We start from the raw sequence: 57,671 nt of genomic DNA, 5'->3' as shown, positions 1-57,671 counted from the left end.
GATGATATTCAGGTTCCAATCGATGAAAAGGGATTCTACATCTTGCCTGATGATACCAATGAGTTTATTGATGTTTATTTGCGTGCAGAAACAACAAAAGGTGAATTAAAAGACAGAACTACCTTCATAACCTTCGATACATTGGTCAGCCTGAATGACATGATGATGGATCGCATCACAAAGCTCAGGAAAAACACACATGATGTATATCGGCCGGTGATTCAAAGAAACAAGGCTGCTGAAGAGGCAACTCGTGAAGAGCTATTCACTAACATTAAGGGCAACCGTATCGGAAAGCGTGGAGTTCAGGACATTATCAAAAAACATGCACGTGAGTGTGATGAGAGAATCGAGAGTGAAGGAATCGACTGCCCTGTAAATTACGCTAAAAATGTCAGTGTTCACATTCTGAGACATACTGCATTATCCCATTATGCGGAAATATTGACTGTTGCTGAGGTCCAATCAATTGCAGGACACTCCAATTCACAAACAACAGACAAATATATTCATATTGACCGTGAACAAATGAAACAAAAACTGAAAGTCAATTCCATGAGATTTAACAATTAATTGACTTTTTTCCTTTTTTTATTTTTAAGTATCAAAACAATTTAAATATGATGTAATTCAATATATTTATAGTAAATTAGGTTTTTTTGATATTTATGAATTTTAAGAATAGAGTTTTATTTTTGGCAATTATAGTAATATTCATTTCACTTTTAGGATTAGCATATGCTAACAATCAGCAGAATATTGCTGAAGATTTGGTGATTGTCAATAATACTCAAGATAATCCATTATTTGGCTGCTGTTCCATTGTTATTCAGCTTGATGGGAATGACACATTGATGTCCTACAGGCGTGATTCCAATTTGACTGCTGATGTATTCATAGAAAAGGTTGATTGGAATGGCTATCCTGCAATCAAGCAATATAAGACCGATGGAGGGTATTTCAACCATGTAATTGTTACTGATGACGGTTGGGTAATAGGATTAGGCGGCGTTGATGATGGAATTGACAATGAAAAATCTGAAAATATTACTGCTAAAATGATTACTGATGATTATTCTATTTCCAAAGCGGGTTTAGCTGAAATTCAAAATATTAAACAGCCTTACGGAAGAGGACATGTTCTAATTAAGGCTCCAAACGGTAATTATGGGTTTGCTACAGTTGATAAGCTAAAGACCGGAAAACTGGAACCTGGCCAGTATATTTCCATACCAAATAACTATTCAATGTCCCGATCAGGTGAAATATCTGTTCATGAGGGAGATAAAATCAAGAACATGGTTGAATTGTCTCAAGCAGATAAATACGGTTTGGACAGACGTGAAATAATCGTTTATGACTTCCATTCAGATGCACTATACAATAAGACTGACATTTATGTTGCTAATGAAGATGGATCAAAGTTGGGCGTTAATTATACAGGCTGCATTGACAATGTTTATTTCAATAATACTCTGTTTAAGGCAAAAGACATTCCTATCGCTCCAGATTATCAGAAACTGGGTGAAATTACATTTATCAATGAAGATTCCAATATGTATCGACTAATAATTCTGGTAACTATAATTTCATTGGCATTTTTCGTTGCATTATTGTATTTCATAATGTTAAGATTAGTGAGATTTATAAGATATAGAATTTTCCGCTAAAATTTAATAAATTTCATAAAATTTAATAAAAAAGAGCAAAATTGAAAGAAATTACCCTATATCAATAGCTTGATATATATGGTGCTATTGATTTAGGCTATTTTCTCAATATTACTTGAGTAGTAATAGATAAATATGTATAATATCTATTATCCATTTATACAGAAATAAGGTATAAATATATAATCCTTATTTACAGAAATACAGATGATACTATAATAAGTAACTATATATTATTACTACTATACTTAAATATACTAAATAATAACTAATAGTTATAATAGGAGTATAACTATAATATCTAGTTTTATATATAATACCATATATACATATTTAAGGTAAATATACGGAAATACTATGCCGACTATGATAATATTACACTAACGGAATTTTAACTATAAATTAAGAAGTATAGTTCTTAGTTTAATTATTCACCAATTATATATCATTATTTTATTAATTGAAGATATTTAAAAGATAATATGGCTAATTTATTGATGTTGATTATTTCAAATTAATAAACAAAGCTATTAAACGCAGAAAATTAATAAAATTTATTAAATTTTATAAAATTTGTTAATGTTTTGATCTTTACAGGATTTTTTCTGAAATACTAAAAAAATTTAAAAACTACAAATATTGATAACTACATATATATGCGATTATTAAGATACAATAATTTCATCATTTTTTTGATAATTAATGAAAAAAATTATTAAATTTCATGGCAAAAATCTAAAATCCAAGAAGAATTTTCACGCCAATCAGGATTAATATTACTCCACCCAATATTTGGAATTTGCCACCAACAAAATGACCAATTTTTCTGCCTATGAACACACCGGCAATACTGAATAGGAATGCAACAATTCCAATAATTGCAGATGAAATCAATATCGGATCTTTCAAAAGGGCAATTGTTATTCCAACAGCAAATGCATCAATGCTTGTTGCAATCGCAAGCAATGTAACCTCACTGAATGAAAAAGTATCGGTAATCTCATCATCATCTGAAGACAAGCTTTCACGAATCATGTTCAATCCGATTGCCAAAAGCAAAACAAAACCGACAATTGATGCCAATGATTCAATGAAACTGGATATGATGCTGCCGCAGAAATATCCAAAAATCGGCATTAAAGCCTGAAAGCCACCAAAAAATAGACCATAATACAGAATTTCTGAATTCTTCAGGTTCTTCTGTGTAAATCCTTTAGTCATGGATACGCTGAATGCATCCATTGCCAAAGCTACAGCAATTAAAAATACAGAAATAATATTAAAAGACATTAACTTATCTTTTATTAATCATTTTATATAAATATTTATCAAATTCACTTTAATAAAAAACATAGTTATTTATATTAAGTCTGATAAAAATACGAATGTAAAAAGTAAAAATACTTTTACAGAGGTGAAATTCAATGAATCTAAAAAGAATAGCAACTGTACTTATTCTTTTTACACTTCTTATAGCATGTACTAGTGTTGCCTTCGCATCCAGTGATGTTGATGATTCCGGTGACGGTGATGATTCAATCAATGTTGATGATGATCAATACATGGTAAATGATGATTCCGACGATGAATCGGATGACTACGATGACGACGATGATGAAGACCTAGACGATTCAGATGAAGACTGGGAAGACTACGACGATGATGAAGACCTAGACGATTCAGATGAAGACTGGGAAGACTACGATGATGATGAAGACCTAGACGATTCAGATGAAGACTGGGAAGACTACGACGATGATGAAGACCTAGACGACTCTGATGAAGACCTAGACGACTCTGATGAAGATTGGGAAGACTATGACGATGAGGATTACTGGGATGACTATGAGGATTACGAAGATCCGGATGTCTCTGATGATGATTATGAATATCTTGGTGATGATTATGAGGATATTCCAAATAGACCTGATGGATGGAATGACATCAAAAAGAATTTTAATGAAACTTATGCCCATGTAATCAAAACAACCTCATATGAAAAAGGTTATGTATTTTACGCTACAGCATGCGGTTACATGGCAAACTCCAATAATTACAAAGATTCCAGTAATGACAACACAAATGAAAATGAAACCGAAAGCAATGAGGCAGATGCTGAAAACAACAGTCCAATGGCTCCGGCTTCACATAAAACTCAGGCTTTTGAAAACAGCATTTCAAAAGATAATTTTTATCCTCAAGTCAAATCCGTTTCAAAAAGCATCGATACATCATCTGATTTGACCAATGCTTCTGATGATAAAAACACTAGTGTAGATACTAATGAAAATATTAATCAAACCGGAAGTGTTCAAAATTACGGAATTCTCGGTTTATTGGTAATTTTATTGATTAGTATTGTTTTAATACTATAAGAAACCAAATAGGAAATTTTTTTCCTATACTTTTTTTTATTTTTTAAAAATATGCAGATATATTAATACCTTTTGAATATAGTATTATCATGAAAGACTTATTTGACTATTGCAGATTCGGAGATTTGAGGCTCAACAGTAGAATTGTAAGGACAGGATTGTGGGAATCCGAAAGGGAAAAAACAGGTAATCTTACTCCGGAAATATATGACAGATATGAAAATATTGCCGCCAGCGGCGTCGGATTAATCATCACAGAGCTTATTTCACTATATCCCAGAGACGTATTTTCCAAATATTCTCATACAACCCACTTCACACAGTTTGTGCGTGAAGCAAAGGATTTGACTGACCTTGTTCATGTATATGGCGTTCCCGTTTTTGCACAGCTTGGCTTTGTGCAGTACAACAAGAAAACAGAACAGAACATGAAAATAGAAGATCTCACAATAGATGATATCAGAAAAATACAGACTGATTTCATAATCGCTGCAAGAAAAATAGATTTCGCAGGCTTTGACGGAATTCAAATAGGTCTTGGAAACTACTACTTTTTGGCCAGATTCATAAATCCGAACTTCAATTCAAGAGAAGACAAATACGGCGGAAACACATTCAACCGCTTAAGGATTGTTTTGGAGATAATTAAAGTAATAAAGCAGACAACCAAGCTCCATATAAATTGCCGATTGAATGCATTTGACGGCACAACCAACGGGATGACCCTGGAAGAGACAATCAATATAGCCAAACTGCTTGAAAATCATGGTGTCGATTCACTTCAAATCACACGTCCGCGCTCCCCGCAGTTCTTCACTAAAGAAAACACAGCTAAAAATCCTCTCATTGAAGCTACCAATGAGATAATCAGGAATGTCAATATCCCTGTAATTTTAGGGGGAGGGGCAAACAGCCAAAAGCAGATCAATGATATCCTGAACAAAACTGACATTGAATTCGTATCCATGCAAAGGCCATTTGTTTATGATTCCAGCTTTTTGGTAGACTGGCAGATAGAGGGAGATGGAATAAGCGGATGCAAAACCTGCAACAACTGCTATTGGAAAAAGACATCAACCTGCTTTATTAACAGGAATCCTCAATTGAATGTAGAAACAAATATTGAATTTTAAAAAAAAGAAAAAAAAGTGTACTCAATTAGAATGTTTGAGTACCACTTTGCGGACTTAATGAAACGCTTTGGGTATCTAAAAGATTACCTGAAGTGTCATATAAATTTATTTCAGCATAGTCCGGATAGTATTTATATGAATCAGCACTGGCCACATTAATGTAACCTGATGAATCAACAGTCTTAGGAACCATATTTCCGTTGTTGAGGCTGGATCCGTCTCTTGAATATTTAATCTGTATTTTCACCTTTTCACCGGAATGTTGCGGACCAACATAAATGCTGGCATATGTCTTGTCGGATAGGCTGCTTCCGGTTGAGAACGAACCACCTGATATTGTCATCGAAGTTGCAGTATTTGACGGTGCGCTGGCCTGTGTTGTTTGCTGTGCAGGCTGTGCAGTTTCTGTCTGTGTTTTATTATCTATGCCGGATACCTGATTATTGTTATTCTGCGCCTGATTTGAATCGTCACCATGGTTTCCGAATCCTACATATGCAAATACCCCTGCAAGAGCAATTGCAATGATTATCAAAGCAATGATTATGTATTTGGTTGTTTGGTCACTGCTGGACTTTTCCTTTGACATTGAATTTATCATGGTTTCATGATTCATTGTCTTCTTTTTTAAAGGCGCTCCGCACTTTTTACAAAATTTTGCTGAATCATTATTTTCAGCATTACAGTTTGGACAATACATTTTACATTATCACCTTAAAAGATCAATTATTTAATAATATGTTATTCACAATATTAAAGATTACTTATTGTATGAGCGGAATTTGTCAATGAAATTGTCAAGCTCCTCTTTAATCTGGTCAATGGTTATTATTGGCTTATGGTTTAAAAGTGAATTCAAGGCTATCAGAAACGGAATTGCCTCGCCAATGCGAATGTTGTTGAAAATCAAATCCTGATATATTATCTGAAAGTTTCCGTTCTGGTGCTGGTTTATTTTAAGGCCGTAGGGAGTGAAATCTATTTCACCCTTTTCAATCAGAACCTCAAGGTCCTTTGTCCCTTCCAGTATGTCTTCAAATTCAATCTTATCCTTATTCAATAGAGGTTCTACAAAGTCAAACCTTATATCGTATTCATATTTGGAATAGTGGTTTCTGAAATAGTTGTCAACCATAAGATAGTTGATAAAGAGCTCATGATTCAGGATTGAATATTTCTTGTTGTCTAATATGAATTCCATGTTTATTAATATGGTAAAAAATAGTATAAAAAACTAGTTCCATTATGGAAACTAGTCTTTTTGTGGTGTATATTTCCTGATTGAAATTTCAGTGAATTTCTTGATGAAGAATTTTGCCCAGATGTAGCCGACTGTTCCTCCTACAAAACAACCGAATACGACACCAGCATATATTCCTGTAACGCCCCATCCAAAGATGAAGCAGAAGAGATATGCGAATACGCTTTCAAGAATCAATGATCTGAGTAATGTAATCAGGAGGGAATATGTTCCCTTTCCAACTCCCTGAAACATCATTGAGGACATCATACCGTGTGGGATTGCCAGAACAAACAGGCTCAATACTGATATTGCCTGTGCAATCTGCGGGGAGAGTGCCGCACTTGCTTCGGTATATGAAAACATTGTTGCAATCGGTGAGGAGAATATGAACATTATTGCTCCGAGCAGTATTGAAATTGCAAAACCGACCTTGATTGAATAGGAGTGTGCGGTTTTGAGGTTTTCGTGGTTATGAGCTCCATAAGCGACACCCGCAACTGTAAGAACTGCTGTTCCTAAACCTATCAATGGAATCATTGACAATTGAACGATCCTCATGGATGCTGTATATACTGCAACCGCTGTTGTTCCTGCTGCAATGACAAGCATGGAGTTGATAATGATTGCAAGCGCTGAAAATACAATGTTTTCCAAAGTGGAAGGGATTGCAACCTGAAGGATGTCAAGCATGAGGCTTTTTGAAAAATCGAAGTTTTCAAATGATAGGTCAAGATATAAGTCCTTCTTGCCCCACATCCAGTAGCTCATCACAACACAGGACAGTGTAGCTGAAATGATTGTCGCCCATGCCGCACCGGCAATTCCCAAATTCAAAACATAAATGAATATTGGGTCAAGAATGATGTTCATTATTGCAGTAACCGCAATTGCGATGGTTGCCCTTCTCATATCCCCTTCGGACCTGAATATTGCAGATGCAACACCTGAATATACGAAAATGAAGAGGAATCCGAATATGATGTAGCTGTAGTCCATCGCATACTGGATTGTTTCTCCGGCTCCCATGAACTTAAGGATAGGAACCATGAATGCTTCAATCAATATTGTAAATATCACTGATACTACAATGGACAATAGGATACCGTGCAAAGCTGAATTGTTTGCCTGCTTATAATTTTTCGCCCCGATATTTCTTGCAATCAATGAGTTTGCACCTGCACCGATACCGTTTCCAAGGCCCACCAATATCATAAAGAGAGGTGTGATGAATCCTATTGCTGCAAGGGCATCTGCACCAAGTCCTGCAACCCATACGCTGTCTGCAAGATTATAAAGCATGATAAGTAACATTGAAAGCATCATAGGAAGGGCCAATCTAATTATCGCCTTTTTAGGGTCTCCAGTAATCATCTCAATATTCTTACTCTTCTTTTTTGTCATCTTTAGCCTCCCTTTCATTTATTTCCATAATATTTATTGCAATTTGTTTTAATATCAATTGAAATTCTTCTTTGCTGATTAGTTCATCGTCAAATATTTCGTCTTCCCATTTGTTGAGTACAATAGTACTTTTTGTCAATACCTCTTGTCCTTTTGGAGTGAGGTAAACCTTATTCTGACGCCTGTTGTCGCTGTCAATTTCCCTTATGACCAATTCCTTGTCTTCCAGCTTTTTGATTGACCTTGCGGCCGCACCCTTGTTGATGTTGCATCTTGATGCTATCTTATCCTGGTTCATTTCATTGTGATGGTCCAATTCAAATAGCAGGTACAGCTGTGTTGAATTGATTCCGAACTCATTGAGCTTGCGGTTAATGAAAATTGTTTGGCCTTTAGAAATAATGGATATTAGCTTTCCAATGGGAATTTTTGTTGCATCAACTGTTTTAAAATCTTTGCAGGACATAGATATCAGTCTAAAAATGATGAAAGGTCATAAGTTGATTTCTTAACTTCCTTTGTAGTGAGTGCCAAGGTTTTTTCCGGCTTGATTGATGCTTCTTCCATCTGGGAAAATCCGCCTTCAAAGCCGCTGCTTCCTGCTGTCATGAAAAATTTGACGCTTTTGAACTTGCCTTCATTCTCTTTCATGTATGAAATTATAGGATTTGCAGCCCTTGATGCCCATACAGGAGCTCCGAGGTATACCACATCATATTCTTCAGGATTGAATTTTGTGGCTTCAAGGTCGACAATCTTTCCTGATGCGCCGTCCTTGATTCCTCTTGCATATCCTAATTTTCCGTTATAATTGACTTTAGGAATAATCTCTTCAATATCGCAGCCCAATTTATCTGCAATATCTTCCGCTAGTTTTTTTGTAATATTTGATCTTGAATAATAAACTACTAATGATTTCATACTGAATATATTAAGACATCATAGTATATAAACTGTTGCATTGACAACTATTGCAATTGCAACAATTTTAAAATCAGTCCCTATACTTCAGTCCAATCTTGAAGGCATCATCAATTTTTTCACCCATACTATAGTATGAATGGGTGACGTCATCATATGCCAATGAGTCGAGCCTTTCAAAGATAACCCTGTTTTTTTCATCCAATACATCGCTGTCTGCCTGGATATTGACGATTTCACCAGTAATTTGTGTATGGCTTCCGATTTCATTTATTGCCATAACCCTGCATTCGACGGATACCTTGAACTCATCAATTATTGGAGCGTCGACACATTCCGCCTTTTTTGCTGTAAAATTAATCTTTTTGATTTTATCCTCATTATATCCGCTTTCGATTCCCAGATAGTCAGCTTCAGATGCATGTTCAACGCTTGGAAATCCTATGCAGAACTCCCCTTTTTCCAGAATGCTTGCAAGAGTTTTCCTTTTGAGTGTTGAATTTATTGCTATCATTACTGCCGGAGGACGGTGAGAGCACATTGTGGCAAATGCCAGGGTGCATGCATCAATATTCCCTTCACTGTCATATGCACTGGCAACGACGGCCGGTGCGGGATACATCATTGCACGTGGTCTTAAATTCCTTTTCATAATACTTATTAATTTAGAAGTTGTATAAATATTCTTATGAACAAACTAAAAGTTGCAAAGACAATTTCGACATTCACAAATCCTCCAATCATATGCATACCTTTATTCTTTATAATATGTCTGGTATTGTCATTCAAAAACGGAACATTCAATTTCAATGAATTCATTGTTCTGGAGCTTATTTCACTTGTTTTTGCATCAATTCTGCCTATGGCGATCATCCTCTATTGGGCCAAAAAGCTCAATACCGACAGCGACATTTCCAACCGCCAGGACAGGTTCACTCCGCTGATAGTCGGCATTGTATCCTACTTCATAGGATTTCTGGTATTACTGTTTTTAAATATCGACAACTTTTTGACAGCACTTCTCTTATGCTATTCAATCAATACCGGAGTAGTGCTATTGATAACATTCAAATGGAAAATAAGCGTTCACACAACCGGCCTTTCAGGTCCTGTCGGCGCATTGATATTGCTTTTGGGACCAATCGGTGCATTGTTTGGAATATTATATCCCCTATTGATATGGTCAAGGGTTACATTGGAAAAGCATACACTGGCACAGGCCATTGCCGGAGGAGTTCAGGGATTTTTCCTGACCGTTCTGGAGATGTATCTATTCATAACTCTTTTCAGATTCGATGTCATTGCAATGACACCGCTTATTGATTCAATCTATTTCATATTGGCAATAATATTTACCCCTGTCGTTCTGGGAATATTGTCCTACGGCAGCTTCAGCAATAAAAAAAGGTTATTCATAATTTCTGAAATTGTTGGATTGGCATTATTTTTAGTGTTCATGCCTTTTGACGTATTTTTAATATTTGTAATCATTTCACTTGCAAGCATACTTATAAGCCTTTATGCAGGTGATGAGTTTGTCTGGTTCAATGTAATGAAATCATCATAGTCCTTTGACATTATAATGTCGAGGAAGAACTTCCTTTTTACCGGACCAAGGTTTTCAATATAGTCATCATAATATTGACTATCTTTAATTGAACAGTAGTCCTTTTTAATTAATTCATAGAGTGGTATCTTATAGTTTTCTTCAATGTCTCTTAAAGCAAAACGAGGACCATTTATTTTATAGGCAAGCAGGTCAAATTTGTATAGATCATACCATCCGTTTTCAATAAAAATTCTGATAAGTTCCTGGCCTGCAGGAACGGTATCCAAAAACTTCCCATCAACGACATGAGTAATGGAGGCGTCATGCTTTCTTCTGTAATACAGATGCTTCTTGATTATTGAAATCCTTTCTGACTTCAAAAGCACATAATAGAAAAACGGCATGTCCTCAAAGAATATCCCTTCAGGAAACCTTGCATCGATTTTTCTTAAAAATGAGGCGTTGTATATCTTCTGGCATACGCCGACGGACAAGTCAAAGATGGATCCTTTAAAGTCCTTAATGTTGAAAACTGTATCTTCAAAGGATTCGTCGAATATGTTCAGGTTGAACCAGTCATTTTCATATATCTCGCCGGTCTTGTCATCGTAATTTATCATCTGATAAAAGGTAAAGTCAGTATCCCTGCTTTTAATCTCTTCGTAAGCTATTTCAACGGCCTCTTCACAGTACCAATCATCACCGTCAAGATACATTATATACTCGCCCTTTGCAAGTTCAAGCGCCCTGTTTCTTGATGCGCCCGGACCCATGTTTTCCTGGTTAATCAACACTATCCTTTCGTCATCAAAGCCCTTGATAATATCCAATGTATTGTCTGTTGAACCGTCATTTACAACAATAAGCTCCAGATCTTTAAAAGTCTGATTTAATATGCTTTCAATTGCCTTTTTGATATATCTCTCTTCGTTGAATGCAGTCAATATAATGGAAACCTTAACCATATCATTACCTATTTTCTGTTTTTAAGACTTCTGAGTGGCTTTGTTATTTTCCAGCTGTTCGATGATTGCATCGATGCGTTTTCATCTTCAAGACTTTTGTTTTGCTCTTTCAATTTTTTAATCTGTTTGGTTAATCTGGCATTTTTTGCTTCAAGTTTGTTTTTCGCATCAAATTCTGCCTTGATTATCTTATTTAAGTCAGTTATCCTTTTTGCATAATATTCATCATCAAAGCTATAGTCCTCATCGTCATATCCATAGTCCTTTAATATATCCACAAGGACGTCCCTTGACTGGCTGTAGTCTGACAGGTCTGATTTGTACCTGACGTCAAGCTTGGACAATGTGCTTTTATCCTCATATATTGCCCAGATGTCCCTGCCGGAGCCCTTATAATCTGAAATCTTTGACGGCAGGTATGGATTGAATTCAAAGCTCTCTCCTGTAACGGTGTCATTTACAAGCAGTATGTCGAATTTTGTGGTTGCATTCAGGAATTCGAAGTACTCGAGAGGCTTTCTGATTATGATATTGTCCTTGAATTCCAGCGGGTCAATCAGGATGTTTATGAACTCATCATCATTTAAAAAGAGATGGAACCTGATTCTGTCCTTATGCTTGTGGTTCAGTGACTCATATGCATAAAAGAGTGATTCGAAATGCCTTAATATATAATAAAAACCTCCGAAATAGGCAATGTTGATGTCATTTTTATCCAGTTTCATGTCGGATTGCCTCAACTGGTAATATTTTGAATCAAGGGTCGGATGGGGAATTATCTCTGACTTTTCCATTACATAATCCCTTAGCTCCTCATGGCTTTTGAGGATAATGTCCCTCTGGTTTTCATTTGTAAATATGATTCTGTCGGCGAACAGGAATGTCAGGTATTCCGCCATATAAAATGTGTTGTTGGGATTTTCTAAAAGTTTGAAGTCTGCGTTTTGTGATTCGTTTAGATGAGAAATCATTGAATTGACCTTATCGATATATTCCGGTCTGTCAAGGACGGCTGACTTGTAGTTTTTAACGTTGCCCTTCATGTTTAAGAGAACGGGATCTGAAAACTCGGCGGTCCATTTGACGTTTGGATGTGTGAACTTGTATTCCAATACAAGATAATGGTTGGACATGTACCATGACCTGCTGTATATCTCATCATATTCCCTATCATCAATCAGGTCCATTCCCTGAGCAGTATAATCGAAAATGCAGTCGACTGAATCACGTTTTGCGTCGACTGATGTATATAATCTTTCATTTATGAACTCATCGACAGCTTCAAAATAAGCTGATTCATCATCCATTCCATTCTGCAGGACATCGACTCGAGAGCCATCGACAATAATCCTTTTGGCAACAACGATTCCGCTTATGTCATCGTCAGGCGGAAACTTAAAAGAAACAATCAATCTGTTAGAATCACTCAATATAATCACCGAAATTATACTAATGATTATATTGATTATTATTAAAATAAATTTCTAAAAAAATAAGTAAAAGGGATTAAATTAAAAATTTAATCATTGAATTTTCCCAAGAATTCCTTCATTCTTTGGTTATCTGAAGAGAATACCTCTTCCGGTGATCCCTCTTCAACAATTACGCCGCCATCCATGAATATGATTGTATCTGATACATTACGAGCGAAATTCATCTCGTGAGTAACGATGACCATTGTCATGTGTTCGGCAGCCAACTGCTTGATTACAGTCAGAATCTCTCCTGTAAGTTCAGGGTCAAGCGCTGATGTAGGCTCGTCAAAGAACAGTATGTCCGGATTCATAGCAAGAGCCCTTGCAATTGAAACCCTCTGTTGCTGACCACCTGACAGTTCGCACGGGTATGCATTTTCCTTGTCTTCAAGACCCATCTTCTTAAGCAGGTCACGGGCGTGCTTATTGACTTCATTCTTATCCCTTTTTTGAACTCTTAAAGGAGCGTTTGTAATGTTTTTCATAACTGAATGGTGCGGGAACAAATTGAAATTTTGGAATACCAATCCGAAGGTACCGTCAAAGTTGATTACACCGCTGTCTTCCTCTTCAAGGCCGGTGATGCATCTAAGCAGGGTTGACTTTCCTGATCCTGAAGGACCGATGATTGATAACACTTCACCCTTTTCAACATTAAGGGAAATATCCTTCAAAACAACATTGTCTCCAAAACTTTTTTTAAGATTTTTTATTTCCAAAAGACTCATAATACCCCTCTACTCATAATAACTTAACCTGCTTTCTAAGCGCTCCATGACAAATGCAACCAATATATTGAACAGGTAGTAGAATACACCTGCAACGAGCAATGCCGCAATTGATGCATCTGCTGCTGCAATTTGCTTAGCAACTGTAAACATTTCTGGAATTGCAATTACAAATGAAAGGGAAGTATCTTTTACAAGAGTAATCACTTCATTAGTTACTGAAGGGAGAATGATTTTAAATACCTGAGGCAAAATGATTATAAAGAATGTTTCAAGCCTATTATAACCCAATACCTGCGCAGCTTCGTATTGTCCTTTTGGAATAGCTTCAATCCCTCCCCTATAAATTTCAGCGAAGTATGCCGCATAGTTCATTGTAAATGCGATAATGACTGCTATAAATCTATAATCTGCAGATAGGTTTACGCCAAAAATATAATACGGTGCGAAAAATACTACAATTAATTGTAACATCAATGGTGTACCTCTCATGATTGAGATATAAATCTTCATCAACCATCTTACTGGTGAAAAACTGCTCATTCTTCCTCCGGCAATAACCAGACCGAGAGGAAGGGAGAACAGCAGTGTGAGCAGGAATATCTCAATTGAAGTAACCATACCTCCAAGCAACTGCGCTATTACATTACTTAAAATCATATAACTTCTCCCTTCTAACTAATTAATTTATTTTGTGATCAAAGATCCTGGAACACCAGAATCGGTGTAGTTTTCAGCGATTTTTGCTACAGTTCCGTCTTCAAACATAGCATTTAAAGTTTCCTGTACTTGGTCTTTTAAAGCATCATTTCCTTTTTTGAATCCGATACCATACTGTTCAGATGAAATGGAATCATTTAAAATGGAGTAATCGTCAGGATTGTCTTTGGAAGATACTTGGTATTGAGCTACACCGATATCGATAGCAACAGCGTCACATGCACCGGATTCTAAGTCCATGAATGCAGTGTTATAGTCAGCAACTTCAGTTAATGTACCGAAGGTGTCTGCTAAAGTTTTGTTGTCGCCTTGAAGAGCTGCTAATGCTGAGGAATCTTTTTGTGTTTCTACAGTTTTACCAGCTAAGTCTTCTAAGGATTTGATACCTGAATCAGATTTTACAACTACAACTTGTTTGTTGTCGATGTATGGTTCAGACCAGGTGTAGTCGTTTTCCCTACCGTTTATGGTGAAACCGTTCCAAATACAGTCGATGGAACCGGAATCTAATTCTGCATCTTTAGCATCCCAATCGATTGGTTGTGCCTTAAATGTCCAGTTGTTTCTTTCACAAACTTCTTTTGCTAAATCTAAGTCGAAACCAACATAGTTTCCACTATCGTCTTTGTATCCATATGGTGGGAATTCTGCATCAAAACCAACAATGAAAGTGTTTTCATCGTTTGCGGTTGCGTTTGCATTGTCTCCTCCCATAAAATCAAATAAACCAGCGCTTACAGTAGATACCATCATTAATGATATTACTACTAAAGCTAAAACAAAACCTATTTTTTTATTCATTTTAAAACACCAATAGTTATAACTATATCGTAGAATTATTCTACATATTATATTTTTTACTTTTTTATTATTTATGTATTTATTTTTAAATTGAAAGATTTAATAAAAAAAGTAAACTAATTATTAATTTCTTGAATGAAAATAAAGTTTTAAAATGAAAAGTAATTGATTAATCTAAAAGCGGAAGGTCTTTAAGATTTGAGGCTGCACTATCCCCGCCGATGATTTTTTCGACCTTTGAATTTGAATCTGAAAGCAGGTAAAAGTTGTCGCAGGCACTATCGAATGTCAGGTTCTGGTTGAAGTCGCTTGAATCAAAGCTTACAATATATTCAAAGTTCAGGTTGCCGAACTGGAGGTCAAATGTTCTTTTAAAGAAGCTTTTCATTGAATCGTCATAGCATTCTTCGCTGCCTTTATACAATTTATTGTATTCAAGCTTTTCCTTTATTGTCGGGAACAGGTTATTTGCAAACGGAAGAACCCCTACGCCTTCGGGGATTCTATTGAAAACGCTTTCATGATTTTGCCTTATGTTTTCTTTCCATGAGCAGAATGTTACAAAAACATTGTACCTTTCAGGATTAATGCTTTCGATATATTCGATCATATTGTCTACGGAATCATTATCTGTGAAGTCTCCGGCAAAAAGCAGCACATTGGGCCTGCCGTTGTCAACGCTTTCGAACCTGCATGAATCCATTCCGTTGAATATGGTGTCGCATATATATTCAACTGCATCAGGGCGTTCATATTGGCAGAATTTCTCTACGAACTGTGTGTCATCATAATCCTTGGGCAAGTTCATTTCATTAATCAGGTCACTGACTGTCTGAACCTTCGGAAACGGAAGGTCGGATAACGGGAAATAGAATCCACGGTCAGACAGATACTCTTCCTCATCATAATTGAATATGATGATCTTGCGCCTTGTATTTGCAAAGTCAAAAAATACGCTTGAATAGTCGGTGATGAGGCAATCCGCCATATTGACTATATCATATATCTCAAAACCCTTTGGAAACGGCCTGATATGGGTAAATCTATCAAAGTCTATTTTTTGGGTATTGTAGGGGTGCAGCTTTGCAAACAAGACCTGGTTGTCATTCAAGCTTTCATCAATCTCCTTTAGAAATTCGCTGACTTCACCTTTTTGCTTTTCATCCTTTCTGTTGTCAACCAATCCCTTGAATGTAGGCATGTATATGAATATTTCATGATTTTCCAGGCCAAATTTTGATTTGAACTCCATAGACCTTGATTCATCAAGAAAAACGCTGTTTCTCGGATATCCTTCAAGCAAAATCTTTCCCGGATAAACATCTTCAAGCATGAATGATTTGAGAAGCCTTTCCTTTAGGTAATTGCTAGGAAATATAAGATAATCTGAAAAGAGAAGGGATCTCTGTATGATTCCCATGGTGAGCCTTTCATGTGAATTGTCAATGCCCATAAGCTTCAGTATTGTTCCGTGCCATGTATTTATGAATATTTGTCCTTGCTTTTTTACATACTTGTTTCTGATTCCTGAGTCTGTAAAGACATATTTTGCCTTATGCATGATTTCGCAGGCCTTATCCTTTGAATTTATGACTTCATGGATATTCAAGCCATAGTTTTTTCCATACTCTTCAATCTTTGCATTGACATGGCTTTCTGCATAGACATATATCCTAAAGTTTCCGTATTTGCCTGTAGAAAGCTCCTCAACAATCCTGAAGAGGTTTCCTGTAAAATCAAATCCGTTACGGGATTCAATGTAAACCATATCATCCTCTATTCTGGAATTATAATACGCATCATAAATGGCCGAATTTGTTTTGCATTCATTTAAATTTCTGAATTTATCTATAAAGCCCATCCTATCACAAAAAAATAAGGTTAATGGATAAATCAATATGAATATCCATCATTTACTTGGAATGCACGATTGCTGTGTGATTCTTTTAAAAATAGTGTTCCATTAAGGGTGGCATGAACAGTGTAGTTTCCATTGTCAAAGCCGACAACCTGAATGTATCCTCTGCCCATCTCATCTGTTGTCACATTATACTTATGAGCCCATCCGGAATCATCCAAAATTTTCAAATCAATGACCTGGTCTGGAATGACGTTTCTGTAGTCATCCTTGAGGATAACTGAAATGTAATCACCATTCTGGATTGTATCATTGCATGTGATTTCTATTTTGGTTACGGTCTTGGTCATGGAAATATATGCAAAAGCACCGCCTGCAATGATCAATAATGCAATCACTGCAATTATAGCCATATTCTTTATATCCATTTCCATTCACATACTCTCCTTAAATAATATCAGCTGTTATGAACCAATAGCACATCAATTTCTGCAGTTTTCAATACCTTTTCAGCTACGCTTCCAATGATAAACTTGTGAAGACCACTTTTTCCGGATGATGAAATAACGATTAATTCAACACCCTCTTTTTCTGCAACCTCATTGATGGTTTCAGCTGGAAAACCAGTTTTAACCATTGTCTTGACATTATAGCCTTCAGGGAATTTCTTCTTCATTTTGGCTACAATTCCTTTAGCTTCATTCAGCATGCCTGCATTGACTTCCCTGATATGCTTTCTGCTTTGAAAAGCGCTTGAAGTCAATTTTCCGGCAACAGACAATACGATTATCTCACCGTCATCAGCTATCAATTTGGTTACTCTATCAATTTCCTGGTCAGCATAGCCTGATCCGTCAGTCGGGAGTAAAATTTTTTTATACATCAAAACACCTTTAAGAATATATATTTATTTAATGCTTATTAATATTTATCAAAAAGTATTATTTATCCAACAAATCATAAAAGCTATTCAGAATATCTTCATTGAATTTGCCGTAATCAATATGAATGTCGGTCTTTACATTGCCCTCCATATAATCATGAAACGCCTTTACGATTCCATCAATGGTATTGTCAAAACGGTACGCTCCATATTCCTCAATCCAGTCTGTTCCACCTATCTTTGATGTCATTACAGGAACATCCAATGTATTCGCTTCCATTACAGTCATCGGCCAGCCTTCACGTGTTGACGGAAGGATGAACAAATCGCATTCCTTCAATATCGGCATCGGATTGGACACAGACCTTATTATTGTAATATTCCTGCTGTGGTTTAACTTTTCGGCAAATCGTCTTGTTCTGAAATACAGCGGACCGTATCCTCCGATAATGATAAGCTGGGTGTCCGGATAGTCGTCACAGAATTCATCAAAGGCCTTAAGAAGCATATGATGGTTCTTTTCTTCCGAAAACCTTCCTATTGTAATGAACTTTTTGGCAGGGCTTTCAAGAACGCCCCTGATACCGCCGGGATTTGAGCACATCATGATGGTATCGTCATCGAATTCAATATCCTTTTGTGAATTGTCGAGTATCTCCAGGTAGTTGTTGATGTTGGGAACAACATGGATATTGTCGCTTTTGCCGGATATTTCAGAAATGTTTCCTATTGTCTCTTTTGAAACGACAGCAACCTTATCATATGCATTGTATGCATGATTCAGTGTCGGATAGTTTCCCATTCCGTCATCAATTACCCAGACCATGTTTCCATGAGCCCATATGATTTTGTTTGATTGCGCCTGGGAAAACAGGAGTATCTCCTCAATTCCATAGCTTGTAAAATGAATGTAGTTGTCGAATCTGAAATCTGAAAATGATCTTGACAGTTCCCTTTTGAACAGCCTCTCCAAATCCTTAGGAAACTCGCCTTTCCTGTTGCTTGGTTTGATGAATCTGTTCAGCGCAAAGTATTCCTTGAGAGTTGGATTGATTGCAGTTCTAAGAGGCATAAGTTCAATGCCTTCAGGTATCGAATCCTTGACTTCAGGGAAATATCTCCTGATATTCTTGGCCCATGCCCTGTATGAAATGAAATAGTCGTGGTCGTTTAAGTCGACTGCCGAAAGCAGATTCAGAAGCGATGAGGTCATTCCGTTTTTCATAAGCGCTCCTGCAAAAACGATAGTATTCTTGTTTGGATTTGAAATCTTTTCCTCCTTTAAAACGTTTTCATGGCTGAAGATGTGCCTGCATAAGTCCTTTGCGGCGTCAATGCCTTCAAACTGACAGTATGTTTTAAGAAATTCGCTGTCGTCATAATCCTTAGGCGAATTCAATTCCCCGATCAAATCTGGTATATTGTCTGTTTTTACAAACGGCAGCTCGTCCAGTGGAACGTAAAGTCCGTGAATCCTGCCGTACTTTTTCTCGTCATAGTTGAAGAGGATTATCTTTTTTTGAGTATTTGCAAAATCAAAGATGGCTCCCGAATAGTCCGTAACCAATACATCGGCAATGCTTAAAACATCATACTTTTCATAGCCTTCAGGGAAGAGTTCAATATGCCTGAACTTATCGAAATCGATTTTGATATGAGAATAGGAATTATAGAACTGGAAAAGCATGACCTGACTGTCATTGAGACTGGCATCAATTTCTTTAAGTATTTTTTCAAAAGTCCTTTTCCGGGTTTTCGAATCCCTGAACAGTGCCAGATTCTTGAAGTTGGGCATATAGGCAAATACTTCCTTGCCCCCATATCCCAATTCGTCCTTCAAATCATTTTGCTTGAAGAATGGATAATTCTTGGGATTTCCGCAGTAGAGAAGCTTTCCAGGATATATCTTATCCATCATGTAGGCGGATAGAATCCTGTCCTTTGTAAATTCATTTGGCACCAGAAGATAGTCTGAGGCGAACAGCACCTGCTGCAGGCTTGAAACCTTGAACTGTTCCTTTTTGTTGTCCTTTCCTATGGTCTTAAGGAAAGTCCCCCTCCAGGTGTTTATAACAATCTGTCCGGGACGCTTTACGAACTTATGGTAGAGGGCAGCATCCGTGATGATGTATTTTGCCTTTTCCATGATTCTTGTTCCGGCAATCCTGCTTGAAACGATCTTTTCAATGTCAAGACTGTAGTTTTTCTGCAGCTGCCTTATCATAGGCTGGATTTCCTTTTTTGCATAGACTACTATCTTGAGTTTACCGTAGTCCCCCTTTGTGAGTTCCTCGACAATCCGGAATACGTTTCCCGAGAAATCCTTGCCGTTTACCGATTCGACATAAACGAGATTCTCATCAATGTCGCCATGATAATAGTTGTAGTATATCCAGCTATTGATTGCGGCGTATTTCAAATCCTCAATCTTTTTTCCTATCTTTCCCTTTGCCATAATTCCACGTTTATAAATTAAAAAGAGTTATTTAATCATATATTTTGAACTGTTTATATAAATAGTTTATATTAAGATAAAAAAAAGAAAGTTATAAAAGAGCCTTTACGGCTTCTTTTACATCATTTAAGTCTTCGGTAGGTTCGAACCTTTGAACGACATTTCCCTGGCGGTCCACCAGAAACTTGGTGAAGTTCCATTTGATGTCATCGTTGTCCTTGTAGTGCCTGTCGACGGCTTTAAGAACAAGCTTAAGTTTTGTTGCGCCCTTGCCTGTAATGTCCTTGAAGGGCTGTTCCTGCTTGAGGTATGCGTACAATGGAACTTCGTTTTCCCCGTTCACGTCAATCTTGTCGAAGATTGTATATGGCACGAGCCATTTTGACCTGCAGACTTCAGTGATCTCCTCGGTTGTTCCAGGAGCCTGACCTCCGAACTGGTTGCATGGGAAATCAAGGATTTCAAAGCCTTCATCCTTGAATTCTGCGTAGATTTCGTTCAGTTCTGTGTATTGTGGAGTGAATCCGCATTTGGTTGCTGAGTTTACTATAAGCAATACTTTATCCTTGTATTGGGAAAGGGAAACCATGTTTCCTTCGCCATCCTTTACTTCAAAATCATATATTGACATATTGATTCACCTTTTTTAATTAATTATGCATATTTAATACCTCATGATATATAAAGTTAGCAATCTGAATAGTTTATATGGCATTTATTTAAAAAATCTCAAATATTAAGATTTATTTATGGAATCGGATAAAGTTAATATCATGACAAGGCAGGAAAAAATTGTTAGAACAAGCATTATAGGCATTGTCGTTAATCTGATTCTGGTGGCATTCAAGGCTACAATCGGAATCCTTGTTAACTCCATTGCAATCACATTGGATGCAGTCAACAACCTGACCGATGCGCTGTCTTCCATCATAACTATCATAGGAACCAAGCTTGCTGGAAAGGCTCCGGACAAGGACCACCCTTACGGATACGGGCGTATTGAATACTTCTCATCCGTAATAATTGCAGCCATTGTACTATGGGCAGGGGTTACTGCACTTATGGAATCATGGCCTAAGATATTCCATCCGGACGTAACATCATATACAACCGTTTCACTGGTCATAATTGCCGTTGCTGTTCTCGTCAAGTTCGCGCTTGGAAGATACGTGAAGGGCGTTGGGGAAAAAATCAACTCCCAGGCTCTTGTTGCATCCGGAAGCGATGCGTTCTTTGATGCAATACTCTCGCTTTCAACACTGATTGCGGCTATCATTTCCATATTCTATGGAATCTCCCTTGAAGGGATTCTGGGAGTCATAATCTCAATCGTAATCATCAAGGCAAGTATCGACATGCTGAGGGAAACCCTCGACAGCATGATCGGGGCAAGGGTCGATTCCGAACTCTCCCGCAAGATCAAGGATTCAATCTGTGAGGTTCCCGGCGTCTACGGCGCATATGATTTGAGCCTTCACAACTACGGGCCTGAGGACATGCAGGGGTCAGTCCACATTGAAGTCGATGATGACCTGACAGCACATGAAATCCATACCCTGACAAGAAACCTTGCATATAAGATTTATGAGGAGTTCTCAATCATACTGACTTTCGGAATATATTCAAGAAATGACGAATACAAGGATGTTCGCGATGAACTGTATGAAATCGCCTCAAAATATGATGAGGTCCTTGAAGTCCACGGATTCATTGTCAACGAGGAGTCAAAGATGGCGACTTTCGACATCATTGTCGATTTTGATGCCGACCGTGAAAAGGTTAAAGGAGAAATTATATCTAAAATTAAAGCAAAACATCCTGAATTTGATTACATCATCATTGATGATTATGATATAAGCGATTAATCGTTAAAATAAAAAAAAGGGCTGTAGAATTTCTACAATCCTTTTAATATTATTTTTTAAAAAACATTTTCAACAAGGAAATTAGCAAATGCATTTCCATATTGTCCATAAACATATTTTGTAAAGTGCAAATTATCTGATGAAGTATAAGGACAATTATGTTGGTTTACAATGTCATAATCTCTTGTTTGGAACTTATGGAAAGATAGATATTCGCTTGTATTTTCCCATTTTGCAAACTGCTTATTTAATTCATTTTGATAATCAGTCAATGTCAATCCTATTTCATTTGGAGTTATATCCCTATTGTGTAATTCTTTTATAGTGTAAGTACGGTCACTGTAATACAAATCAACAAATACTACCTTAATAGGACTTTCACCTCTTTCAACACGGTTTTTACTTGCATTTTCGATTTTATCCATAATATGATTGAATGCACCATTGAAAGTTGATGTATCATTGCTGTCTTGTGAGCCCAATTCAGAATTATCCAGATAATCATTAGTTCCAGCAGCCAAGACAACAATGTTATAGTCTTCAATAGTGGTATTGGTCTTACCTTCACTATTTTGAGCAGTGTCTAAGCTTTCCCAATTTCCCGGATATTGGCCCATGGATATTGCATCCACAACCTCTCTGCATATTCTGTACCTGTAATATTTAGTATTTTCAATGTTCACTCCGTTCTTTTGGCCCAAGTCATGATAGGTTGAACCTGGAATGGAGGGATTATAATATACGCAGCCAAGCAATTGGGCTACTCTATGAGGAATAGAAAAGATATGTCTGGTTGATTGAGATTTATAAGGTGAACCGTAAGTGATACTATCTCCGAAATACAAAATTCTATATTCATTATTGTTTTTAGAATATTTCTTTAAGCTAAATCCCTTATCAAAATCACTATAGACTATTTCCCCGTTTTTATTGGCATACGCTTTTACGGAATAGGATGCATTATAATCAGTGCAGCCAATCTCAAAGCTGATGGTGGTGGACCCTTTTTGAGGTACTTGACCAATCATTTGCCATTCATCGTCTCCATCGTTCCTTTTAAGAATCAAATAACCTTCAGCATTGGGCACAGATCCCCATTTAATAGTATTGTTAACAAGCAATACAATGCTTGGAGCTTCCAAGTGGAAATCACCCTCTTTCAAGTATAAACCGTAACTTATCTTATCATTATTTGCAATACAAGCACGAACCGTATAATGCAAAGAATTAAAACTTGGGTCAACAAAAGTCTTTGAATCAATTATTGTTCTTAACTGTTTTACTGACTTATAATAATAATCAACATATGATAAAACATCTGCACCTACAGAACCAATTGACTTAAATTCTCCATCCTCACCAATTTTTCTAAAAATAATGTATTTAGTTGCATTTTCCATTTTGCTCCAAGTGATATTTGCCATCAGATTTTGGAAGTCAACATCTACATTAACCTTATTAATTAGCTTCAAGCCTTCCGCATCATATGGCCCAATCATCTTATTTTTTTCATCGATTTTAATGATTTCCCTAACGGAATAGATAAATGTATCATTTTCACCTATTTCATCATAAAATACGGCATTTTTTGAATTCGATTTAATAGTTGATATTACCTTAAACTCATCAGCCGTTTTTCTTAAAACCTGATATTCAGTACCAGTTTTAGAAGACCATTTCAATTTTGCAAAATAGCTATACCCTTTTGGATAATACTGAATGGACAGCAACTTTGTAGGCACAATCTTGCTGGATGAAATGGTTTTTTTGATTATGATTTTGGAACTTTTGTTGAGCTTGTAGTTTTTGGTATCGTTTGGGCTAATGACAATCTTATGAGTTCCTATAGATAACTTTTTAGTGTTGAACTTTGCAACCCCTTGGGAATCTGTTTTAACTGAATATGTTTTAAACTTTTTGCCAGTGAAAACCTTGACCTTAATATAGATATTTTTAACCATGTCCTTATAAGCGTCGCTTACCTTAAATTTATAATAAGAATTGTCTTTATATTTTAATGTGGAGACCGGAGCTGATGAGTAAAGCTGTTTTGCCTTTTTGACAACTTTTGATTTGATTATTATTTTTGATGTTTTGGATATTGAATAGTGTTTATTGCTTGTTTTGATGATTACCTTATGTGTTCCTAGTGATAATTTGCTGGTTTTTAACTTTCCCATACCTTTAGAATTTGTCTTTACAGTATATGTCTTGAATTTTTTACCTGTGTAGACACTCACTTTAAGATTTACATTGGAAACCGGATTGCTGTGGCTGTCCAATACTTTAATTTTAAAATAAGTGTCTTTCTTGAATTTCAATGTTGTAGCTATAGCATAGACTTTAGTTTTTGATTTGGTAATCTTCAATGTGGAGGAAGCCTGTTTAACATTATCCAAATAAGCTTCGACCTTATGATTTCCCAAAGCCATACTCGGCAGTTTCACTGAAACTGTGCCATCATTGCCAACAGAACCTGAATAGCATTTGTAGGCAGTTCCTGTAAATACCTTCAATTTGATAATGGAGTTATATCTTGGCTCCAGATAATTTATTCCATTGGAAGTGAATATGTCATAAACTTTTAGCTTATAGACTAGGTTTCCGGATGTATACTCTTCACTTTTGGTTAAAAACTTGACATTGGCAGGCTTATTTTCACTATCCTGAAGACTGCAGGATTCATTATCGGCACTTTGAATATCCTCTTCATTTGTATTTAATATATTATTTTGTATTTGATCAGTAGAATTAGTAACAATAATGTCTGAATTTTCCATTATAGAAACATCAGATGAATTTTCATTAGCAGAAACCAATCCTACCATGACAAAAAAAATCATGATTATCGAAAAAATAATTAAATATTTTTTAAAATTATTCATCAATATAAACAATCCTCCATTTATAAAATTTTAATTTTTATCCCAATTTAATATATAAATAATCTTTAATTATACATAGTATATAATTATTATTTTAATATGTTATATATAGTTTCATTATTCATTTAAATTAGAAATAAGCATAATCCAATTAATACAAAAATTTAATTTCTCTATCTAAACCGGAATTAATTTAATTTCAAAAATTCTAATTATATTACTATTAATTTTTCAATTAGGTTAAATACTAGTTAATTTATAAATATTAATTAAGGTGTAATTATGAAAACAAAAAATATTATACTAATTGCAATTGCAATTCTTGTAATTGCTTTGGTAGCTGTTGGACTTTATAGCTTCTACAATGGCAATGCTAATGTCTTAAACAATGCAACACTACCAAATCCGTTGGATAATAACACCACTGATGTAATTGATGTTGATAACGCTACTAACGCAACCAATTCAACAAACGGTACTGTCGTAGGTGACAACTCACCGCGTACCAATATGACTATCAACAACAATACATACAAGGTATATAATCCACAATCCGATTCATACGTAGCCGTTATCGGTGAAAAATACGATGAGGAAGTGAACAGATGGTATACCTACGATGAAGATGGTGTAAGATATTATAACACAAGAATTAATACAAATTAATTCTTTTCTTTTTTTATTTTTTTTAGACCATAAAAACAGAATTTATCAGATTGTCCCTGTAGGTGGTTTCGTCCTTCAGGCTTTCTATGTGATGGATGACATTCAATTTTAAATCTTCAAGCTTTATACGGGTCTCTAGGTCATTGAAGTCTACCTGAAACAGAAATACGTATTTTATGTTCATCTCATAGTCAAAGATAACCCAGTTCGGACCGTTGATGTCCAGAAACTGAATTGACCACTTTGACATTATGGTGTTGATTTTAAGCGTAGTTTCCTCTACGCTAAAATCGCCGCTTAGAAAAAATTCCCTCATTGATATAAGTCCTCTTCAGATCCGACCTGTGGAACAGGAATTTCAGGAGCATGCTTGTTGAATACACCGAATGCGGTGATTTCCTTTTTAAGGATTGACATTGATTGGGAAAATTCATCGCTTTCAGGAGAGATGATTGCGACATTAATCCAGTTTTCATCCTCGGACATGTACAAGCATGGCTCGAACAACTGATATTTGGAAATGATAGTTAGGGGAACTTCATTAATTTCAACGGTTTTGCCTGTATGCTCTAAGTTTAGTTGTATAATCCTTTCTTTAATATTCATAATCTTAACTATGTACTTATGCTTTTAAAAATTTTTCTTATATTCCTCTAACTTTTCAATGTTGACGGATGCAACTTCAAATCCTTCGCTTAAAATTAGCCAGATTGCCTGCATGAAACCTTTGCTTTTGAGCTTGTTGCAGTTTTCCATGGCAAGCATATCATACTTCGGCATGTCCAGAACGTCCTCTTTGAACTGGGTCTTGATGTCATCCCTCAAATCATCGTCAAGATATGCTTCGAGAATCTCCTTAATGGAGATGGAAAATGTGTTACCGATTGACTTAGCAATCTCTATTTCCTCGCTCGGCATTTCGCCTTCAAGGGACTTTTGAATCTGGAGGAATGATGAATAGTCCTGATAGCCGTATACTGTAAATCTTCCCTCAACGCTATGTGCACAATACTCATCAATCAGCCTGCTGAGAGGAGAATATATTAAAATGAATGTAGAAATGGCATCGATTGAACTGTTCTTTGTGCAGTCAAGGAGTTTGCATAGGACATGAGCCAATATTTCCTTCAAGAGGAAATGGGAAAGCTCGTGCATCAGTGTTGTAATCTGAAGCCCCGGCAGCTGCCTGTCATCCACTTCAATCCTATCGAAGGCAAAAACGCCCAGTTCCTGGCCGTATGACTTATAGTCGACTTCGACAAATGACTTTGAAAAGAGAAGGACCTTGTCCAGTATGTCAAGATAATCGAGGACCAGACCGTTTGATTTTACCAGATTGTCGAATTCCAGAAATGCTGTCCTTTTGATATCGTTGATTATGCCTTTGTAGTCCTTTAATCTGAACTTGAAATCGTTGATTTTCTCTGCATTTTCAGGGGTGAATATCTCCTCAAAGGTCGCATAGCTATTTGTCCCCTCGAACTTGAATTCAGGATTTGTTTTGATATCTCTGACTTTAGGTATATCGGAGATGTTCTTAAGCTTGACCAGACAGTCAAAGCAGAAGTTTTCCTCTTCGGGATATTTTCTGTGGCACTCCGGACAGTATTTTGTTGGAGGAAGGTGATCCAAACTGATGGATTCACATATCTCACACATTGATACATCCTCAGATGCCATGTATTTTCTTTTTGAATAAAAAAGATTCGGTGATTCCAGGTGAGGCATCGCATCAGCTATCATCCGCTGCTTTTCTCTGTCTATCTGAAGGTATTGTGATAAATCATTGAACATTTAAAACACTTATCTTATTAATAAGAATGATATGAACCAGATTAGAAGTGCAAGTCCTATTATAAACTTACCGTGCATATTTGCACCGTCGGAATCATTTCTGGTCACCAGATAAATTCCGAATATCAATCCAAAGAGAGGAATCAATATGGCACATATGTAACCTAAAATTACAGCTATCTTATGGTCGTTTTCAACCTTTTGAACTTCATACCTTGGAGTTGCTGTCTGTTGTGTACCTGTCGTATTTTTTGTTTCTTCCCTTGTTTCCAGGTTCATTCCGCAGTTTTTGCAGAATTTTGCTGTATCTACCAGTTCTTCACCGCATGACGGACAAAATTTTGACATTATATCACCTATCCAAATAGTTTTTCGATTAAGTCTTCATTATTCTTATAAAAGTTAAGCTTTACCAGCCTCATGAGAAATTCCGGCGCTCCGACCAGCTGTGCTGATGCAAATAGTGGCATGTATAACTTTTGGGCACCCTGCTCAACACATATCTTTAAAATTTCAGGCAAATTTTGTGATTGTTCCATACTGAGTATAACTGTACCGTCATCTAAACTTACATTATTATTTATTGATTCATTTGCTATGATTTCCTGTAAAGCAAATGTAGTAGATTCACTATTACCTGTTAAATTATCGATGCTTGTTTCATTATTATTGACGGATAACTTGAATATGTCCGGGCCTTCAAGGAAATATACCTCGCCGACATCAATGGTTGTGTCAAGAAGTGATCCTATTCTCCACCTGTTTTCGATTTCCTCAACCTCTTTGGGCTCTTCATGCGCCGCATCTTTGGATAGATACAGTTCACCCAAGTCGATTATAGGCTTTGGAATTTCCTTTTTTTCCTCCTCATCAGCTATTTTCCTTAAAAGGCGGATGATTTCCTCGTTCTGCCTTTCAATGTTTCTGGTAATTTCAATCAATTCTGATAATTCTGACATGATTATTAGTATATTTTATGTGATTATTAAAATTTTAGATATCAATATTGCAAAAAAGCTATTGAATCCTGAAAATATAGAACATCGCTTCGGAGAGCCTTTCGTCGTTGGCGTACTTTTCAAATCCCAGGGAGTATCTAAGAAGGCTTGGTCTTGGAATCAGCACGTTGTCGCTTTCGGGATTTATTATGAGGCCGTCCATGTCCTCGGTCAGGATGAAATTCACCAATGTCGCAAGATTGATCAGTTGGGAATACTTGAACTTATTAGTCCTTATCGGCTCCATCTTGGCCTCGGATGTAAACAGTGTTGCATAAACGCCGCCGACCCTGTCAGTATACATTGACGCAACAGGCCCGGTCTCCTTAAGGCAGAGCATCTCCTTTTCAATATCCAAATCAGACAGCATCAGTGCAAGCAGCCGTGAGCCCGCCATCCTTTCAAAGAGGCCTTCGAAATCACCGACATTGGCCCTGTTTTCAACGAAAGCCTCAAGGCCACTGTTGTCGATTGAATTTTTAAGCTCCATAAGTTCATCTTCAGAATATGGGTTGGTTGTGTAAAAATTAGTTTTCGGAACCCTGGTTATCGCCAGTATGAATTCCTTCTTGAATACATACTTTTCGGAAGACGGATTCAGTATATACCCTTCAATGTCTGTGGTCTTTAGGATATTCTGATAGAGTTCGAATGAATTCTGCAATGCCTGAATGTCCTCATCCCTGAAGAACTTTCGAAACTCATCCATATCCGTAAATAGAGGGGTGATTTTGATTTCATCATCCTCATAGATTATGAAGTTGAGTGTGCCGTTCTCCCTTTTTGCCGGGATGTACAGGTTGGAATATCTGAATTCGTTGATGAGTCTGGAAGTGAGCTCTTCGGTGAGCATATTGTTATTCGAATAGATGTCTTCAATAACATTTCGCAGGTGTTTGTGATTAGTCATTGCTCTTATTTTGTTGATTATTGTTATAATATTTATCCATCTTCTCGCTGATGACGGTTTTGAGGGCCTTTGCATTGTATGTCCTGAAGCCCAGTGCATTATCCTTCAATGTCAGAACCACAAGCTCTCCGGCAGCGCTTTTTTCGACGCTTACATACTTGATTTCATCGAAGTGCAGCGTGAACCTGCCTGAAATGACAAGCTCCTCATCCAGTATTACAAGTTCTGCGGGAACCCATGAAAACTCATCCGAATTCTTGGCAAGTATTCCTCCTATCAATGCTCCTGCACCTGCAATGATCAGTCCTGTGCCCAGAGTTGAGCCAATCAGTCCGACCGTTGCGGCAGCTCCGATAAGGCCTCCGGCGCTTCCGACGACTTCAGGAGAAAGAAGCTTAGATAACCTTTCCTTGGATTTGGAATCCACAGGAAACTCTATCTTTGATTTTCCGTTTTCCCGGATGTATTCTAGGGACTCGCCATACCCCTTTTGAGGAATCTTCGGCTCTTCCTTTGGAGGGAAAAGGGTGCTTGCTGTATCCTCAACGAGATTTTTAGTGGATTTTATTGTGTCTATGATGAAAGGCTTTTTCTTTTCGGACTTCGGCCTTATCTTGACTGGAATTTCATCGCTCATTCGGTCACCTAATATATTTTCCCTACTCCGAAACCGTTTGTTCCCACCGATACGAAGGTGTGGGATGACTTGTCGCTTGGATAGTCAAAGCCCTGTGATTCCATCGCCTCTTCAAGCCTATGCTGATTATAAAACTCCTTCAATGTCTTATAGAATTCCTTGTGTGAGTAATCGGACTTGGAGAAGCTTTTGACAACCTCCTTGATTGTAGGTGTTATGTTGAAGCCTTCCCATTCGATGTAATAGAACTCCTCGCCGGCAGAGAACCACAGTATTGAATAGTTCTTGTCATCATATCTGTCATAGAAAGTGATGTGGATCGCATCATGGCCTGAAACCTTCACCTTCTTTTCCGGATATTTCTCTATGAAATAACCGTACAGTGTCTCGAGGTTCGGATTTATGTATCTGACAGTGAAAACATGTGTGTCCTCATCATAAGCATAAATATCAAAATCGCTTTTATACGGATTTTCGAATTTCGGCGGAACCTTGAACGTTTCATAGCCGACCTCTGCGGTCGTCCAGTTTGAGGAGTCAACCGCATTGACTGCACTCATCAGTATGAATAATGCCAGAAATGCAATAAGGATTTTTTTAAGCATGTTAATAACTTGGACTTATGTTTATTTAAATATATTCTTGAAATTGGAGAATGCTGTCGGATTGTCTAAAAAATAAAAAGAATTATATTAAAAAGAAAAAAAGGTTTTGGAAATATCTGCATATTTCCATAATCTAACTTTGGTAATCCTTCACCGAATTGATGAGGTGCTCCATGTCATGTATGAAGCCTGTGACTTCCTCTTCACTTGAACCTGATTCGCTCATGCTCAATACAAGCTCGTCGATGAGCGCATCCATCTTGTCAATGAGGGACTGAAGGATATCCAGCCTTGAAGTGATTTCATCATCAATCTTCTTGTTGTCCTTTGAGGCAAGATCAATGATGTTTGACACCGCATCTGCATGCTCATTGAACATCTCTGTTGAATTGTTAACGGTTGCGATGAATCTGTCGTATGTGAGTTGAGGAGGTTCGAAGCGCTCTTCGATGAGTTTGCGTGCGTTTTTCTCCTTGATTTCATACATGATTTTCATCTCATTGAGCCTTGTCCTGTATTTGTCGAACTCATGGATGTTCCTTTTAGGCTCGACCTTGACTTCCCTTTTGGATGTTCCAATCGGCTGGGTCTTGTCGATTATCTCCTTGACAGGTTCGGATGTTGTAATCCTGTGGATTCCATATCCGACCGCAAATGCAGGCACTGCAAATATGAGCCCGAATAATGAAAAGGCAAATGCGCTGGTTGCGCCGAATGCTGTACCTAATGTTGCAAACAGGAGAAATATCAGAATTGTGATTGTCTTTGTTTTGGAAAATGTGAATTCCCCTGTGGTCTTGTCCTGCCAGTAGAAGAACAGGTGCTTAAGGTCTGAAATCAATCCGTAGTTGTTGTTTTCAATGACGACCTTCGGCACATGGTCATATCCTAGAGCCCTGCGAAGTGAGAATCCTATCACATATACCAGAGCGGAAATCACTACCGCAAAGAGTATTACCGCAGGTGCCTGGAATATTAAGGTCATGAACAGTAAAAAGACCAGTATTGCAGCTATTTTTGATTTTGACAATATAAAGTAACTATCTTGATAATTATAGAATAATTTATAGACTAAACTGTTGTTGGGTTTTGTAATTTCATATACATTTCTGAATGAGGTTGATTTGCACTTTGGGCAAAAGTTCGCTGTTCCGTTTACTTTGTTTCCGCAATTATTACAAATTTTATCAGTCATTTTCATCTACCAGGAAATCCTCGTATGTCAACGTATTTAATTCTTCATCTGTAATATTACTTTTAGGAGCTAATCTGTTAGCCTGATTAGTTATTACTTCTTCAAATAGGTTCCTTACTGCTCTACCATTAGCAAAGTTTTTTGACCTATTTTCATATAACATTTTAAAGTAGTCCTTTATATACTTATCGGCTGCGGCGTCCATGGTGAGGTTGGACTCTTCGCACATGAGCCAGAATATATTGTAGAGTTCCTCGTCGTTGTAGTCCTCAAAGTAGATGAACTTGTTGAATCTGGACTCCAGGCCCGGATTTGAGTACAGGAACTTCTCCATCAGGGCAGGATAGCCCGCCACGATTACGATTAAATCATCACGGTGATCTTCCATTGCCTTGAGTAGCGTGTCCACGGCTTCAGCACCATAGTCATTGTCGCTTTTTGATGTCAAGGAGTATGCTTCGTCTATAAACAGTATTCCGCCCAGTGCGGACTGTATTACTTCCTGGGTCTTTATTGCTGTCTGACCGACATATCCTCCCACCAAGCCGGAGCGGTCGGTTTCAATGAGGTGTCCTTTTGATAGGAGTCCTATTTCATGGTAAATTTTAGCAAGCAGTCTTGCTACTGTGGTCTTTCCTGTTCCGGGATTTCCTGAAAATACCAGATGGAGGCTCATTGCAGGCTGCTTGATTCCACGCTCTTCTCTTAATTTTCTGATCTGCACCAGATTGATTAGGGAATTGACATCCTTTTTGACCTTTTCAAGTCCGACAAGCTTGTTCAGCTCTTCCAGGCATTCATCCAATGTGCTGGATTCGGGTGTCTCATCTGTACCCTTTGCGGTTTCAATGCTTCTTGTGTCCATAAGCTTGATTGGTTTTAACTCAACGTTTTCCTTTTCAAGGGACTTTTCCAAGCTGGCCATGTAGTCATTGTAGAGCTTGAATACATCCTCGTTGAGCTCATTGTCGACGGTTATGAAGAACTTTCCGAATACCTTATAGCAGTTGTAAAGCTCATTGGCAGTGTTGAGTTCAGTCATGTCGAAGTTCACACCGCAGAGGTCAAGCTCGTGGAGGCATTTGAATGAGAGGGGAATTTCCCTTGAGATTTTCAGGTCGGTTAAGGTCTGGATATCCTCTTTTGTGAAGCTGGTATCAAGAAGGGAGTTTATGAATTCCAGTTCGTTGTCCGTTATCCTGTCGTCCCCCAATCCGAGATATGCGAAGTATTTAAAGAGATCATCGACTATCAGGCTTTCAAGAGTTACATTGTCAAGGTCCCTAATGGAATCGCAGTAGGGTGTGAAAATGCCTAACGTTTTCACAAGGAAGTTCAGATTGGTCATATAACCGGCCAGATAGTCCATGTGGATTTTATCGACATCGCTATCGCAGCTTGAGCAAGTGTTTTGGGAGTTGTCCAAAATCTTTCCGCAATTTTTACAAACAGTCCACTCTAACATAGATGATACCTAATATTTTTTTAATAATATATTTTTTGAATTAAGATAAATAAGTTGTGTTTATCGAAGAGTTTTTTGAATATCATTAAAAATAGCCCATATCTGCAAGCTCGTTTAATCTCTCCTTAAAGTAATCCATATTCTTTGATTTGATTCCTGAATTCATGAACTGCATTATGATTTGGATTTCCTGCTCATAGAGATTTGCTTCACGGTATACTCTTGAGAGATTCAGATACGGATAGTCGTCGTTTATGAAAAGGTCGTTTTTCAGAAGTCTTCTGAAGAAATAGAATCCCTTTTCAAATTCTCCGTTTTCAATGTAGGCGTCACCGATTTTCATCAGCTTCTGCTTTTCGGCCGAATCAACTGTGTATTCCTCAATTGCTTCCTTAAAGGTATCCGGAAGGTATCTGTTTGCCCTGTTGCTTCTGACATATGATGTGAATCTGCTGTCGATTACATATGTTGTGCAGTAGTCTGAATCATATCTCATTCCCCTGCCGTGGGTCTGCACCAGGTTCAGGCAGGTCTTGAAGTCATACCATTCCATGTCAATGCTTGACCTTTCATAAATCTGCTTGTCTCCCCAGTCAGGATAAGGTATCTTATAGATTATCTGAAAGCGGCACAAGTCTCCCGGAAGGTCAACCCCTTCGCCCATTGATGGGGATACCAGAACCAATGGCTCGTCGGAATCGATGAAGATTTCAAGCATTTCCTGCCTGTTTTTCGAGTCATGGCCTATGAGTCTCGGACTGTCCAGATTCTCCAGCAGAAACTCCATGCATTTTGTGCTGACAGTGTGGATGATTCCCTTTTCATTTTCATGTTTTTTTAATATTTCATTTATTGGCCTGACGGTTTTTGGAGCGTTGACCTTGATGAAGTTTCTTGAAAGATTATAGCCCTCATATGTGATTATCTGATTTCTTTGGATGTCAAATGGGCTTTTTCGCCTTATTGCATATATCTCATCAGGTGAAATCCCAAGCCACTTGGCAAAAAGCTCACAGTCGAGAATTGTTGCGCTCATGAAAAGCACAACGTCAGCGTACTTAAAGAGAGTATCCTCGGCATAACGGTTTACCTTCAGGGGCTTGAACTGGGCAATCTCGTATGAATCGTCCCAGTCGAAAATCCATGTCTTCGGATCGATTATGATATGGTCGATGAAACGCTTGCAGTCACTTATCTGATGCCTGATGAATGCAATCTTTTCTGCAAGCTCCTCCTTTTCAAGCGATTCGAGCTTTTCAAGCTCCTTTGCGTATTCGTCCCTGATTTTGTTGATGAACCTCATCCATCTTGTGTAGCTTTGGGTGTTGAGCTCATCAATCAGCTCTTCTGTCAGCTCGAAGTGGAGATATTCCTCCAGATCCTCCTTGGAAAACTCCAGGGTCAGCTGGTCCATAAGCATTGACTCAAGGTTATGGGCCTCGTCACAGATGAGAAGATCCCTTTTCTGAAAGTCCTTTACGTAATTGAGCTCCAAAAAGAGATAAGGGTAGTTTGAGATGACTGATTCTGCATTCAGTGCCAAGTATTTTTGATGGTAATAGGGACAGGTGTTGTCCTCTCTAATCTCATTTGTTCTGTTTTTCAGAGAATACCTGCAGTCATGGCCTTCGACAATGCACTTGCCTTCGCTGCATGGCTTCGGAACGAGAGCATTCTTATACATGAGGCAGTTGAAGTTGGCCCGGCCCTTGACAACCTGCAGATTGCTGAAATCCCTCAAATACTGGTCCTGTAGTTGTTTGGTGATGGTTAAAATGTAGGAAGACTCAAAAATTGAAGCCAAAGTTGCGGCAATTGCGGATTTTCCTGTTCCGGTTCCTGCCTCAAGGACAATATACCTATAGCCCTCATCAACGGCTTTTAAGATTTCTGAGACTGTTTCAAGCTGGCCGTCTCTAGGGTTGGCAAACGGAAAATGTCTTCGTGCATTCGGATTTATCTTTGAGTAATTGCTATACTGCCAGCTTGTCATGACAATATGATATATGACATTGGTTTATAAATACAATTTTTGCAAGAGCATTTGAAAAGTAATATTGAAAGTGAATTTTTATCCATATTAAAAAAAAAGTAGTGGGTTTGAATCAAACCCTAAAATCAGTAATTTTCGCCAATCCATCCCTGGTTGTTCGGCCATCCGCATACGTCACAGTATCCGTCATCTGCCATTTCCGCTCCGCATTCGGGACATCTGCAGATTTCCCTTTCCTCAACGATTTCTACAATAATCTCCTCTTCCCCCTCGTTTGAGCAGTCTTCACATTCCCACTCTGAGTCGTCCCAGTCGATATAGGAATCGCAGTACTCGCAATAGATTACCGCCTCTCCGGTATCGGAGCCGCAGAAGGGACAGTCATAAAACTTCTCTTCCCAGTTCAGTTCGCTGCCGCAGAATGGACATTCACGTGTGATGTCCTCATCCTCAAGTTTGGCATCGCAGTTCAAATTCCTCTCCGCAGTATGGACATTCCATCATCTCACCTCATATCAGCTTTGCTATGACATATCTGTCAATGTATGTAAACATTATCTTTGCCTTCGCCCTGTCCTTAATCATGTCCTTGATTTTGCTTGCGCTTTTCGCTTCCCTTATCAGAGTGTTAGCTGAATTGGCCACATAACCTGCCGTTTTGCCGTCTATCTCAACCCTGATTGCATCGGAATCGTGCTCATTTTCGCTTTCCCTTATGAGGTCCACCGTTTCGCCGTCGTTCAATGGCCTGTGGTCATGGTAGAACCGGGTTCCCGCAATGCAGATTAGGGTGTCGGTGGTGTTTTTTAACTGTTTTTCCTGTTCTTCGACCCTTTCCACCTTGTCGTATAGATTGGCAGCCAAGAGATAGCAGATGTAGGCTTCCTTCCACTTTTCCATCAAGTCAAGGATTTCACCCTTTGACCTGAGAAATTTTTTCCGGTCATCCTCATCGGCAGTGAACTTCAATGCCTCATTGATGTATTCAAGAGCCTTGGTGTAATTTTTGGTGTAGAACTTCTCGTCATTTGACATCATCCAAAGAAGACGTGCCTTGTTGTTTTTGACGACCTGTGAGTTGAACATGGCGAGAGACCTGTTGTAATCTTTTAATGCGTGTTCGAATTCACCCTTGTTCTCCCAGATGATTGCCCTTATGTTGTAGAGGTTAAAGTCATTGGGGCTTTCCTCAATTGCCATGTTGATGACTGCAACGGCCTCCCAGTGCCTGCGCTGGTCTTTCAGGTTCAGTGCCCTGTCGACAAGCTCCTGCACATATGCACTTCTGGAATTTCTTGGAGGTTCCCAGTCATCGCCGTCCTCATCACCGTCGATGTATCCCATATAGGGGATGTCCGGAACGCCTACGCTGTCACCCCAGTCTGCAGGGTCTCCAACCTGCCATTCATACGGTTCGTAATCGTCTCCCATTTTAGTCACCAATGATTTTATTGATTAAATTTCTTTTCTTTAAGTTTATCTTTTATTATTTTATCTAATGTATTATCTTTACTTAAATAATTATCTGCAGATTCCTTGATATTGTCAACATAATTTTTAATTAATTCCTGATTTCTTAAGTCCTCTTCATCTATGAATTCAATGATTTTTTCTTCTTCAGGAGGCTCCGGAATAATTTCTTCTGGAGGCTCCAACATTGCTTCTGCTTTTTCCATTTTTAACATTTCAAGTTCAAGCCATTTTTCTTCTTCATCATCATGATATTCAGGAACATTAAAATCATAGTTTCTAGGTTCAAAATCAGGATAATCAATATCGCCTAAACTATCAAAAGGATCTTTTATGGACTCATCTTCAGGCCATACCTCATCAGACCAATTTTCAAATGGATCATCATACCAGTAGTCAGGTTCATAATCAAAATCCTGTGGTAAGTATTCTTCTTCAATATGTTCAAATATTAGCTCATCGATTGCTTTTTCAAAGTATGACTGCTCTTGAATTACATCGATTAAAATAGAATCTAAAAACTCCTTTTCATCAGTAATATGTTGCTCAATTAAATTTTTTAAATTATAATCTTCTTCATATTTTTCTATTTCTGCTTCCTGAATTATTTCCTCATAGAGTTTTGCATAATCTGGCTCTTCAAAGTCAAGCTCTTCTATTTCTTCTTCATAGTAATCCTCATAATCAGGTTCATCTGCATATAATTCATCATAATCCGGTTCGTTTACCTCATGATATACAGGTACATATTGTCCTGGATATTTAATCCCATCAATGTTTTCATCAGGACCTTCAGGATAATCATAGCCCTCTAAACTATCAAAAGGATCATCATTTGGAATATATTCCTGAAATCCATCCCCATTGTATGCGGATTCCATTGAATCATATTGCTGAAGATAAATTTCCTCCAATTGTTCATAAACAGGAGATGGCTCAAAATCAAAGTGATTATCAATATATTCTAATCTATCAGCGATTAATCTATCCAATTCATCACTTTCAAGAATATCATCGATTATTCTTTCAAGATATTCTTTCTCATCTTTTTCATGTTCTTCAATCAGGTGTTCAAGATATTCATCATCCATCTTCATCATCCTCTTTTTTCAAAAAGTTTTTAACATGTCTTTTTAAATCAGCATCTTCAATTTCGCCAATTAATTCCTCAACGGGAACCTCTAAATCAGTATCTTCATCTGCAGCTTCCAGTATTTTCATTACATTATCCTTAACATCAAGGACATTTTCTTTTATTATATTGAATTGTTCCTCTTCACTTAATAATTGATTTTTAAACTCGAATAAACCTAAGCTTTTCCAGAATTTATATTCGGGTAGGACATTTTTTCTGATGATATATTTTAAGAAAAATTTTTCTGAAATTCCTTTATCAAATAATGATTGGAAATCATCTATACTTTCATGCATACGACAATCCCAGTAGGTTTCAGCAAACTCCTTGAATGTTTCATCACCATTATACCCTTTTACATACCAGTTAAAGAACACATCTACATCGATATTGATTTTGCCTGCAATGTATTTTGCATGATATCCCTCTTCCACCATAGGAGTGATGATTTCAAGTTGATTTTCAACAAGAGCACAATCAATTTCTTTCTGTCTTAATTCAAAGTCTTTATCTATGAAATTGGCATTTCTTGCAGCACGGGATTCTGTTTTTCCTTTTTGAATAATCTCCTTTTTATAATTTTCAAGTTTGAATTCGAAATACTTATCAGCGAATTCATTGAATGGTTTTTTGCCTTCAAGACCCAATATATAATACTTGTTTAATTCATCTTCTGTTAAATGAGCTGATTTAAGAGCTTTTTTATATTTTGAAGACTTTATTTTGTCCAAGAATGTTTCCAATTGTGTTGGAATATACTTGTTTTGATAAACATCATAAAGTTCAATGTATTTCTCATCACCATTTTCCCCTAGCCTTATTAATTTTATTAAGTTATTCTGGGACATGTCGGCCAATGCGGCAGCTTGTTTTAATGTCAATCCCTTTTTAATAGCATTAACTAATACGCTTAGGGTTATGTTTTCACATTCCTTTTGGAAATTGATAAATATTTCATAATCATCTCTTCTGAGCCATTGATCAATTGTTTTTGGAGATTGATTGATTTTGCGTGCCGCCTCACCTTTTGATAGTGCATTAACCCTATATTTTACATAATGCTTCATTAACTTTTCAATTGTATCTCTGTAAAATTCGCATAATTCACCGGGATGTCTGAGTTCAAAATCTTTTCTTCCAATGATTAACCATTCATCAACCTCTTTTTTAGACAGATGTGCTTTTTCGATAGAATTTTCATAATTATTCTCATTTAAATAGAATAAAAAGTCGTTTCTTCTTTTAATTATGTAATCTCTTGTGTAAATTTTGTTGAATTCAGGATATTTATCAAGCAAACAGTTTAACTCATCTTGTGAAATATCAAAGTTATCCAAAAATTCTGTTTTTGTTTTATTTTCACTAATTGCCTTTAATATCAAATCCATATTTGTATCGTCAAGTGATTCCTTGAAATAATCAAGTTCTTTAACATGTGTATTTAACCAAAATTCAACAATATCTTCCGGGAGATGTAGATTAGCAATAATTTCTTTTTGGGTTTTACCCTGTGCTCTTAATTTAATGAAAGAATCGATTGATATTTTATTATAGTTTATGAAATCCTGATTTTTAATGCCACCTTCAAGCATTTTTAATTGCATGTTATACCATGAGATAATTTCATCCTCTGTTATTGTAGTATTTTCCATAATTTCAGATATTTCAATACCCAATGACAATTGTGAAATAAACTCCTTAAAAATTGCATCGCTGACAATCTTGTAAACCTGAGTGAAAGGTTTAATTGAATCCTTGCCTTTAAGGTAATAATCGGACTTTTTAATATCCTTTAAAGTCAATTTACCTGATGCAAATTCAGACAATACGAGTTCAATTTCACCATACAATTCAATTTCTTTTAAATAATTGTCAAATAGCTCATCATTGAAGCAATATGACTTGTCCACTTTTAAAATCAGGTTTTCGTTTAAAAGTTCACGAACCAGTGCATCGCTATATGGCTTGGAATAACCCAAATCGACAATATTTCTTTTAGTAAAATTGCCTTCAAAATGGTTCTTCATGTTAATAACATCTTCAACATGCTCAATTTTATTGTTGCAATCGCTGCAAAGGTTATGATAGTGGGAATTATTCTTACGACCACATATGATACAGTGATCAAATATTTTCTCCATCCTCTCAATGTGAGGAACTTCAACTAATTCTTTTTCGTCATTTTCTCTAAATGGAGGAATGAATTTTGGCTTTCCAAGGTAATCATATTCATTTCCACCGAATTCCTCAAAATATCTCCAGGCAATATGGAAAAGCTTCTCGTACAACTCCAATGCCAAACGCTTATCCTCATCAGCAGTCTTTTTTAGGGAGTAATGAGCAGTATTTCTAAGTTTATATGCATTAATCAATTGAGTTTCAAATGAATACTTGATTACCCCAAACATTGAAAGCTTTTTTACCTTTGGTGTGAAATTTGCATAGGGATTGATGTTTTTATTTCCTGATTTTAATAGCATATCATCCACAATGCATTCTAAAAATGTAGTTGCATAAGTCTTAATTGATGCTGGAGAAGTTGTAATTTCATCCTCAATTTGCAAAGCTATTTCATAAGCTTCCGGATTAAAATTTATTAAAAAATCAAATAATGTTGTTGTCATGGTATCAATCTAAATTAAATCCTTTTCTGTAAAAACATAATCGCAAAAGATACAAAACTCTCTTAAAGGAACAACTCTGCTACATTTAGGGCATTTAATTGTTTTTTGCTTTCTAATTTCTTTTCTTGATGTTGCAGAAGAATGTTCAAGTTGTCCTGGCTGATAATCCACATAATCATTACCTGCAAAATAGCCTCCTCTTGCCATCTAATCACCACAAATGAAAATTAGAGACTTATTAAATGCGTAAAAAAACATAGTACACTTATTATAAATACTTTTTACATCTTTGGTCATGGTTGTGACTCCTATAAATAATTTGGTAAATTATTATTTACAATTAAAAGTATTTAAATATTGTTATAATTTTGTATTGACTATATTAATAATATATGAGTATTAAATGAATTATTATAAAAAAGGAGTTTTACATATGACATTTGACATTTCACAATACAGATTAAAACATATCGTATCAATAAGACCTGGTTTGATGGATTATATTCCTATCCTGTTTGATATAGATGGCAGCAGTTATAAGTTTAAAGTTGAAGATGTTAGAAGTGAATATATTGAATACGTACAGTATTTTAAGCACACAGACATCAGATATGCTACTAGACCTATTGAAAAAGAAATTAATGAGATAACTCATGGAAAAAGTAAAAACCAAATGACCAAAAAACATCAATATTACGCATACAACTCCACATTTAAACTTCCAATTGAAGGTGAGCAATACGAGTTTGAAATAACCGGAATTGGCCCATCAGCAGTGAAATTAAGCTTATATCTCAGATACAATAATATTGAAAAATCAACTGTTTCCTTTGAAAGATCTTTAAAAAAACATATCTATGAAGAATATTCAGAGTTAATTGAAGGCAATTCCAGTTATCAATCAAAATTAAATGAACTTAAAAAAGAGTATGATGCTCAACAAACAAAACAAGCAGCTATTGAAGAGGAAGTTAGAAAAGAACAGGAAGAAAAAGAAAGAAAAAGACGAGAACTTGAAGAGTTCTTAAATAGTCATAAAACCATTTAATATCTAAATGATTCCTTATTTCTTTTTCCAAGAACATCTTTTTCTAGTGAAGAGATGTTCACTTTAATATCTTCTTCATTTGATTGGAAACATTTATAGAATGCATTAAATTCTTTTCTATCGCATGAATAATAGATAAATAAAGCCCATCTTTTTTTCAAATCATCAATTGGGCAAAATTTAATCAAACTATCTTTTAAAATTAATTTTTTATTGTTTTTTGGATTGTACAAATATAAAGATTCACGGTCAAGAGGTGTATCAAATCTAATATTATCATAAATTGGTTGAGCACAAGGCCCATTTAAAAGAATAACCCTATGTGAATAAGCCTGTTTATCTGATTTCATATCTCCAGTAACATAAATTAATTTATAATTTGAATAAACTTCCAATATGTCAAATATATCATCTAAATAGACATCCAATTCTTCGACAATTTGTTTAGCTTCATATGCATTTGAATGTGAACCATGAGCTTCATTATTTCTTAAATTTTTAGCAAAATCTAAAATATTTAATATTTTTTCACTTCCAATTTTCTCAAATAAATCTTCATCCAACTCAGAAGTGAAATTATTAAATTTATAAACATCTGAAAGGTTATTACATAAATATACCCAATTTGCAAATGTCATTTGTTTATATTCATTAGGATTTCTGGAATTCCATATTTTATTGAAATTCTTTTTATAAACATCATTTGGAAGACCACTTAACATTACAATCGCATTAAATGCTGCAATAAACTCAAATAATATCAAATAATTATCTTTTTTCTCAACAATCTCAAAGCCACCTTTTGTTGCAGATAAATAAGATATGGCTAAAGGCCATATTAATCCTTTATACGCATGCCTCCAACTTCTAGACAATTCAGTTATTTCATTAGTTTTATTATCAAAAGAAATATTTCCTTTTAGTTCATTGATTGAATTTTGCATATGTTTATAATCTAAAATATTTGAATTGAATTCTTTTTTGAGAAGATCAACGCTTTTAAAAAATTCACGACTTTCACGAGAAACCTTGACAATTTCTTTTTGTATATCTAACTCAGGAACGGGTATTTTAACATTCTTAATTTCATTTGGAGTGATATGCGTATTTCCTTTTGAAAAGTACAATAATTCGTCTAAACCATTTTTAGAGTTCAAATATTCATACAAATATTCCATAGAGACCTCTTCGTGAATATTTGTTACTTCAATATACACTTCCCCTTTAAAATCACTGATTTCATTATTATAAAAGACTAATTTTGATGTGCAGCTCTTACAAGTGGCTATCAATATTGAATTTTTTTCATTTTTTATATAGATATTTTCTAAATCTGCAAGTTTTCCCAGCTTTCTAAACTGAACTTCACCATCAATTAATGGTTTATTATCTTTATATAACAGATTTTCAGGGTTTTGTCTTTTTTTATAATACATTGCATCATTTAAAAAAGGTAAAGTTATGGACTGTGGAGTTTCAACAGCCTTTAAATCATGTTTAGAAAATTCATTTTCTATAGGTTGATTTTGCTTTAATGCCAATAAGCCATCGGCCAAATCATTAGTAATTACCCTATGTTTCCTTGTTGAAACATCTTCTTTAGAATTTAAGCTTAAAGATAATAATTCATCATTTATTGATTTTTTAGGTTTTAAACCAAAAATTTCGTCAATGTTTAACATTACTGCATTATCTGATTCTTTAAAATTATTATATGAATATAAAATTTTGCTTGTCAATTCTTCACCGGCATAAGTCCAGTCAACATCTTCAGATTTGTGGATTAGAGAATCTGATTCATCAATATATAAACATTCTGGAGAATTTTTTTGAGGATTAAAAATCAGAACTAAAAGATTATCATCCTCTTTAAAAATTGGAAGTGAAATAATTGATTCAAAGTAATTTCTATTCTTAAGATTTGAAATAATATTCATATTTTCTTCAAAATAACCTGATGAAACGCAAATAATCTTTTTTTCTTTAATAGTGTCAAGAAATGTGAAATTAAAATTATTTACATCATCAAAACCGCTATTTTCAATATCACTACTTCCAAACTGTAAAAGTAGATTATCTAAAAATTCTTTACTATTCATAAAAATTACCTTTGATTGTTCTTTCTGAATTTAACAGCATATACATTTAATTTTTCCATATCCTGAGGATTATTTTCAAAATCTTTTAAGTTACCTGTAAGCATTAATTTAATGGCATTTGAAAAACCTTCCCAATCCAAAGTATTGGATGTTTCATACTGCAATTCATCGTATTTAGGAACATCTTTAACTTTTGAAAATTCTTTTTTAATATCTTTCCTTAGGTTTTCATCAATGAAGGATTCCATTATTGGTTTAATATAGTCTGCAAACGTATTTCCGATTGTGTTTACAATTTCAACATGCTGTTCGGAATATTCTTGTAAAAACTCTGATAAAACTTGTTTATATGATCCATAATCCTGATATCCAAACATTGCAAACCTGCCTTCAACAGTATGTGCACAATATTCATCAACCAGACAATTCATTTTAACATTTGCCAGATTATAACATATAAATGCTTCAACGGCATCTGTTTTATTAGTATTTAATATTTCACAGGTGATTTGTTCTAATATTTCAGCCATTAAGAAATGAGACAATTCATGAATGATAGTTGTAATCTGCAATGCATCAGGCAATCTATCATCTATAAATATTTCATTATATTGGTAATAACCTAAATCCCCTCCACCTTCTTTATAATCCGTTTTAACGAATGTTTTTGAAAACAAAAGCATCTTATTTAAAGTTGACAGATTTGATAAATCAATTCCATATTCATCAATTAAATAGTCTAAAATTAATTTATAAGTATTTTTAATGTTATTTATGATATTATCAAACTGCAGTTGGGTAAAATTAAAGTTAATTAATTTAGTTTTGTTTTCATTTGAAAGTAACTGGGAAATCTCTGTAAATTTATTTATATGGGTGTTTAAATCATAATATCTATTTGGAAGAGTTTTTATATCAATAATATCTGTTGTTAAAGGTTCATCACAGTCACAGGAAATGCAATAATTAAATTCCTTCGGATATTTTAATCCACAACCTTTACAAACTTTTATCAGGTCATCAATATAGACTAATTCTGTTAACTCTTCATGTTTCGGACAGAAATTCTTATCATCAGTATACTTTTCTCTACATCTTGGACAAATTTTAACATTTTCATCATCCGTTTGAATAGCATTGGATTTAATTAAATCTTTTAAATTTAGATTGATTTCATTTTGAATATTATCCCCACCCACATAGATATGATATTCATTTGTAACATTGATTGTTTTTGATAAATCTTGATTTATAACATTAAGTTCTTTAGAATTGTCCACTTTGTTTAAACTTAAAATATTCAGTTCTTCTTTAGTATTATTTAAATTTAAAATCCTTGTTTCATTTATTTCTTTTGAATTATCCAAGTTTAATATATTCAATTCTTTAGGATTATCCGTATTTATTGTTGATTCCTCATATTCTTCATTATCTTCATCATAGATTAGATAATTTAAATCTATTGTAAAGTTATCAATTTTTTGCAGATTAAAATTAGTAATGATTTTCTTAATTGAGTTAATTTCAAATTGTTCCTGTTCGAATTCATCCTTAAGTGCATTAAACTCATCACTTTGAGATTTATCAAAATTAAATTCATCGAATGTGATTAATATATTATAATAGTAAGATAATTTTTTAAAGTCGTCGAATGAGTTATTGTACTGTTTTAAATAATAATCATAATCTTTAAATGGGATATCTTCACTGGCTTGATTATTTGAAAATAACTTTACTGCTTTTTTAATATTTTCTCTTAAATCCCTAAACATTACTACATTGCCATAACTTTTGTGTGAAGCGGGAATATTTCCCATAGTTAATACTTCAAATAGGTTATTGTATTCTAACTCACAATCCAAATATATTGTGTCTAATTGAGGATCTTTTAAATTTCCTAAAATATTGAAATTATATTGATTTAAAAACAAGCTGGCATCAACTATGACCAAATCAATTTCATTATTTTTGAATCTTTTTATTGTATCCTCTTCAAATTCATGTGAAATCTTTTCCGTTCCAACAACCTTTTTGTGAGTTATTTCCGCATTAAAATTGTCATTATATTCCTGAATATACTTTTCAAAGTAATCTCTCATTGGAGTTGATTCATAAATATCGTTTGATTCATGCCTTAAAATTGGCGCTACTTTTAAATTGGAACTTTTTAATGACTCATAATATCTAATTAAGTCATTATTTGAGGAAACAATTAAAATTGATTTTTTGTTAAAATTATCTACAATATAATCTGAAATTTTAGCTATTCTGATATCTGACGATAAATTATAATCCTTTGAACATTGAGCATCATTTACATATTCAATGTTAATCGGTAGATTTGTTTTTTCTTTAAGTGCATCACTAAATGTGTAATTGTAAATTTTTGAGTTAAAAATTGTTTTAGTGGTCATTTCTCCAATGATATTTTCATCAAAAACTGGAGTTTGAGTAAAACAATAAAATAATGAATTTTTAAAAATTTTTTGTAATTCTAAAGGGTTGTTTTTTGATGAATATTTTTCATAGTCATCAAAGATAAAAATAAAGTCATTATCTTTAATTGAATCTAGTTTTTCTTTTAGAGATAAGATATTAATATTAGTAAAAATTAGATTTTTCAAATTGATGTCCAGCATTAATTCCTTTTGTGTTTTTGATACGTTTAAATTTGAAAATTTGTCTTTAATGATGAAAATTACCTTATTATTTTCACTTAAAATCTGAGCAAGTCTTAAAGCCGTTGTAGTGCAGCCAGTATTTGATGTTAACCAAACATATCCATTTTCACCAGCATTAATTTTTTCTAAAACACCAGTTAATGCATCAATCTGATATTGTCTAAGCATGATATAATTGTTAGAAATTAAATCTTTGAAAATATATCCTGATAAAATCAGCATTAAATTATTTTTTATTAAAAATGAATGAGTAAAACTTTCTAAATCTTTATTATCAAACCAATTGTATGTTAAATTGTAATTAAAATCAGAATCATTGAAGAAATATTTTGTATTAGCCTTATTTGAAATTACAAAAATTTGTATAAAATCAAAAAGGCCCGAATAAGAATGATTGGAATAACGCTGAATTTGATTGAATGCAGTTATCAGATTACCGCCAGGCCTTTTAAGTTCAATTTGAACTAAAGGAAAACCATTAATTAAGATTGTAACATCATAGCGATTTTTATATTCTCCTTCTACAGTTATTTCTTCAGCAACCTGAAAAATATTTGATGAAAAATTAGAAAAATCAATGAATTTTACTCCATTATAAGAACCTCTAAGTTTATCAAATTTAGAGTTCTTATCACCTTGACTTAAATAATCCCAAATATCTTGAAAATTAAACTCAACATCATTATTAAATAATTTTAATTGTTTTTCAAAATTATCCATTAAATCAGCTTCGTTTTCAATATCAACATATTCATATCCATTATTTTTTAATAATTCAATGAAATAATCCTGGAGCTGAGATTCTGATTCTTCCAAATTAAACACCACTATGGATTACATGCACCACAAGGCACTTTACCATCTGCAATTGCATCTTCACGAGATTGATAAATGATTTTATTATCTTCACTGATTTTTTCGGCCCATTCACAGGTTGGTAAATGGAATTTTTCTGCTTTTGCACTAGCCCAATATTCAGTTGGTTCAGTGGTTGTGTCATCATCTTCACTTATTGGATCAACAGTTTCAGATTGTGCTTCAACATCAGTTGTTGAATTATCGCTTGAAAACATTCCACTTGCTAAAACACCTACAATTGCAATTACAGCAACAATAGCAATGACTGCAATAATCTTATTTGAGGAATTTTTAGATTTTGATAATGATTCACCACAGCTAGAACATCTTTTATCATTCTCATCGACAGTATTCCCGCATTTAGGACATTTAACCATAAGTCACCTACCTAAAAATTATTCTATAATTACAATATTGTTTTTAGTTAGTAATAAAAATTTAGTAAAAAAAAATAATGTAATCCAATTAAGGACTACATACTTGACATGGTTGATAACCTGCATTAATTGCTTCTGATCTTGAATGGAACACTACTTTATTATTTGAATAAATCTTTTGCGCCCATTCACAACTTGGTCTATGGAATTTACCTGATTTTGAACTTCCCCAGTAAGTTGCACCTGAACTTGAACTAGATTTAGAACTTGAACTAGTGGTTTTTTTCTTCTCTACAGGTTTATCCTTTGTCACTTTTTCAGATATTTTAATTTTTGAAGTGGTTTTGTTAAAAAGCACATTTCCAGAATCATCTTTAATTGTTATCTTTGCGCTTTTAACTTTATTAGCACCAGACAAAGGTATTTTATAAGATCCCTCATGGTCAACATAAGATTTTACAGTTTTGATAGATTTTTTATTTTTATCAAAACATTTAATAGTAACACTATAATTGCCCATTGAATCGGAACTTGATGATAGATTAAATTTTAAATAGGTCTTAGTGCTTTTTTTAGTATTTCCATTACTATAAGTGTGTGATTTTTTAACTTTTTGAATTTGTAATTTCTCAACATCTAAAGAAGGAGTATCTCCTCCAAATATATTAAAATCAAATAGTGCAAACTGATGAACTGAATTATCAGCAGCCATAATTGGAGAAACACAAATTAAAACACCAATAGCTAAAATTAATGTAATAATTATTTTTTTATTCATTGAAAAATCCCCCATATTAAATGATATTTTATAACTACAACTAAATAAAAATATGCAAATTGTTAATAAAATAGGAATAATTAAATAAAAAGATATTTCTGTAAAAAGATTGTTTTAATCATTCACTATACATCCATGGACTATAAATAATAGCATCCCTTGAAGTACGAGATCCCTTTCTTAATTTACGTCCATTAATAGACATGCCTTCTCCAACTTGATAACCATTTACATTACTCGGATCAATTGTAGGTTTCTTTTTGCTATTATTACTAGACCTATCAAGATAATATCTTTTATTAATATTACGGGACTTATTTTTTATACGATTTTTTGGTTTTTGAAACTTAGTAATATCATTAATAGATGAAGTAGGTTTATCCCTAGAATTGTTATGAATACGTTTAGGTTTATTTTTTTTATTTTTACCTGAAATTTCATTTAAAATACAATGAGGACAATTTCTGTATTTTGAATTGTACTGTTTTCCACATTTAGGACAAAGCATTTTAACACCTACATTAAAGTTTGTTGAACAGATTTTACTTCTTTTTTAACTTTTAAATTATTTAAATCTTTTAAAAATTCATCTATATCTTCAACTTTAATTGCACTTTCATTTTCACTTAATATAAATTCATTTCCATCGTAAGAACCATCAGGTCTTTCAGTTGGCAAATATGCATAAATTTGTCTATTATACTCGTTTGCAGCATTAACGGTATGCATTGTCCCACTTTTAACACCACATTCAACAACAAATGTTGCATCACAAAATGCTGCCACGATTTTATCCCTATCAATATAATTTCCTCTAGAAAGTTTTTCATTGGGTTCATATTCAGAAACTAAACAACCGTTATTCAAAAGAATTTCTTCAGCTAACTTTTTATTTGAAGCAGGTGTGATGACATTAACACCACTTGGCAAAATAGCAATCGTAATTTTATTTTCCTCAACAGTAGTTTGGTGAGCAATTTTATCACAACCTAAAGCCAATCCACTCACTACAATCCTATTAGAACCATTTATAATATTATTCACTATTTTTTCTTCAAATTTTTCACTATCATCTAGAGGTTTTCTTGTTCCAATAATAGCAATATTAGGTTCTTTTAAAGCATCCACATTACCTTTAACATATAATATTAAAGGTTTATCTTTTTCCATATCTAATAGTTTCTTTGGATAATTGTCATCTAAAAAAGTTATGGCTGAAATATCTGATGTTATTATATATTCATATGCTTCTTCGGCATGATCGACTGCTTTTTTTATTTCTTCAGGAGTAAATTTTGAATTCAATTTAACTTCTGAAACTAAATTATTGAAATCATCGGCATTTTTTAATATCTGTTCATATTTCGAATATATAGTTTTTTTACCCACTCTTCGAAGGCCATTTAAAAATATTATTTCTTTAAATTTCTCCATATCTACCCCTCACAGTTGCACCAATAGCTAATGAATAAATATTCTCTTCATCAATACCTTCATTAATTAAAATCTGTTTACATGCTTTCATTGTTGCTCCAGTAGTAGTAATATCATCTAAAATTATAAATGCAACTTTTTCTTTTACAAGATTATCCTGATTACATTTAATAGATTCAACATGTTGCTCACAGTTTGCACGTCCTTCACCCAAATGAGCTGTTGGTACATCTTTAATTCTTTCCAATAAATCTTTATAGTTTATTATTTCTTTTTTAAAACCAAAATTTGTTTGTGCAATTCCTTTATCATGCCATTCTTCAATAATATTAATCGTTTTTCGCATAGTTGATTTATTCTTTTTAGAAACTTTAGATGATGGAACAGCAATAAGAGCTATTTTATCTATTTCATCATCTATTTCTTTATTTGAAATGAGATTTATATTTTCCATAATTTCTTTTGTGAATATATTAACTATATTCTCATCTATTGAATCCTTATAATTTAAAATTATTTTACTGATTTCAACTTTATTAGGACTATAAACTTCCCATTTTTCCTGCGCTATATAATCATGTAAATAATATACATCATTACTTGTTTTATTTAATTGATAAATATCTTCATCAGTTTTGTTTAAATCAAGGAAAATGTTCTCAGTATTTCTGCAACCTTTGGTTTGATAGAAATTACATCCTAAAAATTTTCTATTTGGATTTTCTCTTTGTGATTTGACAATCAACATTCCTCCACATTGATCACACACTTTTGCATACTTAACATAGGATAATTTACGAGATTCCTCACCATATACACTATTATGATATGGACCTCCATCCCAACCACAAAAATTTGAACATTTAAAGTAAGAAGTTCCATTTTCATTATTTACAATGAGATTAACATTACCTTTGTTACATTTAGGGCAAATATTATCAGTTTCAAGTACATCAAATGGTTTATCCAGTAATAAACTTATTCTTAAAAGTTCTTCATTAGAAAATATGAATTTTAAAGATTGGACTTTATTATTATTTTTAATTTCATCAATAAACTGTGATGGTTTAGTTTCATTATGTAATAAGAATACATCTTTTACTGTTCTTGTTAAAGCAACATAAAAAAGTCTTCTTTCTTCCGGATAATCAATACCTTCAGAAGTTTCTCTATTTACAAAATCCAAAATTGGGTCATTAGCAATTTTATTTGGAAAACCAATTATGCTATCTGATAAATTAACTACAACAACATAATCTGCTTCAAGACCCTTAGATTTATGTACAGTTCTAAATTCAATATCTAAATCAGGATTTTCTTCATAAACAATTTTTGTATAATCATTTTCTTCATATAACTTAAAAATCTCTCTACATGAAATTTCATAAATATCCCTATTATTTCTTCCTAAAATTAAGATTTTAGCACTGCTATTTTTTAGTGAAATCTCATCAAGTATATTAATTAAACTTAATACTTTTTCAGATTTGGACATGCACCCTACTAATTTAATTGGTTTTTTGGTTAACTTATCATCAGATTTTAATTTTTTTGGAATTTGTTTTTTATTTTTCTGGATAAACTCACCTACAACATCAATCAAATCTTGTGAGTTTCTATGAGTAATTTGAATTTTAACCATTTTTGGATTTTCAAAATACTTGTCAAAATCTGAGAATAGACTTACATCACAACCAGTAAATCCATAAATAGACTGCCAATCATCGCCAACAACAACTACCTTGGCACCAGTACGATTTTGCATTTCTTTTAATAGGGAATATCTAGTATATGATGTATCTTGATATTCATCAACAATAATATACTTATACTCTCTAATATGCGCCCCTTTCCTTAAAGCAATAACCGCATCATTAATCATATCATTAAAATCAATATATTTGCCTTTTATTTCATTAGAATAAATTTCATATATTTCAGCTATAATTTCCAAATAGAATTTGTTTCTTTTTTCTATAGATCCATTATATTTTTTATGATTTTCATCAATATACTGCTTAAATTTAAATTTAGATATGTCATTACCATCATAATCTAAATATTCTGCATTTCCCTTAAATAAATTGATAAAACGTTCAACAGTTTTTATAAAACTTTTATACTCAGGCAAATTATCTTCAATAATCAATAAATTAAATAATTTTTCATAATCAATTTCATTAATTTTAACACCATTTTCAGCCAGATTATATTCAATACTTTCTAAAAGTTCATCTACATCATCATAGTATAATATGGACACTAATTTTGTTTTATGGGATTTATTAAACTTATTTCTATAATCTAATTGTTTTCTTATTTTTTCCTTAGTTTCTTCTGACGATTCAATCTCCCAATTAGGTTTAATAGATGAAGATAAATTTATGTAAATATTATAATCCGGCAAATAAAAATTTGTATAATACTCTGAATCGTGATATCCAAAATCATTATCAATTTCATTAATTAGTTCAAATTTAATATCGTTAGGAATAAATTCGCATTCTGAATCAAATAAAAATGAATTGTATTTTGAAATAAATTTATCATAATTTTTATCATCATATCTAAAATTAACAAAATATTCAAAATTTATATTATGTATAAATAAATAATTAGCCACAGTTAACTCTTGTATGTTTTCCATGTACTCTTTTTTTTGTTTAACATGCTCAACTTGAAGATACTCTTTTAAATATTCATCAAATTGATCTAATTCATTTAATTTACTCCTAATTGTTTGAAACTTAAAATTAGAATCATTAATATAAATAATATTCATATAATAACAGAAAAATTCAATGAAATCTTTTAATAATTTAGGGTTTTCAACTATATTCTCTTTAAAATAATCATCAATCAAATTTATCAATTCTCTATCTGGAACTTCCCTACCTTCACCATTTTCGCCTAAAATTTTAAAACCTATACTATGAAATGTTCTTACATCAACTTGATTATTTCCAAGAGTTTTTTCTAGTTTTTTTGCCAAATCATCACGAGCACTATTAGAAAATGAAATACATAAAATATCTGATGGGGAAATACCCTGTTTTTCAATTAAATATTTTACTTTAGCTTGTAGAGTTAATGTTTTACCAGTTCCCGCCCCTGCAACAATTTGAGTATTATCATCATCAGTTAAAACAGCTCTAATTTGATCTTCATCTAAGCTTCTTCCAGCAATATTATCAAAATAAAATCTTTCTAACTTAATTTGCTCATCTATATATTTTTCGTTATGTTCATCAACAATGGAATCTATATCCCACTTAATATTAAGAGATCTAATTAATTCTAGTTTTTCGGAATTAGAGATATATCCATTTTTAAAATTATTTATACAATCAATTTTTTCTTTTTCAATGAATTTATCATTAAATTCATCAATATAATCGTCCATTTTAAATAAATCAAAATAGTTACAATAACTTTTATTAAACCTACTTTTAAACTCTTCATAAATATTCTCATCAATATAGACATCTTGAGAATCTAACAAACTCATAAACTCACTAAAAATGACATTTTTCTCTTTTTCAATGAATTGTTCATTAAATTTATCAATATATCTCCTCATATTTAATAAATCAAAATAGTTACAATAACTTTTATTAAACCTACTTTTAAACTCTTCGCAAATATTCTCATCAATATAGGTATCTTGAGAATTTAACAAACCCCGAAACTCATTAAAAATAATATTCTTTTCTTTGGCAATGTGGCGTTGATTAAATTTATCAATAATGTTATCCATTTCTAAATAGTCATAATAAGGACAATAATCTTTATTGAATTTTTTTCTATAATTTTCCCTTTCATTCTCCTCAATGCACTTATCATTGGAGTTTAAATCTCGTTTAAATTCACTTAGAACAATCTTTTTTTCTTTTTCAATGAATTTTTCATTAGCTTTATTAATTATTTGATTAAAAACTCCCATTAGTTCTTCTTTTGTGAATTTTATTTCATTTTTATTTTTTATTAATTTTAAAAATTCATCATAATTATTTTTTAAATAAGTTTTATAATCTTTCCAAATAAATTTTGAACCGGGATTAATTTCTAGATTATTAATATCAAATTTATTCAAATCTCTATAATAACCACAAGAACATTTTAGTATTGTTCCTTTTCTAAAAATTATACTCCCACAATTTGGACAAAAATCCATATTTTCACCATTATAAACTATTTGAAAAAAAATCAAAATTTATACATATTTCTTGTTAATAATATATGTTTAAATCAATATAAAAAATGTATTATTATTTCAGATAGTTCTCAATGAAATTATTAAAAGCAACATTATCTACAAAACCAGCACTATAAACGATTCCAGCCCTTTCATATCTTCTGTGGTAAGTTTGCAGGCTTGATTCATATGATGAATCCAATTCCCTGTCGTGCTTTTCTTCTGCTAGGCGTTTGCATATTGACGGAATCATGTTTGAACATCTGTATGATCTGCCTCTTGACCTTTGACGGTTAGGTTCATATTCATCTGAAATTGAAACGACCCTATAGACTATTCTTGATTTTTTGAGAAATTCCCTAATATCCAAATATTCCACGTTATTCTTATTTTTGTCATAGTATTCCTCATAGATTAACGGCAGGGCTATTGTTACGGTTTCCAAAGGTTTATGTGCAAGACCGTTGAGCATCTTGTCTGAGTATTTTGAGACAACCTTATCAAGTAAAAATAGTTCATGCTCAAGCTCGTCATTCAGCCTTTCATTTTTGAGTTTCAGGTTATCTACCGCTTCAACGAGAGTGCATTTGGTTGAAGTCTTGCATAAAAAATCTCCCTTAAACTCAATTAGAAAAATGAAGAAGTTATTGTTTTCCTTTTTATACCATATTGCATCTGTTGTTTTTGGAGTTATGAGTAAACTGCCTTCTTTAAATATTTTGCAGGAATGGCAGATATCGTCCAGGGCATACATCTTAAACTCGTTTTCCCCATTTTCCATCGGCAATATGGAGATTCCCTTTGTGTTTTCTGCAATTTCATGAGCCTTCTTGTAGAATTGCGGAAATGATCCAAGAAATTCGACAAATTGGGCTTCCTCTTTAGTCAGTGACATTGCCTTACTCCTTAAACAATATTTTAGCTTTTAGCTTGTCAAGTTCATCATATGGTTTGGTAAGGTTTTCATAGACTTCACCCATGTTTTTGGGGTTGATTTTCCTGAAACTGAATTTGTCATCTGCTGTTTTTTGAGTCAAATAGAAATTAGTGTCGTTTATTAAATCATAATATTGTGCATAAAGTGAAATTGCCTCAATAAACATTGGACTATTGGAGTTTAGATATATATGAATGTTTAAATCTTTGACAAGTAAAACCAGAATTTCTGCAAATTTGATTTGCCACTCAGGATGCAGGCTGGCTTCGGGCTCGTCAATGATTAAAAAGGAGTTTTCTTTTAATTTATTGTTTTTGAGAAGCAGTTCTATGATTCCGATTTCTTTTATTCCAGAAGAAGTTGTGTTTAAGCAATTCTCCTTAATAATATTTTGGATTATATCAATATTTTTAGATTCCTTAGTTTCATCGCTTTCCTCTAAGGCTTCCTTGATGTGAATAATATGGTCAACCCTTAATATATCCAAATCCTTTAGGTCCAAAATTGAGATGTTGTCTATATAGAAAACATCATGAGGATTTAAATTGCCTTCAAAAGTAACATCCAAATCTTTATCTAAGCCTTCGCTATCCATCAGATACTCAAATGATTCATCTTCGTTTCTTGATTTAAAATAGCAATATAATAATTTAGATATCATTGATTTGCCGCTTGAGTTGACTCCACCGACCACATTGATTTTGGAAATGTCAATGTTTGCATTGCTGATTGGACCTACATCATTTATTTCAAGTTTCATGATTTCACCTTAATATATCAAAACTCCAATAATTTGGTAATATTTTTAAGAAATTCATTTTTATTAAAAAATATGATTTTTTCTTTAAATATTTTTTCTTTTTGTTCCACATCAATAGAAGATCCATTCCAATTTACAACAACAATAGGAATATTTTCTACAAATGGAACTTGTTCGAAATCTTTGTAATATGCTAAAACTTTATAAAAACTCTTTCGCATATAATCATAACTACTAGAATTTTTTACTTCAATAATACGATGAAAACTATTTCCCTCATTATTAACTATTTCAACAATCAAATCCGGTCGTCTAACATAAGTAGGGAAATTAAATTCATTATGTCCCGTAAGCAAACGATACAACGAATTTTCCTTAAAAACATCAGGCATATTCTGATAATAAACTTTTACAATATTTCCATCCTTCAATTTTGCTTTTACAGGATTATTATGATGTCTATACATCAAACCCATTTCAAATGAATCTTCAATACTATTTTTCTCTAAATTTGAAATAACATTAAATAAAACATATATCTCAAATAAAGTGTCATTATCAGTAGCGACAATTATTTGATTTCTTATTACATTAATTAGACTAAATCTGTCTTCAATAATAAACAACTTTTCATATAAATCAAATACTTTAGCTACTTTATGATATAAATTATTTCTATGATGAAACAATTTATTTAAATCTTGAGCACTGACAGACTCCAAATCGCTTATATCATTAAAATATACATTGCGAAGAGTATGAATGCTTAAATTATATATATCTTTAACTTGGTCATACCAACTTTCATAAATCTCATTTAAATTTTTAAAATTAATATTTGATTTCTTAGTGTTAATAAATGTCAAATAATTCTGAAACAGGAAAATAATTTTTTTAAGAATAAATTTTAAAATTCTATTTTCTATTAAATCGTAATGTTTTAAAGGAGGAGAACATATAAATAAACTAGGATCGTTAAAACCTTTTGAAAACCTGTATTTAATAGTTTTATTCCAGTTAATATTACCCCTTATAACCCCACGACATTCAATATCCTCTTTATTTGTTGAATGAGCTAAATTTCTTAACAGATGAGGAATTACTTCAAATAATTCCTTTACATTATCATTTAATAAAAAATGAATAGTTTTAAGAACCTCTAATTCTTCAGATTTTAATTTGAATAAATTAGCAATATCATTCGATTTAAATGAAACCTTACCATCAAATAGATATTTATAAAGATACTTATCTATTTCTAAAATATATTGAAATTTATTATCATCATTTAATTTTTCATAAATATCCTCTGAAATATTATCTTCTTCAAATTCACCATATTCACCAAATGATTCGTCCATAATCACACCCATCTTTTAATAAAATGGTTTTAAGTCATTTAATTTATTATAAAATGATTTTACATTATTTTCATCATCAAAAACTTTATTAATAAAAAATTCTTTCAAGATATCTAGTTTTTCTCTAGATAACCCTTCAAATTGTGGAATGATAAATGCATTAATCGCTTCTGAGAGAATTTTATCATCATACTCATTATTTCCTTCTATATCCAACCTATAATTAAGATATTTAATAATATCTAAGAAAATTGCAGGACCTATTTGCCTATTTATAACTTTAGATTCTTCCCCATAATTTATCGAATAGACGGATTCTAATTTATCTATAAACTTTTTAGTTGACTGTATAAATTCTTTTAGATTTTTATTTTTTGTCCAAAGTTCAATTAATTCTTTAAATTTTTTTGGAACTTCAATTTCAATAAATGTAAATCTTCTCATAAAAGCATAAGACAAATCAAACAATGAATTTTTATCATAAGAGTTCATAGTTGCAATGATTCTCCAATTCTTGCCAATATAATAAGTTGCCTCATTTTCAACATAATCTGAATGACATTTTTCCCATAATTTAATTTTAATTGATTTTTCTTCATTGCCTAGATCTTTAATAGAATATGGCAATTCAACATTTTGCCCTGAAAGTACTGTGAATAATTGTCCAAATGACTTATCAATATCCGCACGATTAATCTCATCAATAATTAACCATTTATTCTCA

General features: G+C 33.9%; 53 protein-coding genes and 1 pseudogene (1 of these 54 running past the window's edge). 8 read left to right on the top strand and 46 right to left on the bottom strand.

Going from position 1 to position 57,671, the window contains the following annotated elements; genetic code table 11:
* Together QZU81_RS07270 and QZU81_RS07265 are read left to right on the top strand one after the other, a co-directional pair.
* Positions 1 to 573 carry the 3' portion of a tyrosine-type recombinase/integrase gene (locus tag QZU81_RS07270; protein WP_295590817.1) on the top strand. Its footprint begins 510 nt before the window's first position, so 573 of the gene's 1,083 nt are visible here — the last part of the coding sequence; its start codon lies beyond the left edge, outside the window; it ends in the stop codon at positions 571 to 573.
* 122 nt (positions 574 to 695) lie between these two features.
* A complete protein-coding gene (locus QZU81_RS07265; protein ID WP_295590814.1) occupies positions 696 to 1,670 on the top strand; it encodes a hypothetical protein in 975 nt (324 codons plus the stop codon).
* A 735-nt stretch (positions 1,671 to 2,405) separates the two neighbouring features.
* Here the strand turns inward: QZU81_RS07265 and QZU81_RS07260 are convergent.
* Complete coding sequence (locus tag QZU81_RS07260) at positions 2,406 to 2,960, bottom strand: manganese efflux pump MntP family protein (RefSeq protein WP_295590812.1); 555 nt, start codon at positions 2,958 to 2,960, stop codon at positions 2,406 to 2,408.
* Between the two features lie 134 nt (positions 2,961 to 3,094).
* Between QZU81_RS07260 and QZU81_RS07255 the strand changes: the two genes are divergently transcribed.
* Positions 3,095 to 4,045 (top strand): hypothetical protein, encoded by a 951-nt coding sequence (locus tag QZU81_RS07255; protein ID WP_295590810.1) that lies wholly within the window; start codon positions 3,095 to 3,097, stop codon positions 4,043 to 4,045.
* A gap of 89 nt (positions 4,046 to 4,134) precedes the next feature.
* A complete protein-coding gene (locus tag QZU81_RS07250) occupies positions 4,135 to 5,178 on the top strand; it encodes an NADH-dependent flavin oxidoreductase (protein WP_295590807.1) in 1,044 nt (347 codons plus the stop codon).
* Between the two features lie 25 nt (positions 5,179 to 5,203).
* Here QZU81_RS07250 and QZU81_RS07245 read toward each other — a convergent pair whose 3' ends face one another.
* The 6 genes from QZU81_RS07245 to QZU81_RS07220 form a co-directional block, all read right to left on the bottom strand.
* Positions 5,204 to 5,878: a zinc ribbon domain-containing protein gene (locus tag QZU81_RS07245; RefSeq protein ID WP_295590805.1), complete on the bottom strand. Its 675-nt coding sequence runs from the start codon at positions 5,876 to 5,878 to the stop codon at positions 5,204 to 5,206.
* 60 nt (positions 5,879 to 5,938) lie between these two features.
* The gene (locus QZU81_RS07240) at positions 5,939 to 6,379 is read right to left on the bottom strand and encodes a hypothetical protein (RefSeq protein WP_295590803.1); all 441 of its coding nucleotides are present in this window, start codon (positions 6,377 to 6,379) and stop codon (positions 5,939 to 5,941) included.
* Positions 6,380 to 6,430: 51 nt separating this feature from the next.
* Entirely contained in the window at positions 6,431 to 7,822 is a 1,392-nt protein-coding gene (locus QZU81_RS07235; RefSeq protein ID WP_295590800.1) for an MATE family efflux transporter, read from the bottom strand.
* Entirely contained in the window at positions 7,803 to 8,288 is a 486-nt protein-coding gene (locus QZU81_RS07230; RefSeq protein ID WP_295590798.1) for a MarR family winged helix-turn-helix transcriptional regulator, read from the bottom strand. The genes QZU81_RS07235 and QZU81_RS07230 overlap by 20 nt, the downstream gene beginning before the upstream one ends.
* 5 nt (positions 8,289 to 8,293) lie before the next feature.
* Entirely contained in the window at positions 8,294 to 8,743 is a 450-nt protein-coding gene (locus QZU81_RS07225; RefSeq protein WP_295590795.1) for a flavodoxin, read from the bottom strand.
* Positions 8,744 to 8,816: 73 nt separating this feature from the next.
* Positions 8,817 to 9,395, bottom strand: coding sequence for a flavin reductase family protein (locus tag QZU81_RS07220; RefSeq protein WP_295590792.1), 579 nt, complete (start codon positions 9,393 to 9,395; stop codon positions 8,817 to 8,819).
* A gap of 36 nt (positions 9,396 to 9,431) precedes the next feature.
* Here QZU81_RS07220 and QZU81_RS07215 point away from each other — a divergent pair, with 36 nt between their 5' ends.
* A complete protein-coding gene (locus QZU81_RS07215; RefSeq protein WP_295590790.1) occupies positions 9,432 to 10,310 on the top strand; it encodes a hypothetical protein in 879 nt (292 codons plus the stop codon).
* On the opposite strand, the gene QZU81_RS07210 is transcribed toward QZU81_RS07215, so the two are convergent.
* The 10 genes from QZU81_RS07210 to QZU81_RS07165 form a co-directional block, all read right to left on the bottom strand.
* Positions 10,262 to 11,257, bottom strand: coding sequence for a glycosyltransferase family 2 protein (locus QZU81_RS07210; RefSeq protein ID WP_295590786.1), 996 nt, complete (start codon positions 11,255 to 11,257; stop codon positions 10,262 to 10,264). The genes QZU81_RS07215 and QZU81_RS07210 overlap by 49 nt on opposite strands.
* Positions 11,258 to 11,265: 8 nt before the next feature.
* Positions 11,266 to 12,687, bottom strand: coding sequence for a hypothetical protein (locus tag QZU81_RS07205; protein ID WP_295590783.1), 1,422 nt, complete (start codon positions 12,685 to 12,687; stop codon positions 11,266 to 11,268).
* 89 nt (positions 12,688 to 12,776) lie between these two features.
* The gene (locus QZU81_RS07200) at positions 12,777 to 13,460 is read right to left on the bottom strand and encodes an amino acid ABC transporter ATP-binding protein (protein WP_295590780.1); all 684 of its coding nucleotides are present in this window, start codon (positions 13,458 to 13,460) and stop codon (positions 12,777 to 12,779) included.
* 9 nt (positions 13,461 to 13,469) lie between these two features.
* Positions 13,470 to 14,120, bottom strand: coding sequence for an amino acid ABC transporter permease (locus tag QZU81_RS07195; RefSeq protein ID WP_295590777.1), 651 nt, complete (start codon positions 14,118 to 14,120; stop codon positions 13,470 to 13,472).
* A gap of 27 nt (positions 14,121 to 14,147) precedes the next feature.
* A complete protein-coding gene (locus tag QZU81_RS07190; RefSeq protein WP_292825788.1) occupies positions 14,148 to 14,981 on the bottom strand; it encodes an amino acid ABC transporter substrate-binding protein in 834 nt (277 codons plus the stop codon).
* A 169-nt stretch (positions 14,982 to 15,150) separates the two neighbouring features.
* Positions 15,151 to 16,842: a CDP-glycerol glycerophosphotransferase family protein gene (locus QZU81_RS07185; RefSeq protein ID WP_295590775.1), complete on the bottom strand. Its 1,692-nt coding sequence runs from the start codon at positions 16,840 to 16,842 to the stop codon at positions 15,151 to 15,153.
* 32 nt (positions 16,843 to 16,874) lie between these two features.
* On the bottom strand, positions 16,875 to 17,273 hold the full coding sequence (locus QZU81_RS07180; protein WP_292827374.1) for a hypothetical protein: 399 nt from the start codon (positions 17,271 to 17,273) through the stop codon (positions 16,875 to 16,877).
* A 23-nt stretch (positions 17,274 to 17,296) separates the two neighbouring features.
* Positions 17,297 to 17,722 (bottom strand): universal stress protein, encoded by a 426-nt coding sequence (locus QZU81_RS07175; protein ID WP_292827377.1) that lies wholly within the window; start codon positions 17,720 to 17,722, stop codon positions 17,297 to 17,299.
* Between the two features lie 58 nt (positions 17,723 to 17,780).
* The gene (locus tag QZU81_RS07170; RefSeq protein ID WP_295590773.1) at positions 17,781 to 20,177 is read right to left on the bottom strand and encodes a CDP-glycerol glycerophosphotransferase family protein; all 2,397 of its coding nucleotides are present in this window, start codon (positions 20,175 to 20,177) and stop codon (positions 17,781 to 17,783) included.
* Positions 20,178 to 20,268: 91 nt separating this feature from the next.
* Positions 20,269 to 20,808 (bottom strand): glutathione peroxidase, encoded by a 540-nt coding sequence (locus QZU81_RS07165; protein ID WP_295590771.1) that lies wholly within the window; start codon positions 20,806 to 20,808, stop codon positions 20,269 to 20,271.
* 118 nt (positions 20,809 to 20,926) lie between these two features.
* Between QZU81_RS07165 and QZU81_RS07160 the strand changes: the two genes are divergently transcribed.
* Positions 20,927 to 22,042: a cation diffusion facilitator family transporter gene (locus QZU81_RS07160; protein ID WP_295590769.1), complete on the top strand. Its 1,116-nt coding sequence runs from the start codon at positions 20,927 to 20,929 to the stop codon at positions 22,040 to 22,042.
* Between the two features lie 56 nt (positions 22,043 to 22,098).
* On the opposite strand, the gene QZU81_RS07155 is transcribed toward QZU81_RS07160, so the two are convergent.
* Positions 22,099 to 24,870: an SGNH/GDSL hydrolase family protein gene (locus QZU81_RS07155; protein ID WP_295590767.1), complete on the bottom strand. Its 2,772-nt coding sequence runs from the start codon at positions 24,868 to 24,870 to the stop codon at positions 22,099 to 22,101.
* 339 nt (positions 24,871 to 25,209) lie between these two features.
* Between QZU81_RS07155 and QZU81_RS07150 the strand changes: the two genes are divergently transcribed.
* Positions 25,210 to 25,593 carry a hypothetical protein gene (locus QZU81_RS07150; protein ID WP_292850514.1) on the top strand — a complete coding sequence of 128 codons (384 nt, stop codon included), beginning with the start codon at positions 25,210 to 25,212 and terminating at the stop codon, positions 25,591 to 25,593.
* A gap of 22 nt (positions 25,594 to 25,615) precedes the next feature.
* Here QZU81_RS07150 and QZU81_RS07145 read toward each other — a convergent pair whose 3' ends face one another.
* From QZU81_RS07145 to QZU81_RS07065, 17 genes and pseudogenes are all read right to left on the bottom strand, one after another.
* Positions 25,616 to 25,909, bottom strand: a complete 294-nt coding sequence (locus QZU81_RS07145) for a hypothetical protein (protein ID WP_295590764.1) — start codon at positions 25,907 to 25,909, stop codon at positions 25,616 to 25,618.
* Positions 25,906 to 26,199: a hypothetical protein gene (locus QZU81_RS07140; RefSeq protein ID WP_295590763.1), complete on the bottom strand. Its 294-nt coding sequence runs from the start codon at positions 26,197 to 26,199 to the stop codon at positions 25,906 to 25,908. Before QZU81_RS07140 ends, QZU81_RS07145 begins: the two co-directional genes overlap by 4 nt.
* A gap of 24 nt (positions 26,200 to 26,223) precedes the next feature.
* Positions 26,224 to 27,387 (bottom strand): hypothetical protein, encoded by a 1,164-nt coding sequence (locus QZU81_RS07135; protein ID WP_295590761.1) that lies wholly within the window; start codon positions 27,385 to 27,387, stop codon positions 26,224 to 26,226.
* A gap of 9 nt (positions 27,388 to 27,396) precedes the next feature.
* On the bottom strand, positions 27,397 to 27,735 hold the full coding sequence (locus QZU81_RS07130) for a zinc-ribbon domain-containing protein (protein WP_295590758.1): 339 nt from the start codon (positions 27,733 to 27,735) through the stop codon (positions 27,397 to 27,399).
* Between the two features lie 8 nt (positions 27,736 to 27,743).
* Entirely contained in the window at positions 27,744 to 28,346 is a 603-nt protein-coding gene (locus QZU81_RS07125; RefSeq protein WP_295590756.1) for a hypothetical protein, read from the bottom strand.
* A 58-nt stretch (positions 28,347 to 28,404) separates the two neighbouring features.
* Positions 28,405 to 29,238, bottom strand: coding sequence for an SseB family protein (locus QZU81_RS07120; protein ID WP_295590753.1), 834 nt, complete (start codon positions 29,236 to 29,238; stop codon positions 28,405 to 28,407).
* 49 nt (positions 29,239 to 29,287) lie between these two features.
* Complete coding sequence (locus tag QZU81_RS07115; protein WP_295590751.1) at positions 29,288 to 29,932, bottom strand: hypothetical protein; 645 nt, start codon at positions 29,930 to 29,932, stop codon at positions 29,288 to 29,290.
* A gap of 8 nt (positions 29,933 to 29,940) precedes the next feature.
* The gene (locus QZU81_RS07110) at positions 29,941 to 30,537 is read right to left on the bottom strand and encodes a hypothetical protein (protein ID WP_295590749.1); all 597 of its coding nucleotides are present in this window, start codon (positions 30,535 to 30,537) and stop codon (positions 29,941 to 29,943) included.
* A 133-nt stretch (positions 30,538 to 30,670) separates the two neighbouring features.
* Positions 30,671 to 31,732 carry a zinc ribbon domain-containing protein gene (locus QZU81_RS07105; protein WP_295590747.1) on the bottom strand — a complete coding sequence of 354 codons (1,062 nt, stop codon included), beginning with the start codon at positions 31,730 to 31,732 and terminating at the stop codon, positions 30,671 to 30,673.
* Positions 31,725 to 32,774: an AAA family ATPase gene (locus tag QZU81_RS07100; protein ID WP_295590745.1), complete on the bottom strand. Its 1,050-nt coding sequence runs from the start codon at positions 32,772 to 32,774 to the stop codon at positions 31,725 to 31,727. Before QZU81_RS07100 ends, QZU81_RS07105 begins: the two co-directional genes overlap by 8 nt.
* A gap of 508 nt (positions 32,775 to 33,282) precedes the next feature.
* Positions 33,283 to 34,500 (bottom strand): helicase C-terminal domain-containing protein, encoded by a 1,218-nt coding sequence (locus QZU81_RS07095; RefSeq protein WP_295590742.1) that lies wholly within the window; start codon positions 34,498 to 34,500, stop codon positions 33,283 to 33,285.
* A 132-nt stretch (positions 34,501 to 34,632) separates the two neighbouring features.
* Positions 34,633 to 35,190 (bottom strand): annotated as a pseudogene (locus tag QZU81_RS10925) (DEAD/DEAH box helicase family protein); the annotation flags it as partial.
* A 125-nt stretch (positions 35,191 to 35,315) separates the two neighbouring features.
* A complete protein-coding gene (locus QZU81_RS07085; protein ID WP_295590736.1) occupies positions 35,316 to 35,663 on the bottom strand; it encodes a hypothetical protein in 348 nt (115 codons plus the stop codon).
* Between the two features lie 37 nt (positions 35,664 to 35,700).
* Positions 35,701 to 36,621, bottom strand: a complete 921-nt coding sequence (locus QZU81_RS07080; protein ID WP_295590734.1) for an HIRAN domain-containing protein — start codon at positions 36,619 to 36,621, stop codon at positions 35,701 to 35,703.
* A gap of 17 nt (positions 36,622 to 36,638) precedes the next feature.
* Positions 36,639 to 37,751 (bottom strand): hypothetical protein, encoded by a 1,113-nt coding sequence (locus QZU81_RS07075; protein WP_295590733.1) that lies wholly within the window; start codon positions 37,749 to 37,751, stop codon positions 36,639 to 36,641.
* A complete protein-coding gene (locus tag QZU81_RS07070) occupies positions 37,744 to 40,419 on the bottom strand; it encodes a hypothetical protein (RefSeq protein WP_295590731.1) in 2,676 nt (891 codons plus the stop codon). The genes QZU81_RS07075 and QZU81_RS07070 overlap by 8 nt, the downstream gene beginning before the upstream one ends.
* 9 nt (positions 40,420 to 40,428) lie before the next feature.
* On the bottom strand, positions 40,429 to 40,626 hold the full coding sequence (locus tag QZU81_RS07065) for a hypothetical protein (RefSeq protein ID WP_295590729.1): 198 nt from the start codon (positions 40,624 to 40,626) through the stop codon (positions 40,429 to 40,431).
* A 226-nt stretch (positions 40,627 to 40,852) separates the two neighbouring features.
* Between QZU81_RS07065 and QZU81_RS07060 the strand changes: the two genes are divergently transcribed.
* Complete coding sequence (locus tag QZU81_RS07060) at positions 40,853 to 41,467, top strand: hypothetical protein (protein WP_295590727.1); 615 nt, start codon at positions 40,853 to 40,855, stop codon at positions 41,465 to 41,467.
* Here QZU81_RS07060 and QZU81_RS07055 read toward each other — a convergent pair.
* From QZU81_RS07055 to QZU81_RS07005, 11 genes are all read right to left on the bottom strand, one after another.
* Positions 41,464 to 43,566, bottom strand: coding sequence for a restriction endonuclease subunit S (locus QZU81_RS07055; RefSeq protein ID WP_295590724.1), 2,103 nt, complete (start codon positions 43,564 to 43,566; stop codon positions 41,464 to 41,466). The genes QZU81_RS07060 and QZU81_RS07055 overlap by 4 nt on opposite strands.
* A gap of 5 nt (positions 43,567 to 43,571) precedes the next feature.
* On the bottom strand, positions 43,572 to 47,063 hold the full coding sequence (locus QZU81_RS07050) for a type I restriction endonuclease (RefSeq protein ID WP_295590721.1): 3,492 nt from the start codon (positions 47,061 to 47,063) through the stop codon (positions 43,572 to 43,574).
* Between the two features lie 11 nt (positions 47,064 to 47,074).
* On the bottom strand, positions 47,075 to 47,482 hold the full coding sequence (locus QZU81_RS07045; protein ID WP_295590718.1) for a zinc-ribbon domain-containing protein: 408 nt from the start codon (positions 47,480 to 47,482) through the stop codon (positions 47,075 to 47,077).
* 88 nt (positions 47,483 to 47,570) lie between these two features.
* The gene (locus tag QZU81_RS07040) at positions 47,571 to 48,260 is read right to left on the bottom strand and encodes an Ada metal-binding domain-containing protein (protein WP_295590716.1); all 690 of its coding nucleotides are present in this window, start codon (positions 48,258 to 48,260) and stop codon (positions 47,571 to 47,573) included.
* 118 nt (positions 48,261 to 48,378) lie between these two features.
* On the bottom strand, positions 48,379 to 48,768 hold the full coding sequence (locus tag QZU81_RS07035) for a hypothetical protein (protein WP_295590712.1): 390 nt from the start codon (positions 48,766 to 48,768) through the stop codon (positions 48,379 to 48,381).
* An 8-nt stretch (positions 48,769 to 48,776) separates the two neighbouring features.
* Positions 48,777 to 49,694: a DNA-processing protein DprA gene (locus QZU81_RS07030; RefSeq protein WP_295590710.1), complete on the bottom strand. Its 918-nt coding sequence runs from the start codon at positions 49,692 to 49,694 to the stop codon at positions 48,777 to 48,779.
* Positions 49,681 to 53,868, bottom strand: a complete 4,188-nt coding sequence (locus QZU81_RS07025) for a UvrD-helicase domain-containing protein (protein WP_295590706.1) — start codon at positions 53,866 to 53,868, stop codon at positions 49,681 to 49,683. Before QZU81_RS07025 ends, QZU81_RS07030 begins: the two co-directional genes overlap by 14 nt.
* A 94-nt stretch (positions 53,869 to 53,962) precedes the next feature.
* Positions 53,963 to 54,784: a hypothetical protein gene (locus tag QZU81_RS07020; protein WP_295590704.1), complete on the bottom strand. Its 822-nt coding sequence runs from the start codon at positions 54,782 to 54,784 to the stop codon at positions 53,963 to 53,965.
* Between the two features lie 4 nt (positions 54,785 to 54,788).
* The gene (locus QZU81_RS07015) at positions 54,789 to 55,586 is read right to left on the bottom strand and encodes an AAA family ATPase (protein WP_295590702.1); all 798 of its coding nucleotides are present in this window, start codon (positions 55,584 to 55,586) and stop codon (positions 54,789 to 54,791) included.
* A 17-nt stretch (positions 55,587 to 55,603) separates the two neighbouring features.
* Positions 55,604 to 56,947, bottom strand: coding sequence for a hypothetical protein (locus QZU81_RS07010; RefSeq protein ID WP_295590699.1), 1,344 nt, complete (start codon positions 56,945 to 56,947; stop codon positions 55,604 to 55,606).
* 15 nt (positions 56,948 to 56,962) lie between these two features.
* On the bottom strand, positions 56,963 to 57,671 hold a 709-nt coding region (locus QZU81_RS07005), incomplete at its 5' end, for an AAA family ATPase (protein ID WP_295590698.1).

Source organism: uncultured Methanobrevibacter sp., assembly GCF_902770715.1.
In the GTDB taxonomy this organism is placed as follows: domain Archaea; phylum Methanobacteriota; class Methanobacteria; order Methanobacteriales; family Methanobacteriaceae; genus Methanocatella.
This window is presented reverse-complemented; position numbering and strand designations above follow the sequence as displayed.

Bases quoted from the DNA above. Each gene is read 5' to 3' on its own strand.
- QZU81_RS07245 (WP_295590805.1), bottom strand. From the start codon at position 5,878: ATGTATTGTCCAAACTGTAATGCTGAAAATAATGATTCAGCAAAATTT.
- QZU81_RS07150 (WP_292850514.1), top strand. From the start codon at position 25,210: ATGAAAACAAAAAATATTATACTAATTGCAATTGCAATTCTTGTAATT.
- QZU81_RS07010 (WP_295590699.1), bottom strand. From the start codon at position 56,947: ATGGACGAATCATTTGGTGAATATGGTGAATTTGAAGAAGATAATATT.
- QZU81_RS07055 (WP_295590724.1), bottom strand. From the start codon at position 43,566: ATGAATAGTAAAGAATTTTTAGATAATCTACTTTTACAGTTTGGAAGT.
- QZU81_RS07235 (WP_295590800.1), bottom strand. From the start codon at position 7,822: ATGACAAAAAAGAAGAGTAAGAATATTGAGATGATTACTGGAGACCCT.
- QZU81_RS07075 (WP_295590733.1), bottom strand. From the start codon at position 37,751: ATGGATGATGAATATCTTGAACACCTGATTGAAGAACATGAAAAAGAT.
- QZU81_RS07140 (WP_295590763.1), bottom strand. From the start codon at position 26,199: ATGAATATTAAAGAAAGGATTATACAACTAAACTTAGAGCATACAGGC.
- QZU81_RS07100 (WP_295590745.1), bottom strand. From the start codon at position 32,774: ATGACTGAACTCAACACTGCCAATGAGCTTTACAACTGCTATAAGGTA.
- QZU81_RS07180 (WP_292827374.1), bottom strand. From the start codon at position 17,273: ATGGAAATGGATATAAAGAATATGGCTATAATTGCAGTGATTGCATTA.
- QZU81_RS07185 (WP_295590775.1), bottom strand. From the start codon at position 16,842: ATGGGCTTTATAGATAAATTCAGAAATTTAAATGAATGCAAAACAAAT.
- QZU81_RS07145 (WP_295590764.1), bottom strand. From the start codon at position 25,909: ATGAGGGAATTTTTTCTAAGCGGCGATTTTAGCGTAGAGGAAACTACG.
- QZU81_RS07125 (WP_295590756.1), bottom strand. From the start codon at position 28,346: ATGTCAGAATTATCAGAATTGATTGAAATTACCAGAAACATTGAAAGG.
- QZU81_RS07135 (WP_295590761.1), bottom strand. From the start codon at position 27,387: ATGTTCAATGATTTATCACAATACCTTCAGATAGACAGAGAAAAGCAG.
- QZU81_RS07070 (WP_295590731.1), bottom strand. From the start codon at position 40,419: ATGACAACAACATTATTTGATTTTTTAATAAATTTTAATCCGGAAGCT.
- QZU81_RS07040 (WP_295590716.1), bottom strand. From the start codon at position 48,260: ATGAATAAAAAAATAATTATTACATTAATTTTAGCTATTGGTGTTTTA.
- QZU81_RS07250 (WP_295590807.1), top strand. From the start codon at position 4,135: ATGAAAGACTTATTTGACTATTGCAGATTCGGAGATTTGAGGCTCAAC.
- QZU81_RS07060 (WP_295590727.1), top strand. From the start codon at position 40,853: ATGACATTTGACATTTCACAATACAGATTAAAACATATCGTATCAATA.
- QZU81_RS07225 (WP_295590795.1), bottom strand. From the start codon at position 8,743: ATGAAATCATTAGTAGTTTATTATTCAAGATCAAATATTACAAAAAAA.
- QZU81_RS07120 (WP_295590753.1), bottom strand. From the start codon at position 29,238: ATGCTCACCGAAGAGCTCACTTCCAGACTCATCAACGAATTCAGATAT.
- QZU81_RS07080 (WP_295590734.1), bottom strand. From the start codon at position 36,621: ATGGGAGACGATTACGAACCGTATGAATGGCAGGTTGGAGACCCTGCA.
- QZU81_RS07160 (WP_295590769.1), top strand. From the start codon at position 20,927: ATGGAATCGGATAAAGTTAATATCATGACAAGGCAGGAAAAAATTGTT.
- QZU81_RS07195 (WP_295590777.1), bottom strand. From the start codon at position 14,120: ATGATTTTAAGTAATGTAATAGCGCAGTTGCTTGGAGGTATGGTTACT.
- QZU81_RS07095 (WP_295590742.1), bottom strand. From the start codon at position 34,500: ATGAGGTTCATCAACAAAATCAGGGACGAATACGCAAAGGAGCTTGAA.
- QZU81_RS07020 (WP_295590704.1), bottom strand. From the start codon at position 54,784: ATGTCACTGACTAAAGAGGAAGCCCAATTTGTCGAATTTCTTGGATCA.
- QZU81_RS07025 (WP_295590706.1), bottom strand. From the start codon at position 53,868: ATGGATTTTTGTCCAAATTGTGGGAGTATAATTTTTAGAAAAGGAACA.
- QZU81_RS07200 (WP_295590780.1), bottom strand. From the start codon at position 13,460: ATGAGTCTTTTGGAAATAAAAAATCTTAAAAAAAGTTTTGGAGACAAT.
- QZU81_RS07105 (WP_295590747.1), bottom strand. From the start codon at position 31,732: ATGACTGATAAAATTTGTAATAATTGCGGAAACAAAGTAAACGGAACA.
- QZU81_RS07165 (WP_295590771.1), bottom strand. From the start codon at position 20,808: ATGTCAATATATGATTTTGAAGTAAAGGATGGCGAAGGAAACATGGTT.
- QZU81_RS07260 (WP_295590812.1), bottom strand. From the start codon at position 2,960: ATGTCTTTTAATATTATTTCTGTATTTTTAATTGCTGTAGCTTTGGCA.
- QZU81_RS07240 (WP_295590803.1), bottom strand. From the start codon at position 6,379: ATGGAATTCATATTAGACAACAAGAAATATTCAATCCTGAATCATGAG.
- QZU81_RS07220 (WP_295590792.1), bottom strand. From the start codon at position 9,395: ATGAAAAGGAATTTAAGACCACGTGCAATGATGTATCCCGCACCGGCC.
- QZU81_RS07030 (WP_295590710.1), bottom strand. From the start codon at position 49,694: ATGGAGAAATTTAAAGAAATAATATTTTTAAATGGCCTTCGAAGAGTG.
- QZU81_RS07015 (WP_295590702.1), bottom strand. From the start codon at position 55,586: ATGAAACTTGAAATAAATGATGTAGGTCCAATCAGCAATGCAAACATT.
- QZU81_RS07190 (WP_292825788.1), bottom strand. From the start codon at position 14,981: ATGAATAAAAAAATAGGTTTTGTTTTAGCTTTAGTAGTAATATCATTA.
- QZU81_RS07130 (WP_295590758.1), bottom strand. From the start codon at position 27,735: ATGTCAAAATTTTGTCCGTCATGCGGTGAAGAACTGGTAGATACAGCA.
- QZU81_RS07155 (WP_295590767.1), bottom strand. From the start codon at position 24,870: ATGGTAGGATTGGTTTCTGCTAATGAAAATTCATCTGATGTTTCTATA.
- QZU81_RS07110 (WP_295590749.1), bottom strand. From the start codon at position 30,537: ATGCTTAAAAAAATCCTTATTGCATTTCTGGCATTATTCATACTGATG.
- QZU81_RS07170 (WP_295590773.1), bottom strand. From the start codon at position 20,177: ATGGCAAAGGGAAAGATAGGAAAAAAGATTGAGGATTTGAAATACGCC.
- QZU81_RS07230 (WP_295590798.1), bottom strand. From the start codon at position 8,288: ATGTCCTGCAAAGATTTTAAAACAGTTGATGCAACAAAAATTCCCATT.
- QZU81_RS07215 (WP_295590790.1), top strand. From the start codon at position 9,432: ATGAACAAACTAAAAGTTGCAAAGACAATTTCGACATTCACAAATCCT.
- QZU81_RS07045 (WP_295590718.1), bottom strand. From the start codon at position 47,482: ATGGTTAAATGTCCTAAATGCGGGAATACTGTCGATGAGAATGATAAA.
- QZU81_RS07035 (WP_295590712.1), bottom strand. From the start codon at position 48,768: ATGCTTTGTCCTAAATGTGGAAAACAGTACAATTCAAAATACAGAAAT.
- QZU81_RS07065 (WP_295590729.1), bottom strand. From the start codon at position 40,626: ATGGCAAGAGGAGGCTATTTTGCAGGTAATGATTATGTGGATTATCAG.
- QZU81_RS07210 (WP_295590786.1), bottom strand. From the start codon at position 11,257: ATGGTTAAGGTTTCCATTATATTGACTGCATTCAACGAAGAGAGATAT.
- QZU81_RS07175 (WP_292827377.1), bottom strand. From the start codon at position 17,722: ATGTATAAAAAAATTTTACTCCCGACTGACGGATCAGGCTATGCTGAC.
- QZU81_RS07255 (WP_295590810.1), top strand. From the start codon at position 3,095: ATGAATCTAAAAAGAATAGCAACTGTACTTATTCTTTTTACACTTCTT.
- QZU81_RS07115 (WP_295590751.1), bottom strand. From the start codon at position 29,932: ATGAGCGATGAAATTCCAGTCAAGATAAGGCCGAAGTCCGAAAAGAAA.